Genomic DNA, 55667 nt, shown 5'->3' on the forward strand with positions numbered 1-55667 from the left:
GCCATGCGCGGCGGCCCGGACGGCGAGGCGGGTCCCCGCGGCGGACGCGAGGGCGGCGCCGGACGGGCGGGCGAGCCCGGCGGGCGCGACGCGGCCGGCGAGCGCGGCGGGGCCCGCGACAAGGATGGCGCCAAGGACAGCGCCAAGGATGGCTCGAAGGATGGCACGAAGGACGGAACACGGGACGGATCGAAGGAGCGCGGCGGTGAGCGGGGCGACCGCGAGGGTGGCCGGGATGGGTCGAAGGAGCGGGGTGACCGCGACGGCGGCCGGAACGGCACGAAGGAGCGCGGCGACCGGGATGGGTCGGGCGGACGCGAGGGCCGCGATGCAGCGGGCGAGCGCGGCGGCCGTGACGGCGCAGGCCGCGGCAACGTGACGGAGGCGCGTGGCGCCTCGCGCAGCCTGAACACCACCCAGCGCACCGAGTTCCGGCAGTCGATCACCCGCACCAACGTCCGCGCGGTGACGAACGTGAACTTCTCGGTGAACGTCGGCACGGCGATCCCGCGCTCGATCGGGCTGCATCCGCTGCCGCCGGCGATCCTCACCCTCGTCCCGGCCTATCGCGGTCTTCAGTTCATTCTGATCCAGGACGACATCGTCATCATCGATCCCGACACCTACGAGATCGTGGACGTCATCCCGGCCTGATCCGGGCCGGCTGAACCAACGAAAGGCGGCGGGGCCTCGGCCCCGCCGCCTTTCGTTTGCGATCGCCCGTGCCCCGTCCCGGGTCGCGGCTCTAATAGCGGCGCACGAGGCTGACGAGCTTGCCCTGGATGCGGACCCGGTCGGGTCCGAGCACGCGGGTCTCGTAGGCCGGGTTGGCGGCTTCGAGGGCGATCGAGGAGCCGCGGCGGCGCAGGCGCTTCAGCGTCGCCTCCTCGTCGTCGATCAGGGCCACGATGATGTCGCCGTTATTGGCGGTCTCCTGCTTGTGGATCACCACCAGATCCCCATCGAGGATGCCCGCCTCGATCATCGAGTCGCCGCGGACCTCGAGGGCGTAATGCTCGCCGCCGGCCAGGAAGTCCGGCGACATCGCGATCGTATGGCTCTGGCTCTCGATCGCCGAGATCGGCGTACCGGCGGCGATCCGGCCCATGACGGGCACGATCACCGGGCGGCCCTCGCCGTCCTGCGCCTGGAGCAGGGGCGCCTTCGGGGCGGGCGCACGGCCGGAGAGCCCACCCTGGACCACGGTCGGGGTGAAGCCGCGCGCCTCCGCGGGCGCCGCGGGGGCGCGGCCGGCCGGCGCCTCGGGCATGCGCAGGATCTCGAGGGCCCGGGCCCGGTTCGGCAGGCGCCGCAGGAAGCCGCGCTCCTCCAGCGCCGTGATCAAACGGTGGATGCCGGATTTCGACTTGAGATCGAGCGCGTCCTTCATCTCGTCGAAGGACGGCGGAACACCGCTCTCCTGCATCCGGGCCTGGATGAACTGGAGCAGTTCGAGTTGCTTGCGGGTCAGCATGCGGCACCTGGCATCGACCGCGGCCGAGGGTGCCGCAGAATCAGGGAAAACAAACCACGAACAGCGTAGACGTTCCACACCTGTTCTGCAAGCCGCTGTACCGGTCACCGAAGGCTGGGCCGGGACACCTCCCGCCACCGCGCCCGCCCCGGGGGGGGGGACCGTCAGCCCTGCGCGCGACGCGGGCAAAACCGCCATGCACCCGCGAAAAGCGCGTATTTAGCCTGTGCAGATGCAACAAATCCGTCCGCTGTTGCCGTGGCACGACAGACGTTCGCCAGCAGCGTTCTATCGTGGAAGGAGCCGGAAACCGTGCTGGGGACATCGATGCGGCGATGCATGCCGGGTTCCCGCACGGGTCTCAGATATGTGCCAGGGCCATGATTGACGCACGACCCACGGGCCGCAAGCCCGTTATTCTCGTCGTCGAGGATGAGCCCGACGAGCGCTTCCTCGCGGCTGAATTGCTGGAGGAGAAGGGCTTCGAGGTGATCGAGGCCGAGACGGCCGAACGGGCCCTCGACATCCTCCACGAACGCGGCGAGCGCATCGACGTGGTGTTCTCGGACGTGCGCACGCCGGGCACGATCGGCGGGTTCGAACTCGCCCGGATCATCGGCGTGACCTGGCCGCGCATCCGGTTGCTGCTGACCTCGGGCGATGCGGGCGACCAGCCCAGCGACCTGCGCGTCACGGCGACCTTCATGCCCAAGCCCTGGCGCGCGCCAGAGATCCTGACCTGGCTGGAGGAAGCCGCCGGGTTGCGCGAGACGCCGGAAGGGTAGGGGCGCCTCACACCGCCACCGGCAGGGCGGCCTGGGCACCGACGCCGAAGACGCGCTTGTAGCGCTCCACCGCGTCGGCGGGCCCCTGCGCCTTGCTCGGATTGTCGGAGATCTTCACCGTCGGGCGGCCCTCCGCCTCGGTGACCTTGCAGACGACCGAGATCGGATCGAGCCGCCCATCCGGCACGAGCCCGCGAAAGTCGTTGGTGAGCCGTGTGCCCCAGCCGTAGCCGATGCGCATGCGGCCGTGGAAATGGGCGTGGATGGCCTCGATGTCCGCGATGTCGAGCCCGTCCGAGAAGATCGCCAGCTTCTCGCGGGGGTCGCAGCCCCGGGAGCGCCAAAACGCCAAAGCTTCCTCGCCGCCCTCGATCGGCTCCTTCGAATCGATGCGGATGCCGGTCCAGGCGGTGAGCCATTCGGGTGCGCGGGCGAGGAACCCGGTGGAGCCGTAGGTGTCGGGTAGCGCCACCAGGAGGTTGCCCGCGTAATCCTGCTGCCAGTCGGCCAGCACCGCGTAGGGCGCGGCGGCGAGCGCCGCGTCGTCCTCGCCACTGAGGGCGGCGTAGACCATCGGCAGTTCGTGGGCATTGGTGCCCACCGCCTCGACCTCCCGACGCATCGCGATCAGGCAGTTCGAGGTGCCGAGAAAGGCCTTCTCGCCGAGCCCCTCGGACATCGCTTGCACGCACCAATCCTGCCACAGGAAGCCGTGCCGCCGCCGCGTGCCGAAATCGGCGATCGACAGGTCGGGGAGCCGCTTCAGGCGCTCGATCTTCTCCCAGACGCGGGTCATCGCCCGGGCGTAGAGCACCTGAAGCTCGAACTTGCCCAGGCTCCGCAGCACGGCGCGGGAGCGCATCTCGTTGAGGATCGCGAGGGCCGGCACCTCCCAGAGCGTGGTCTCGACCCAGGGACCGTGGAAGGTCAGCGCCACCTGTCCGTCGCGCACTTCCAGTTCGTAGGCGGGCAGGCGGAACTCCTCGAGCCACGCCATGAACTCGGAGGAGAGGATCTGGCGGCGGCCGTAGAAGGTGTTGCCGCGCAGCCAGGTGGATTCGCCCCGGCTGAGGCGGACCGTCCGGGCGTGGTCGAGCTGTGCGCGCAATTCCCCGAGGTCGATCTCGTCGGCCACCCGCACGCCCCGCGTGCGGTTCTGGATCGCGAAGGTGACGGCGACATCGCGGTGACGGCGGAAGATCATCTGCGCCATCAGCAGCTTGTAGAAATCCGTATCGAGCAGCGAGCGCACGATCGGGTCGATGCGAAAGTTGTGGTCGTGGACCCGCTTCGCGAGGTCGATCATGGGCCGTCCGGGTTCGGGGAAGATCGGTCGAGCTTGGGGTGTATCGTCCAGGCGATCAACGTCGTCGGGCGCGGCGCCCCGTGACAAAAAAGGCGCCCCCGCCAGAAACGGGAGCGCCGAACGTCACGGAAGGGCACGCGGCCCAGTCAGAAAAAATCAGGCGAGGTTGACCTTCTTGGTCTCGGTCTTGGGGCTCTCGCCGGTCAGCGAGGCCTTCACGTAACCGTAGAGGTGGACCATCGTGGAGGACGGGCTGTCCCAGTACTCACCCTGTTCCGGATGGATGCGGATCAGGCCGACTTCCGGATCGTCCTTGCCGTTGGGGAACCACGTCTTGAGGCTCTCCTTCCACTTCTGGTCGATCAGCGCCTGATCGCGGATCACCTCGGCCTTGCCGGCGATCGAGACGTAGGTCTGGCTGGAGGGATCCGAATAGGCCAGGTTGACCTGGTTGTCGCGACCGATCTCGGCGGTCTTCGGGCTGTGCAGCTTGGTGAAGAACCAGATATCGCCGTTCTCGTCGATGTCGTTGTTCCACATCGGGCGGCTGTTGAGCGTGCCGTCCTGGTCCGCGGTGGTCAGCATCGCGACCTTGACGTCCTTGGTGAGCTCGAAGAGCTTCTTCGCGCCCTCGTGGTCGCGATGGTTGCCCTGGTGCATGGAATCCGTTCTCCAACTCAGACAAGGGGTTGTCCCGGGGGGCACGCGGGGGGCGCGCCGCTCCGGCGATTTCCTCGACAACGGGCGAGGCCCAGGTTGGTTCAGGTCGGGTTCGGGAGGTGCGGGTGAGGCATGCGGCACGGGCGATCGCCGTTGGGCTGGCGCTGTGGGCGGGGGCCGGCGGCGCCTCAGCGGAGGTCCGCTTCGGTCCCGGCATGCGCATCGGCGGACACGATGTCTCGAATCGCCGCGTCCGCAGCGTCCATATCGAGCGGGTGAAGCGGCTGCGCGGTCCGGTCGGCTGCCGGCGCCTGCGCCACGGGGTCTATCGCCGGGGCGACGGCTCGGTCGTGCGCGGGCCGATGGAAGCGTGCAACCTGATCGCTCTCCCGCCGGGCCAGCGGCGCTGAGGTTCGGGCCGCCGGCGGATTGGTGTTTCCCGATGGCGCCGTTAGATGGACGGACGATCCGGTAGAACCGCCGCCCGATGGAGGTTTGAGTCTTGGCCATCACCCGCGACGACGTGCTGAATGCCCTCGCGACCGTCACCGTCGAGAGCGGGGGTGCCACGCTGCCCGAATCCGGCCGCCTCTCGCAGGTGGTGATCGATCCGGGTAACCGGGTGATGTTCTCGATCTCCATCGATCCGAGCGAGGCCGAACGCTTCGAGCCCATCCGCTGCGAGGCGGAGGAGCGGGTGCGCGCGGTGCCCGGCGTGGCAAGCGTGCTGGCGAGCCTCACCTCCGAGCGCGGGCCGAACACCCCGCCGCCCGCCGCGCGGCGTCCGCCGGGCGGGCCGAGTGCGCCGGCTTCCGCCGGGGCCGTGCCGCCGCGCCAGGGCAATGCCCTGCCGGGCGTGCGCCACATCGTGGCGGTGGCCTCGGGCAAGGGCGGCGTGGGCAAATCCACCACCGCCTGCAACCTCGCCCTGGCGCTCCGGGCCCAGGGGCTCCGGGTCGGTTTGCTCGACGCCGACATCTATGGCCCCTCGGTGCCCAAGCTCCTCGGCCTGTCCGGCAAGCCGCGCGTGATCGAGGGGCGGGTGCTGGAGCCGATGCAGGCCTTCGGGCTCAAGGCGATGTCGATCGGCTTCCTGATCGAGCCGGAATCCGCGATGATCTGGCGCGGGCCGATGGTGCAGTCGGCCATCACCCAGATGCTCCGCGAGGTGGCTTGGGGCGAACTCGACGTGCTCATCGTCGACATGCCCCCCGGCACGGGCGACGCCCAGCTCACCATGGCCCAGGCGACGCCGCTGTCGGGCGCCGTCATCGTCTCGACGCCGCAGGATCTCGCCCTGATCGATGCACGGCGCGGCGTGACGATGTTCCGGAAGGTCTCGGTGCCGATCCTCGGCGTGATCGAGAACATGGCGACCTTCGTCTGCCCGCATTGCGGCACGGCGTCGGCGATCTTCGGCCATGGCGGCGCCCGCCAGGAGGCGGAGCGGCTGGAGGTGCCCTTCCTCGGCGAGATCCCGCTCACCATGGCGATCCGCGAGACCTCCGATGCCGGCCGACCCGTGGTCGCGACGGATCCGGACGGGCCGCAGGCCACGGTCTACCGGACCATCGCGGACAAGCTCTGGGCCAACCTCAGCGGCGCGCCCGCGGGCCGGGCGGCCCCGCGGATCGTCATCGAGTGAGTCCGGCGCCGGTCGCCGGGACGGGCGTCCTGGGGCTCATTCTGGCCGGCGGCCTGGCCCGGCGGATGGGCGGGGGCGACAAACCCCTGACGGTGCTCGCCGGCCGGACCCTGCTGGCGCGCGTCGCCGAGCGCTTGGCGCCGCAATGCCCGGCGGGCCTCGCCCTCAGCGCCAACGGCGACCCGGAGCGCTTCCGGGCGGCCTTCGCCGGCCCGATCCTGCCCGACACGGTGCCGGACCATCCCGGCCCGCTGGCCGGCATCCTCGCCGGGCTCGAGGCCGCCGCGGGGATCGCGGGCGTGACCCACCTCGCCAGCGTGCCGGGCGACGCGCCTTTCCTGCCCCCGGACTTCGTCGCGCGCCTGACCGCGGCGGGCGACCGGCCGATCGCGCTGGCGGCCTCGGGCGAGCGGCGCCATTTCACCTCGGCCCTGTGGCCGGTCGCCCTGCGCGACGATCTGCGGGCCTGGCTGACGGCGGGCGAGCGCCGCGTCGGCGGCTTCATCTCGCGGCACGGGGCCGATGTCGTGGCGTGGCCGGTGGCGCCGGTCGATCCCTTCCTGAACCTCAACGCGCCGGACGATCTGGCGGCGGCGGAAGCCGCGCTGGCACGGGCGCCGTGAGGGCATCCGCAAAGCGGGGATCAACGGCCGGACGAGGTTGTGCGGGAAGCGCTTAATTCATATTTAAGTAACTGAAACGACGGCCTTTGGTCGCGTGTGACCGACCCCGCCCATCCCCCTCATCCTGAGGTGCCGCGACGCGGCCTCGACGGAGGGTCCCAGGGATCGCGGAGACCGCCGGAGCCCTCCCTCGAGGCCTTCGCCGCGCTCCGGCTTCTCAGGATGAGGGTGTGACCCGGACGGGGCCGGTTGCGGGATGGCCCACCCGGTCCTCCCTCCCGCCTGCCGGCGTCGCGCCGCGGGCGCATCGACGAGAACTGAGAGAGCGACGTTGGCAGACGACAAGGTTCCGACCGGGGCGGGCGCGCCGCCCCCCGCCACCGACATCAAGCCCGTCTCGATCACCGACGAGATGCGCCGGTCCTATCTCGATTACGCCATGAGCGTGATCGTGAGCCGCGCGCTGCCCGACGCGCGCGACGGCCTGAAGCCGGTGCACCGGCGCATCCTGTTCGCGGCCCACGAGAGCGGACACCTGCCCGAGCGCCGCTACGTCAAGTCGGCCCGCATCGTCGGCGACGTGATCGGTAAGTACCATCCGCACGGCGACCAATCGATCTACGACGCCTTGGTCCGGATGGCCCAGGACTTCTCGATGCGCCTCATGCTCATCGACGGGCAGGGCAATTTCGGTTCGGTCGACGGCGATCCGGCCGCGGCCATGCGCTACACCGAATCGCGCCTGGCCAAGCCCGCCAGCGCGCTCCTCTCGGACATCGACAAGAACACCGTCGATTTCCAGGCGAATTACGACGGGGAGCACGAGGAGCCGACCGTCCTGCCGGCCCGCTTCCCGAACCTGCTGGTCAACGGCGCGGGCGGCATCGCGGTGGGCATGGCCACCAACATCCCGCCGCACAATCTCGGCGAGCTGATCGACGCCTGCATCGCCCTCATCGACGATGCCAGCCTCACCATCGAGGCGCTCAACGAGATCGTGCCCGGCCCCGACTTCCCGACCGGCGGCATGATCCTCGGCCGCGCCGGTACCCGGCAGGCCTACAGCACGGGCCGCGGCTCGATCATCATGCGGGCGAAGTCCCATGTCGAGGAGCTGCGCAAGGAGCGCGAGGCGCTGATCTTCACCGAGATCCCGTATCAGGTGAACAAAGCGACGCTCGTCGAGAAGATCGCCGAGCTCGTCAAGGAGAAGCGCGTCGAGGGCATCTCGGACCTGCGCGATGAATCCGACCGCGACGGCATGCGCATCGTGGTCGAGATCAAGCGCGACGCCATGGCCGACGTCGTCCTGAACCAGCTCTACCGCTACACGCCGCTGCAGTCCTCGTTCGGCTGCAACATGGTGGCGCTGAACGGCGGGCGCCCCGAGCTGATGAACCTGAAGGACCTGCTGCTGGCCTTCAACGATTTCCGCGAGGAGGTCGTCTCAAGGCGCACCAAGTTCCTGCTCAACAAGGCCCGCGAGCGGGCCCACGTGCTGTGCGGTCTGGCGATCGCGGTCGCCAATATCGACGAGGTGATCCGCCTGATCCGCACCTCGCCGGACCCGAACACCGCCCGCGAGGCGCTGATGGCCCGCCACTGGCCGGCCCACGACATCGCCCCGCTGATCGCGCTGGTGGACGATCCGCGCTACCGGGTCGCCGAGGACGGCACCTATCGCCTCTCGGAGATCCAGGCCCGGGCGATCCTCGATCTGCGCCTGCAGCGCCTCACGGCTCTGGGCCGCGACGAGGTCGGGGACGAGTTGAAAAAGCTCGCCGACGAGATCGCCGACTATCTCGACATCCTGCGCTCGCGCCTGCGCGTCCAGGCGATCGTCAAGCAGGAGCTGGCCGAGGTGCGCGAGCAATTCGCGACGCCGCGCCGGACCGAGATCATCGATTCCGATTTCAGCGTCGAGGACGAGGACCTGATCGCCCGCGAGGACATGGTCGTGACCGTGTCCCATGCCGGCTACGTCAAGCGCGTCCCGCTCTCGACCTACCGGGCGCAGAAGCGCGGCGGCAAGGGTCGCTCCGGCATGGCGACCCGCGACGAGGACTTCGTCACGCGGCTGTTCGTGGCCAGCACCCACACGCCGGTGCTGTTCTTCTCCGACCAGGGCCAGGCCTACAAGGAGAAGGTCTGGCGCCTGCCCATCGCCGCCCCGAACGCCCGGGGCAAGGCGCTCGTCAACATCCTGCACCTGCAGAACGAGGGCGAGCGCATCTCCACCATCATGCCGCTGCCCGAGGACGAGACGTCCTGGGACACGCTCGACGTGATGTTCGCCACCGCCTCCGGCACTGTCCGCCGCAACAAGCTGTCGGACTTCACGGTGGTGAACCGCAACGGCAAGATCGCCATGAAGCTCGATCCGGGCGACCACATCGTCCATGTCGAGATCTGCCGCCCCGAGCAGAACGTGCTGCTGACGACCGCCCTGGGGCAGTGCATCCGCTTCCCCGTCGAGGACGTGCGCGTCTTCAAGGGCCGCGATTCCACCGGCGTGCGCGGGATCAACCTGGCCAAGGACGACACCGTCATCTCCATGGCGATCCTCAACGCCTTCGACGCGACGCCGGAGGAGCGGGCCGGCTACCTGAAGATGCGCCGTGCCGTCATCGGCGGGGAGGGCGAGGCCGAGGAGGCCCCCGACGCCGAGGAGGCGACCGGGGAGGCCGCGATCTCGGCGGAGCGCTACACCGAGATGAGCGCGGCCGAGCAGTTCGTGCTGACCCTGTCCGAGCGCGGCTTCGGCAAGCGCTCGTCCTCCTACGAGTACCGGACCTCGGGCCGGGGCGGCAAAGGCATCACGGCAATGCGGGTCAACCCCCGCAACGGCCACCTCGTCGCCTCCTTCCCCGTGGAGGCCTCCGACCAGATCATGCTGGTGACGAATGCCGGCCAGCTCATCCGCGTGCCGGTGGACGACATCCGCATCGTCGGCCGCGCCTCGCAGGGCGTCACGGTGTTCAACACCGACAAGGCCGAGAAGGTCGTCTCGGTGGAGCATATCGAGGGCGAGGACGGAGCGGACGAGGGCGAGGAGGCCTGAGCAGCCTCACGCCGGCACCGGTCTCGCGCCCGTCATCCCGGGGCCGCGCAGCGAAACCCGGAATGATGGGCCACGGAAACCCGTCGGGTTCCGTTCGCCCCGAAAATGCTCTAGGCCCCTTCCCGTGACGACCCGTACCGCGCTCTACGCCGGATCGTTCGATCCGGTCACCAACGGCCACCTCGACGTGGTGCGCCAAGCCTGCCGGCTGGTGCCGCGGCTGGTGCTCGCCATCGGCGTGCATCCGGGCAAGGCGCCCCTGTTCACGGCCGAGGAGCGGGCAGCGCTGCTGCGCGAGACCTGCGCGCCGCTCGCGGCCGCCGAGGGCGCGGCGCTCGACGTCGTCACCTTCGACGATCTCGCCGTCTCGGCCGCCCGGCGTTGCGGCGCCCGCCTGTTCATCCGCGGCCTGCGCGACGGGACCGATCTCGACTACGAGATGCAGCTCGCCGGCATGAACGGCGCCATGGCCCCCGAGGTCCAGACCGTCTTCCTGCCCGCCTCCACCGGCGTGCGGCCGATCACCGCCACCCTGGTGCGCCAGATCGCCGCCATGGGGGGCGACGTCACCCCCTTCGTGCCGCACGCCGTCGCCGTGCGGCTGGCCGCCCGCTTCGCCCAAGGCCGCTCGCAAGCCTGATCCCGATCCCGATTCCGGAGTCATCATCCGCATGAACCGCCGTCACGCCGTCCTCGGTCTCGCGCTGAGCGCCACCCTCGCCTCCGGCCTGTTCGCCCCGTCCGCACGGGCCGGCGAGAACACCGTCATTCTCGAGACCAAGGACGGCCGCATCACCATCGAGCTGCGTCCGGAGATCGCGCCCAAGCACGTCAAGCAGATCAAGACGCTCGTCGGCCAGGGCTTCTACGACGGCCTGAAATTCCACCGCGTCATCGACGGCTTCATGGTCCAGACCGGCGACCCGAAGGGCAACGGCACCGGCGGCTCCAGCCTGCCCAACATTCCGGCCGAGTTCTCCTCGGCCCCGTTCAAGCGCGGCACGGTCGGCATGGCCCGCTCGGGCAGCCCGAACTCGGCCAACTCGCAGTTCTTCATCTGCCTGGGCGACGCCGATTTCCTGAACAACAACTACACCGTCGTCGGCGTCGTCACCTCCGGCATGGATGTGGTCGACAAGATCAAGAAGGGGTCCAAGGGCGACAACGGCTCGGTGCAGAACCCCGACAAGATCGTGAAGATGTCGCTCGGACAGTGACGGGCGCGGGAGAGGGCCGATCTCCGGGCACGCCCCCTTCCGCCGCGCGGCCCTCGGCGGCGCGGCCCTGGTCCTGCTCGGGCCGGGCAGCGCCGATGCGTTCGGGACCCTTGAACCCTGGCGCACGCTGCCGCAGACCCTGCGGGGCACGCTGCGGGTGCCGCTGCGCGCGAGCGAGACCGGGCCGGGACCGGTCGATACCCTGAAGGACCTATTCCCGGCGCTCGCCGCCTGCTGGGAGGCGCCCGAGGGCCTGGCCAAGTTCGAGCGCACCGAGATCACGGCGCGCCTCGCGCTGCGCCGGGACGGCTCGGTGATCGGCACGCCGCGGATCACCTTCTCGCAGATTCCGGGCGACACACGCGCCCGGGACATCCTGGTGCGGGCGACGCTCGACGCGATCGCGCGCTGCACGCCGGTCCGGCTCACGCCGAGCCTCGGCGGAGCCATCGCGGGGCGCCCCCTGGCGCTGCGCTTCATCTACGACGGACCCAGAGGACAGGGAATTTAATCATGGCCGACATCAACGAGACCATCGTCCTGGAAACCACCAAGGGCCGCGTCGTCATCGCGCTGCGCCCCGACCTCGCCCCGAACCACGTCGAGCGGATCAAGACCCTGACGGGCCAGGGCTTCTACGACGGCGTGCCGTTCCACCGCGTCATCGACGGCTTCATGGCCCAGACCGGCGACCCGACCGGCACCGGTTCGGGCGGTTCGGACCTGCCGGACCTCAACGCCGAGTTCAACGCCGAACCGCATGTGCGCGGCACCTGCTCGATGGCGCGCACCAACTTCCCGCACTCGGCGAATTCGCAGTTCTTCATCTGCTTCTCGGACGCCCGCTTCCTCGACCGCCAGTACACGGTGTGGGGCAAGGTGATCGAGGGCATGGACGTCGTCGACACGATCAAGCGCGGCGAGCCCGTGAACGATCCCGACCGCATCGTGAAGGCCACCGTCGCGGCGGCCTGATTCGTCCGGGACGGCGCGGCGCCGGGATCTCGCCCGGCGCCGCCTCTCGTTTCAGCCGGCGGCCTGCGCCGCCGCGCGCTTGGCGGCCGCCTTCCTGCGCCACGGCGCGTCGGCCTCCCAGTCGCCGGCCATGATGGAGCCGTAGGGCTCGACCCGGTCGACGACCTCCGCCAGATCGTACGTGGCGATCTGGGCGCGCAGGCGGGCCGCGTCCTTGTAGGCGCCCGGAAGCTCCGACAAATCGGGCCGTCCGCAGAAGAAGCGCACGTCGATGCCCTCGGGCAGGGACGGGGCGTTCTCCCGCAGATAGGCCCTGCGGCTCATGTTGCGGCCCGCCCCGTGCGGGGCGAAACCGAGTGCGGCCGGTTGGTCGCGGTGGCGGGCGATCAGGATCGGCTCGGCCATGTTGAGCGGGATCAGCGTGCGCCCGTCATCGTCGGCCGAGAACCCCCGCCACGACGGGGTCGCCCCCTTGCCGTGGTAGTAGAGCCCGTCGTCGCGGCGGAACACGAAGTTGTGCTCGTTCCAGAACCGGTCCGCGACCGCGTTGCCCAGCATGCGCGCCACCCGGTCGTGGAGCGCGTAATGACTGGCCTTGGTCCAGTCCCTGACCACCTGCAGGGCCTCCCAATAGGCCCGGCCGTCGTCGGATTCCGCCCGGATCCAGGCGTTGTGCGCCGGGATCCGCGGGGCGACGATGGCCGTGTGCCGACGCGCGACCGCCATGCCCTTCCTGTAGAGCTGCGCCCCGAGCCCGCGTGAGCCGTGATGGGTGACGAGCGCCACCTGCCCCGTCGAGGCGAGATGCCCGACGAAGGCGAAGTGGTTGCCGTCGCCCTGGCTGGCGAAATGGCCGACCGCGATGTTGGCAAACTCCGCGAGGAAGCGGTTGCCCATCACCCCGGCCATCACCGCGTCCGGCGGCCTGACCACGCCGTGGCGTCCGCCGGGCCCGAAATGCGTCACCGCCTGCATCGCGTCGAGGACCCGCTTCGGATCGTCGGCCCGACGAAACACCGTGATCGCCACCGAGCAGCAGATGTCGGCCGAGTGGAAGCCCGGATGGATCGCGTCCGCGCAGGCGACCGCGCCGCCGACCGGGATCGTGCCCTCCGCGGAGCCCGACGGGCAGGCATCCGGCATCACCGCGCCCTTGACGATGGTCGGCACCCGCATGAGCGCATCCATGTGGGCGATGACGGCGGCCGCGTTCGCCCGCTCGGCCTCCGTCTCGGCATCGAGGAAGACGCCGAACTCGAGGGCGTTGGTACGCAAGGCGAGCGGGTTGGCAGAGGGCTCGGTCGCGCGCAGATGCGCGCGGATCGCCGCATCGTCGGCGCCTTCCGCCCGCATGGCGTTGGCGATGGCCACCGCCGGCTTGAACCACGCACCGGGCTCGAAGCCCCAGGCGATGAGGTCGCGTCCGTTGATCGCGGTCATGATACCGCTCCATTTTCCCATGTTGTGAGGGTCCTCGAAAGGGGGGCGGGCGGCGCGAGGCCGTCCGCTCCCCTCCGTTCACGCGCGGAGAAAATCCGCGATCAGTGCGGGCGCCGCCGTGTCGAAGCCGACCACGTCGAGCATCCCGGCATCCTCCGGGTCGGCGATGCTGAAGCCGTTGGAGACGAGCCCCACGACCACGAGCTTGGCCGGAATCCCGGTCTTCGCCCGGTAGTCCCGCAGCGCCTCGACCGGATGGACCGGGCCGGCCCAGGTCTCCGAATCCGTGTAGACCACGAACCCGTCGGCCCGGACGCCCCGCTCCAGCGCCCACCGCATCGGCAGCGAACAATCCGTCCCGCCGAAGGGCAGGCCGGCGGTCGCCGCCACTGCCTGGTCGAGCCGCAGGGACGGCCCGATCGGCAGGGCGGTCAGCGCGGCCCCCTGATGCCAGGACCGGCCGGGCTCGGCGGTGAAGCCGAGCACCTGCCAGTGCTCCTCCGTCGCCGCGGTGACGAGCGCCATCGCGGCGGCCGCCTCCCGGGGCGTCAGGGCCGTGCCCGCGACCGCTCCGCTCGCCATCGAGCCCGACACGTCGAGCGCCAGGACGAGGCGCCGGCCGGTCGGCTCGACGCCCGCGAAGGCGGTGTAGAAGGCCGCGTTCAGCGCCTCGACGATCTGCGCCACCGGCTCCCAGGAGAGCCGGCCGCGCAGGCCGCGCCCCGACGCGTAGGTCTGGAGCGCGATCAGCAGCGCCATCGGATGCAGGCGCGCCTTGAGCAGGCGCTCCCGGTCCGACAGCACGCCGACCACATGGGCGGTCCCCGGCGAGAAGGGCGCGAGCGCCCCCGACGCGGTGAGCCGGCCGAGCTGGCGCACCAGGGCACCGACCGGCATGCGCTCGATCAGGGCTTCGTTCACCGCGCGGCTCGTCATCAGCCCCGTCGGCAGCGCCTCCCAGGGTAGGCCGTGCGAGCGCACCTGCGCCGCCGCGAAGGCCCCGTCGACGCCGTCCGTCTGCACGGCGGCGAAGGCGTGGACGAGGGCGGGCAGGTCCTCGGTCAGCGTGCCGCGGCAGATCCAGTCGAACAGCGCCTTCCGTGGCCGCTCCTCCGTCTCCGGATGCGCGAGCCGCAGGAGGTCGCGGTGCGTCCAGCCCTGGCGGGACCGGTACTTGACCGCCTGGTAGGCGAGCGCCTCCACGGACTTCGCCCGGTACCAGTCGCCGACCGCGCGCCGCAGGCCCCGGCCCCAGCCGCGCATCACCTCGACGGCGTCGGCGAACTGGAACAGATGCGTGCCGGTGCGGCAGACCCGGGGCAGGGCGGCGAGCGCGAGGCGACGAGTCGCCTCGGCCTCCGCGGAGGCCGCCAGCGCGAGGGCGAAGATCGCCGGGCCCTGCTTGGGAGCCCGCCCCGCCTCGCTGACCGCGACGATGGCCGCCACCGCCCGCGCCCCGTCCTCGGCGATGCAGCGCATCACCGCGACGGCGTTCTCCCGCGTCATCGCCTGCTCGCCGGCGTAGTACGCGCCACCCTCGGCGCCCAGCACCAGGAAGCGGTCGAGCCGCGCCCAGTCGCTGATCGCGAAGGAATGGCCGCCGGCCGCGTTCGGCACGGTGCGGGGGATCGGCTCCGACTGCGGATTGCGCCGGAGCGAGAACAGCTTTCCATGGTTCAACATCGCTCGCTCCTTTCGCCGCGGGGCGCATGCTCGCGCGTCCCGTGCCTCGTTGCAGCCGCGCAGTCGTGGGGTGGGCGAAGGATTCCAGGCGCCTTGCGGCACCCTCGGGAGTCGAACCCTGGGACCCCGTTAACCCTCGCCCTCCGGCCCGCGCGGCCGAATTTCTGTGTGGTTCGTCCGGCCATGCGGGCATGGGGACATGCGGGCACGGGGACATGCGGGCATGGGCGCCGGAAACGGAATGACCGAGCTACGGACCTCGCGGCCCGGCGGAACTCGAATCCGCGACCTCCGCGAGGAACCCTCGCGGCGCACTACCGATGACCGTCCCCGATCGGCCCGCAGGGCCGTCGGACGTGTGGGATGGGAAGGATGACGCCGGCGCGTCACCTCGGGCGAGGGACGCCGCAACGGTCACGCGGACATGGGGCAGCGGACGATCGTGTCCTGACGGACACCGGGCCTCGCGCCTGACGGCGGAGGGAGCCGATTTAAGAGATCACCGTCCGCTATCGGCCCGCGCGGCCGACGCTTCCCCTGGATCGTGGCCGCTCAAGACCCGGACGGGCGCAGGCGGCGACACGGAGGTCGTTGCTCTTCATGCCATGCTCCGTCGAGGCGGGGCCAGAAAGGGACGCGGGCGTGAAAACGGGCGATCGGGGTTTCGTTGTGCAGAACGGGGAACCGAGCGCCGACCGGCCCGCGCCGGTGGTATTGCTGTCGAACTGCCGGTCATGAACGATCGAGGGCGGACGGGTCATTTCACCCCCGCGGCTCGCCTGCCGCGAACGTCCTCAAGGGAAGCGATCACCTCGGATCACCGGCCCGGCAGGCCGATGGGCGGTTGAGTACGGCCACGCCGTGCCTTGCGTCAACCCGAAACTTGAAAATTCTTTCAGTTTCGACCATCTCCTCACCATGGCTCTCCCGACCGACCTGCCCAGCCCGATCACCCCCGCCCAGATCCGCGCCGGCCGCGGATTGCTCAAATGGACGCAAGGGGTCCTGGCCAGCCGCGCCGCAGTCTCGGTGGTGACGCTGAACATGATCGAGAGCGATCAGGTCGCCCCCCGGGCCAAGACGCTGACCTCGATCCGCACGGTGCTCGAAGGGGAGGGTATCCGCTTCATCGGCAGCGAGAGCGAAGGGTTCGGGGTCGTGATGCGGCCGAGAGCGCGGCCCGAGGAACCCGTCCCGAGCGAAACCCCCAAAAAAGCGACGTCGAGATCCATGCGGGCGGCCGGGTGAGCGCCCGCATCGATCTCAACGCCGATCTCGGCGAGGGTTTCGGGCCCTGGCGCATGGGCGACGACGCCGCGCTGCTCGACATCGTCACCTCGGCCAACGTGGCCTGCGGCTTCCATGCGGGCGATCCCCACATCATGGTCGAGACGGTGCTCGCGGCGCGGGCGCGGGGCGTTGCCGTCGGCGCCCATCCGGGGTTTTCGGACCTGCGCGGCTTCGGCCGGAACCGGATTCTGGAGAGTCCGAGCCGGATCGAGCGGGACGTCGCCTACCAGATCGGGGCGCTCCAGGCCTGCGCGGCGCTGGCCGGCGGCCGGGTCACCCACGTCAAGGCGCACGGGGCGCTGGCCAATCTCGCCAACGAGGACGACACCATCGCCGCAGCGATCGCCCGCGCGGTCGCGGCGGTCGATCCGAGCCTCGTCCTCGTCGTCATGCCGGGGCTCCCGGCCGAGCGGGCGGGCGAGCGCGCCGGCCTGCGGCTCGCCCGCGAGATCTACGCCGACCGGGGCTACGCCGCCGACGGCACCCTGCTGCCCCGCGCCGCGCCCGGTGCGGTGATCCACGACCCGCAGGCCGCCGCCGAGCGCGTCGCCCGCATGGTCGGCGCGGGCGCCGTGTTCACGGCGGACGGCCGGTCGATCCCGGTGGCGATCGACACCGTCTGCGTCCACGGCGACGGCGCGGCGGCGTTGACCCTCGCCCGCACGGTCCGCGCCGGGCTGGAGGCGGCGGGCCTCACCCTGCAGCCCTTCGCCGGGTCGTGATCCGGCGGATGCGGCAGCGCGGTGGGAATCGAGGGATCGAAACCGGAGCGCTCACGGTTTCTTGACCGGCGCGGGCCTGGAGGAAACCTCAGGTGCAGCGCGCGCGTGGCAGAGTTCAGGATACCCGGACCGACATGAAGACACTCCCGTCCGGCGATGGCTTCGTCGTGCCGCCGCGCCCCACCCGGGTCACCGCCGCCGAGACGCCCCGCGGCCCGCTCGCCTCCTCCATGATCGTCTTCGCGATCATCGTGGCCGGCCTCTATCTCGGCCGCGAGGTGCTGATCCCGATCGCGATCGCGGTGCTGCTCTCCTTCGTGCTGGGGCCGCTCGTGAACCTGCTGCGCCGGCTGCGGCTCGGCCGCTTCGTCGCGGTCCTGTTCACGGTGCTGCTCGCCACCGGGGTGATGGGCGCGCTCGCCACGGTGATCGGCGTGCAGGTCGCCGACCTCGTGCAAGACGTTCCGCGTTACCAGCACACGATCGAGCGCAAGATCGAGGGCCTGCGCGAGGGGCCCCTCGGCCGGACCATGGACTATGTCACCAACATCAATCGGGCGATCCACCAGGGCGGCGCCGAGGAGAACAAGGAGGAGGCCGAACGGTCCAAGCGCGAGCAGCAGGCGCGGCAGGACGAGGCCGCCCGGACCGGCACCAAGCCGGAGGCGGAGCCGGCCAAGCCGATGCTGGTCCAGGTGGAGGAGCGCCGCCCGAGCCCGTTGGAGATCGCCAGCGCGGTGCTCTCGCCGGTGGTGCAGCCCCTCGCCACCGCGGGCATCGTCGTGGTGGTGCTCCTGTTCATCCTGATGCAGCGGGAGGACCTGCGCGACCGCCTAATCCGGCTCGCCGGCTCCAGCGACCTGCACCGCACCACCGTGGCGATGGACGATGCGGCGCGGCGGCTGTCGCGCTACTTCCTCGGCCAGCTCGCCCTCAACACCGCCTTCGGCGTCGTGATCGGCGTCGGCCTCTGGATCATCGGCGTGCCGAACCCGGTGCTGTGGGCGATCTTCTCCGCGACGATGCGGTTCGTGCCCTATATCGGCGCCGTCCTCTCGGCGATCCTGCCCCTGGCGCTGGCGGCTGCGGTCGATCCCGGCTGGGGCATGGTGCTCGCCACCCTGATCCTGTTCGCGGTGATCGAGCCGCTGGTCGGCCACGTCATCGAACCCTTGGTCTACGGCCACTCGACCGGGCTCTCGCCCTTCTCGGTGCTGGTCTCGGCCCTGTTCTGGACCTGGCTGTGGGGACCGGTCGGGCTGCTGCTCTCGACGCCGCTGACCGTCTGCCTCGTGGTGCTCGGACGCCATGTCGAGCGGCTCGAGTTCCTCGACGTGCTGTTCAGCAACCGCCCGGCGCTGACGCCGGTCGAGAACTTCTACCAGCGCATGCTCGCCGACGACCCCGAGGAGGCCCAGGAGCATGCCGAGCTGATCCTGCGGGAATGCTCGCTCTCGGCCTATTACGACGACGTCGTGCTCCGGGGCCTCGAACTCGCCGCCCGCGACGCCGCCCGCGGCGTGCTGACACCGGATCAGAAGGAGGACATCCGCGCCTCGATCACCGCGCTCGTCGAGGATCTGGAGGAGCGCAAGGACGGGGTGCCCGAGCCCTCGTCCAAGGCGGCCAAGCTGATCCCGACCGCGACCGGGGACGGAGAGAGCGCCTGCTCGAGCGAGCCGATCCCCGACCCGTCGCCCGAGGATCTGCCCGAGGCGTGGCGCCGGGAGGGGGCGGTGCTGCTCGTCTCCGGGCGCGGCTTCCTCGACGGGGCGGCGGCGGCCATCGCCGACCAGCTCCTGCGCAAGCGCGGCTTCGGCACGAGGCCGGTCTCCTTCGCCGAGGTCGCCCGGGTCCGGCTCGCCACCTGGGAACCCGGGGAGCCGCAGGCGGTCTGCGTGATCTCGCTGGCACTGAGCGGCGAGCCGACGCATCTCAGCCGCCTCGTCGGCCGGCTGCGGCGCAAGCTCGACACCGTGCCGATCGTCGCCGGCCTGTGGCGCCTCGACGAACCGGCCCTCTCGGACGAGCGGCTGCGGGCCAAGCTCGGCGCCGACGACCACGTCACGTCGCTGCGCGACCTCGTCGAGACCCTGCTGACCCTCGCCCGGGACGGCGGGACCGCGACCGAACCCGAACGGCGCGACGCCGCCACGCCCCCGCGTCAGGCGCTGCCGGAGCCGGAGCCGGCCTGACCGTCCCTCAGCCGGCGGCCGAGCGACGGGCCAGCGCCACCACCTGCTCCGGGGTCGGCGGGTTGGCCGGGTGGTGGCTGAGGCAGAGCGGCGCGCGCAGCTTGAACGGGCGTCCCGAGCCCTCCGTGGCGAAGTAGAACTCGCCCGCCCCGAGCCGCCCGATGTCGCTGGCGCTGCCGCCGCTGGCCGCCAAAATCTCCTGGGCCGCCGCGATGGTGGCCGGGGAGGCTTGGCGGCCGAAGAACTGGGTCGTGCAGTTCGAGACGATCTGGTTGTGGATGCCCCGCGGCACCTGCGTCGCCACGATCATGCCGAGCCCGTATTTGCGCCCCTGCGCCACCAGCTTGATGCCGCTGCCCAGGCTCGCGGTGCTTCGGCCGGAGGGCAGGAAGGTCTGCGCCTCGTCCACCACGTAGAGCAGGCCGCGGGGCGAGGGGTTCTTCTTGATCCAGCCGAACAGAGCCATCTGGAGCCGGTTGACGAAATCCTCTCGGGCCGCGTCCGAGCCGAGGCCGGACAGATTGACGACCGAGATCCGCGTCCGGGCGGCGTCGGCTCCGTAGAACAGGCGCGCGGGATCGAGCACCGTCCCGTCGACCTTGAGGAGCGGGTTGGTGGCAACCGCCGCGTGGAGTTGGTCGGCCATGCCGGCGGCAAGTCTTTGGGAATTACCGATCCGGCTGGCGCCGTCCGGCAGGTCGCCGAGCAATGCCGTGAAATCGGCGAGATCGCCGCCGCCGCGGTCGGCGAACAGGCTCAGCGCATCGGACAGCACCCCACGCGGGAGCTGCCGCGACGCATTCGCGAGGGGCGCCAGTGTCTCGGCCGCCATCTCGATCGCCTGCTGGCGCTCGTCAGGGTCTTCGCCGACGCTCGCGAAATCGGGCATCGCCGCGAGAAACAGGGGATTGCCGGCGCGACGGCCGGGCGTCCAGACCATCACCTCCACGCTCTCCCGGTAGCGGGCGGCCTTGGCGTCGTCCTCGGGCGAGAAGGCGCCCGGCCGCTCCGGCCAGGGCTCGCCCAGCCGCGACAGATCGTTGTTGGGATCGACCACGATGGCCGGGATGCCGGCGAGCGCCGCCTCTTCGACGAGGCGGCGCAGCATGACGGTCTTGCCCGAACCGGATCCGGCGATGATCGCGGTGTGGCGCGGCAGCAGCCCCAGGGGCAGGCTCACGGGCGGGGCCTCGGGGGTGAGCCGGCGCCCTACCGGGATCGCCTCCGCGGGCGGGGCCACGGCGGCGCCCGGCGCGGGCACCGCCGGGGGCTTCGGCACGGGACGGATCCGCGGCTCAGGCTGCGGCGCGATGGGTGCATCCGGCTCGGAGGCGGGCAAAAGTCCGGCGGGCAAGGGTCCGGTGGGCAAGGGTCCGGTGGGCAGAAGTCCGGCGAGCGAGGGTGGGGCAGGCAGGGATGGGTTGGACGGGGGCGCGACCGGCGACGCCTCGTCAATGGCGGGCGCCGCCGCGACGGTCGAACCGGCAAGCCCCGCCTTCCGAAAGAACTCCGTTCCGGCGAGGGGCCGCTCGGACCGCAGCCAGCGCTCGAACCGATCGAACCGGCCCTCGGCGGTCGCCCGCTCGCGCAGGGCCCGCAGGGCGGCGAAGCTGCGCAGGTCGTCGTCGCTCGGCTCGATCCACGTGCCGCCCGCGGCCAGGAAGGCGTCGAAGAGCTGCCGCGTCTTGGCCCCGCTCGGCAGGGCCCCGCGGCGCACGATCAGCAGTTCGCGGCCCGGGATCCGGGTGGAGATGCCCGAGGCGGTGAGCGCCGCCCGCAGCCGCGCCTGGAAGGCGATGGCGTTCTGCTGCGGCAGCGCCCGGTAGCAGACGTGGCGCTCGCGGTCGTTCTCGTTCCGGTGGATGAAGGTGAGCCGCCCGTGCAGCGGTGGGATCTTCTGCTCGGGCTCGCCCTTGCTGGCGATGTCGATGGCGTCGTCCGGATCGTCCTCGACGGCGTAGAGGTCGAAGGCGGCCCGCAGGACCTCACCGAGCGTGTTCTCGTCGTCGGCGAGCAGGCCGTCGATGGCGACGGCGCGCTTCTCGGCGGCGAGATCGAAGTTCTCGACCTTCGGCCCCGATTTGGGCGGCGTCGTCTCGATCAGGCTGGGGCATTCCGTCGCCTCGCCCCGGGCGAGGCAGTCGCGGCGGAAGGCGTCGCAGCGCATGAGGATCGTGCGCGGCATCATGCCGGCTTCGGCAGCCGCCGCGATGGCCGCCCCGTCGAACGGCCAGGTCGGGTGCGGCGGCGCGAAGCCGGCCTCGGCATAGGCGGGCGCCAACCGGGCACGGATCAACGCGGCGGCGGCGGTGCAGTCGTTCATGCCCTTGAGGAGGATCGGGGTGTCGAAGCGATGCCGCGTGGCGCGAAGGCCCCGTTCCTCCATGCGCGTCCAGGAATCCGGCAAGCAGGTGACCAGCGTCATCCCACGCCCGCACACGTCATGGATTTCGAGCAGTCCCGCTGCCAACACCTCGGCGAGGCTCGCGCTGGCATCGAGATCGTCCGTCGCAGCGAGCCGGCTCGCGTCGATCACCCCGTCGATCTGGTCCAACGCGATGAGCGTCGGTCCGCTCAGCCCCATGATCCACGACAGGCCGCGCACGACTTCGACCGGTGCCGGAGGCGGCGTGCGGAAGCCCAGGGCCGCGCGTTCAGCCGGGTCGGCCTCGTAGCCCTGCAGCCACGCATGGGCCAGCCCGACTGCGCTCAAATCCTGCGTTCGCAACAGGCACAACGCGCGGAACACATCCTGATGCTTCAGCGCCCGCGCGGCATCGACGCTCATCAAGGCGCGGACGAGCAGGTCGACGATGCGGCGCGCATCGATGTTGGGCGTGTTGAACGCTTCCTCGACCTGCTTCTCGACGCGGAATCGACGCGCCACCCCTGCGAGCACAGCGTCAGATTGCCGGCGCCCATCCGGCATTGTTTGAAGCAGACCGGTGACGAAGCTGAGCGCAGCGCTCCGCCAGAAATCCGTCAGACCGAGCACGTCGAGGAGCACGAACCAGCCGCCCGAGCGCCAGACCTCACGGCGAACCTGCCCAACCAGATGCGTCTTGCCGACACCCGATTGGCCGACGAGTGCGCGCCCGAGCGCCCGCTGGCCAGGCTGGCGCTGCTCTTCGTGGAGGGCGTCGACAAGATCGGACACGCGCACGTCGTTCGGGCCGCCCGTCGGCTCCACGTCGAGCCAGACGCTGTCGAGGGTGCGCACCCAATCGAAATCGACCCGGCGCAGGGCGTCGAGGGCTTGGTTCATGACTGGATCCAGAGGAGGTGGAACGGCTCGCCAGCCGGGCTGTAAGCGGCCTCGCGCTCCGCTGCGTCGATGGCCTTCGGATCGTTGAGCTGGCTCAACCCCGCCGTCCGATCCCCCTTGAGGATCGCCGCGAGCCCGGCATCGACCGTGGCACGGTCGAGATCGGACAGGCGGGCCCGCAGCGCGCTCAGGCGCACCGCCGTGGCCCGCTCGCCGCCGGTGATCGCCAGATAGGCCTCCTCGATGCGGGCGCGGAGTTTTTTGGGGGAAAACGCCTTCGCGGACTTGGTCTCCGGCGCGCGCCTCGGCTTCGGCGCGGCCTTCGGCTTGGCGGCGGCTTTTTCAGAAAGCGCCTTCTTGGCAAGAGCCTCCTTGGCGGGAGCCTCCTTGGCAGAAGTCTTCTTGGCGGGAGCCTTCCCGGTAGGAACCTTGGCCTTCGCGGCGGGCGCGGCCTCCGGCTCGGGGGGAAGCCCGACGAGGTCGGCGAGCGCCGCGCCGGTGGCGTCGAGATGGCGGTGGATCAGGGCGAGCCAGTCCTGGAGGACGCGGGCGCCGGGGGGGAGCGGGTCGCGCAGATGGTCGCCGGCCCAGGCCCAGCCCCGGTCGGTCACCTCAAGCCGGAGCGAGCGGCCCTGTCGGGTCGCCTCGAGGAAGCGGCCGGCGACCAGGGCCTCGCGGTCGGCCCGCTCGACCCGCGGAACAATCTCGCTCTGGAGGGCGGCGCCGTGGCGGCCCAGCAGGCACCAGAGGATCAGCGCCTGTGTCGGGGTCGGCGTATCGGTCATGGAGGGGTCGTCTCCGTCACGGGGCGCCGCAGGCGGACCACAGCGCGGATTTTTTCCAGGGTGCGGGCGAGGTCGGTCTCGACCTGCCGGTTGGTGATGCGCAGGACGAGATAGCCCGCCGCCAGCAGCACGGCATCGCGGTGGCGGTCGGCCTCGAACAGGGCGGGCGCCCGGTGCTCGGGCCCGTCGAGCTCCACCACGATCGCGTGGGCGCGGCAGAGCAGGTCGACGCGCGGATGCGGCCCGAACCCGGGCAGGCGCACCGTCTCGTTGCCCGAAAACAGCCCGGCGAGTTCCGCGTCGCCCGCGAGCGCCGCCTCGACCCGCCGCTCGACGGCGCTGTTCGGATGGGCGCGGGAGCACGGCGGGACGAAGCGCTCGGTGAGCGGCGCGGCCTCCCGCGCGAGTTCGCAGGCGCCGTAGAGGATGCGGTCGTAGGGCGGGCTCTCCGGTGGATGGGCAGGGAGAACGGCGACGGTCGCCGCCCCCGCGCCGGCGCACCACCCGAGCGCCTCGATCACCGGCGCGGCGCGGGCGGGCGAGCCCGGATCGACCTCGGCGACGAGGATCAGCCCGGACGGGTCGAGAGCCAGGAGGAGTTGGGCGAGTTCCACCTCCCGCGCCGCCCGCCGGAACCGGGGCGGTTGGCCCCTGGCGGCGCGCTTGGCCGCCGCCCGCAGCCAGGGCCCGGAGCGGCGCGGATCACCGGCCGCGGCCTGCGCCTCCATGCCAGTCCCGTCGGGCCAGCGGGCCAGGGCCAGTTCGGCGAGGTCGTCGAGCAGCCGGTCGAGGATCGCCGCAGCCCCGGGCAGCCCGTCGGTCGCCAGGAGGAGGCTGCCGCGCCCGGGATCGAGCGCCGCAGCGAGCGGCCCGGGGCCGAGCCCGATCACCGTGAGCCGGCCACCGGAGGCGAGGCCGGCGACCCGCCCGGACAGTTCCGCGAGGTCGAGCCGCGGCCGCGCCGAGAGGCCGAACGGGGCGGATGGATGCACGTGGGCGTCGCCTTCCCGGCACCGGGGGTTCTTTGAAAGGCGACCCGGTTGCGTCCCGGAATTTGGAGCACAGGTTGTCGGCGCTGACTAGCCGGTTGTCCCCGGCCCGGGGGGAACCGCTACAAAATGCGGGCGCGGCGGGTTGACGCCGCCGCCGCCGGCGGCTTCGCTCCCCCGGTCAACGGGAGGCTGTCCCCTCGCATGAGCGTCGTCGATCTCGCCCGGTTCATGGAAGACCTCGCCACCCAGTCCGGAGCGGCGATCCTGCCGTTCTTCCGGGCGCATTTCGGCCTGGACGACAAGTCTCACGGCACCAGCCGGGCCTTCGACCCCGTCACCGAGGCCGACCGGGCGGCGGAGGCCGTGATGCGGCGGATGATCACGGATCAGCTCCCGCATCACGGCATCCTCGGCGAGGAGTTCGGCGCCGAGCGGGCGGACGCGGAATGCGTCTGGGTGCTCGACCCGATCGACGGCACCCGCGCCTTCATCAGCGGCCTGCCGACCTGGGGGACGCTGATCGGCCTCACCCATCACGGCGCGGCGGTGCGCGGGCTGATGCACCAGCCCTATCTCAACGAGCGCTTCCTCGGCGACGGCAAGACCGCGAGCGTGCGCACGGCCAAGGGCGAACGGCGCCTGCACACCCGCCGCGCCGACGCGCTCGCCGACGCGATCCTCGCCACCACGGATCCGCGCCTGTTCGCCGAGGGCGAGGAGGCCGAGGGCTTCCGCGCGGTCGAGGGCACGGTGCGGATGTCGCGCTACGGGACCGATTGCTACGCCTACTGCATGCTGGCGGCGGGGCAGATCGACCTCGTGGTCGAGGCTGGGCTGAAGCCCTACGACATCGTCGCGCTCATCCCCATCGTCGAGGGCGCGGGCGGTGTCGTGACCGCCTGGGACGGCGGCCCGGCGACCGGCGGCGGGCGCATCGTGGCGGCGGGCGATCCGCGTCTGCACGAGGCGGCCCTGCGGCGGCTCGCACCCTAGGAGCCGCCAGGGCCACGCCCCCCGTCGAGAGCGGCGCGCCGGATCAGTAGCTCTGGGTCGGCCGGTCGAGGACGCGCCGGCCCATCAGGCTGGCGGCCAGATCCACCATGAGGAGGGCGGTGCGCCCGCGCTCGTCGAGGAACGGGTTGAGCTCGACGAGATCGAGGCTGCCGACGAGGCCGGAATCGTGGAGCATCTCCATGATGAGATGGGCTTCCCGGAAGGTCGCGCCCCCCGGCACCGTGGTGCCGACGCCGGGCGCGATGTCGGGATCGAGGAAATCCACGTCGAGGCTCACGTGCAGGCGCCCGCCCGCCGCCGCGACCCGGCCGAGGAACGCCCGGAGCGGGGCGACCACGCCGGCCTCGTCGATGGTCCGCATGTCGTGGACCATCACCCCGGCGTCGCGCACCGCCGCGCGCTCCGCCGGATCGAGGCTGCGCGTGCCCATCAGGCAGACATGGCGCGGATCGATGGGGGCGGGCGGGGGCGGCAGGAACCCCTCGAAGCCGGGGAGGCCGGTGGCGTAGGCCAGGGGCACGCCGTGCAGGTTGCCGCTGGTGGTGGTGTGCAGGGTGTGGAAATCCGCATGCGCGTCGAGCCAGAGCACGAAGAGCGGGCGGCCCTCGGCGGCCGCCCGGCGCGCGAGGCCGCACAAAGTCCCGGCCGACAGGCTGTGGTCGCCCCCGAGGAAGATCGGGATGCCCTCGGCGCTGGCCGCGTAGGCCGCCTCGGACAGGATCGCGGTCCAGGCCGCGAAGGCGCCGAGATGGCGCAGGGTGGCGTTGGGATGGGCCGGATCGACGACGCCGGCCGGCGGCGCGAGGTCCCCGGCATCGACGATGGCGTGCCCGAGGCCGGACAGGGTCTCGGCGAGGCCCGCCGCGCGGTAGGCGCTCGGCCCCATGTCGCAGCCCAGGCGCCCGGCTCCCTCCTGGACGCGGGCGCCGATGAGGGTGCAGCGCGGTTGGGTGGTCGGCAATTCGGTCATGGTCCGTTTTGTCTCGCGTCCGGTCCGAAGCCGCCGTTCCGGCGCCTCTCGGCCGGGCGGCCCCCTGCGAGGGTCATGCCGTGACCGGGCGGAAACGGACAAGGCGGCTCAACCCCGGGATGCGTCCTCTGCAACCCCGCGGACCGGCGCAAGGCGGATCAGGCGATCGCCCGGGCCTCGGCGGAGGCAGCCTGCGCCGGGAGCGCGTGGCCGGGCACGAACGCGTCGAAGGCCGCCCAGAAATCGGCCCGCACCGCGTCGCACTCGGTCAGGATCTCGTGGCGGGCCCCGGGCAGGACGATGAGATGGCCCGTCTTCAGCCGCGCGGCGAAGCGTTCGGTCGCGGGCGTGCTGCAGACGGGGTCGGCGCCGGCCGCGACGATGAGGCAGGGGGTGCGGATGCGCCGGATCGTGGCCGGCCGGGCGAGGATCCGCATCGCCCGGAAGGCGGCGGCGAGCCAGGCGATGGTCGGGTCGCCGATCGCGCCCGCGCCGACCGCGCGGGCCGCCGCGGCGTTGCGGGCGTAGCGCGCCGGATCGGTGGAGAGGCGGTTGCCGGCAAACGGCTTCGTGGCGAGCGAGGTGGGTTTGCCGAAGGGGATGAAGCAGCGCCCCAGTCCGAGCCGCTGCAGGGCGCGGGCGAGCACCGAGGCGCCGGCCGGCCAGCGTACCATGCGGATGCCGAGCATCGGCGCGACCGTGACGAGGCGCCGGAACGGCAACTGACCCTGGGCGGCCACCGAGAGCGCCACCGCGCCGCCCATGGAATGGGCAAGCCCGAAATGCGGCTCGGGCATCGAGGGCACCAGAACCTGCTCGGCCACGGCCAGGAGATCGAGGCGGTAATCGTCGAAGCGGCGGACATGCCCTTTCCGGGCGTCGCGCACCTGCCGGCCGGAATCGCCCTGACCGCGCCAGTCGAAGGCCACGACGCAGAAGCCGCGGGCCCGCAGGTCGCCGATCGTCTCGTAGTACTTCTCGATGAACTCGGCCCGGCCCTGAAGCAGGCAGACCGTGCCCTTCACGCTGCGCGTGGTCGGGCGCCAGGTGGCGGCGCGCAGGGGCACGCCGTCGGCGGTCTCGACGGGCACGAGCCGGGCCCCCGGCGGGACCGGATTGTCGGGGCTGGGTCGCAGCGTCAGCACGGCCGGCTCATTCCCCGTTTTCTACCCCGCTTCCCCGAAAAAATCCGCACCGGAACCGTCTTGCACGGGTTCGAGGGCCCCCCAATATCACGGATGCGCCGGCCGTTACGGCGGCGCGACGGTCCGGCCCCCGGGCGGACCTGAACCATACACAGCATGTTGCTTCTTTCGGAGGATATGTGATGCGTCAGTTCGATCTGGCTCCCCTGTACCGTTCCACGGTCGGCTTCGACCGCCTGTTCGCGGCCCTCGACGGTTACGTGAGCGCCGAGTCCGCGCCGACCTATCCACCCTACAACATCGAGCGCACCGCCGAGAACGTCTACCGCGTGACCGTGGCGGTGGCCGGCTTCACCGAGGCCGATCTGTCGATCGAGGTGAAGGAGAACGCGCTCACCATCCGGGGCGAGCGCCAGCCGGCCGAGAACAAGGCCGAGATCCTCCACCAGGGCATCGCCGCCCGCGCCTTCGAGCGCCGCTTCCAGCTCGCCGACCACGTCCAGGTGACCGGCGCGGCCCTGGAGAACGGCCTCCTCCATGTCGATCTCGTCCGCGAGGTTCCGGAGGCGAAGAAGCCGCGCCGCATCGAGATCGCCGCCGGCGCGCCGCGCCGTCCGGTGATCGAGGGTTCGGTGCAGCAGGCCGCGTAACCCGCTCTCCCGCATCGGCCCGAGGGGCGCACGCCGCCGCTCGGACCCAGCCGATGCGGCCGTGACCGGAAAGACCTGCCTTTTCAGGGGAGCGCCCCGGCCGCGAGGCCGGGGCGTTTTCGTGCCGTCTCGCCCCATGCGCCCAAGGGGCGGGACCGATGGAGAGGGCTCAAAAATCGCCGAAGCGGTCGTTCCGGCTGGGCTCGTAGCAGGTATAGCCGATGAAGCAGGCGCCCGTGTCGCGGGCCGGCACGAAGGCGCGACGGCCGATCTCGGTGGGTTCGCAGAAATTGCGGTCGCGCACGAAGCGGTCATAGGTCTGGCCGCCGGTGCCGAGCACCGCGGCGCCCTGGCGCAGGACCACGGCCCGGGCTTGGTCGCAGGTGAGGTCGAGGGTCGAGGGGCGCTGGGCCGCGGCGGGGTTCAAACCGGCGGCGAGCAGCGTGGCGGCGAGGGCGAGGCGCATGGGACGGGTCCGGCGGAGGCGGCGTGCCTCCTCAACCGGCCGCCCTCACGGATGTATCCCGTCGAGTTCGGGCAGCAGGACGACGCTTTCCTGCTCGTTCGGATCGGTGCGGGCGATGATCGCCGTGCAAGGCGCGCTCGGGCTCGGATTGTAGGGCAGGTGCGGCATGCCCGCCGGGATGTAGAGGTAGTCGCCGGGCCGCAGCTCGGCGTGGTGCTCCAGCTGCTCGCCCCACCACATGCGGGAGGTGCCCGACAGGGCGTAGATCGCGGTCTCGTGGCCCTCATGCTTGTGGGCCTTCGCCCGCGCACCCGGCGGGATCGTCACCATCTGGAGGTGGATCCCGGTGGCGCCGGCCGATTCCGCCGAGATACCCGGGGCGTAGAACAGGGCCTGCTTGCCGGTGAAGGTCGCGCCGGCCTGCACCACCCGGCAGACGGCGCCGTCCCGCGGGGCCACGGCTACAGATCCCCGAAGGCGAGCTGGCCCTGGCGGGCGGGCGGGCGCGGGGTCGATCTGGCCGCGGTCCGGCCCGCCGATTTCGCGGTGGACCGCTTCGGACGCGGATTGGGATCGGCCCGCAGGCGCGCCTTGGCCCGGTCGCGGGCGACCGCCTCGGGCGCGTGGGGATCGTCGTCGAGCCACTTGCCGCGCTTGAGCACCTCGTTGACCCGGCCCTGGTTGACGCCGACCTTGAAGGCGATCTCCTGCTGGGTCATGCCGGTGGCGGCGTGGAGCTCCTGGATCGTGCGGGCGAGTTCGGGGGTCATCTTCTGGCCCGTCAGGCGACGGGCCGGACGCACCGTGCGGGTCTGGCGATCGCGCTCGCGCAGGCGCTCCAGCAGGGCGAGCGCCATGTGCATCCCGTGCTCGCGCAGGGCCTCCTCGAACTCCTTCAGGGTGGCCATGTCCGGCTCCTCGCCCGATCCCGTCGGGGTCTGCGGCACAACGCCGGGCCCGCCCCCAGGCTGTCGACCAGAAGATGCGCCCGCGCTCCGGGATGGCAAGCCTGGGCCCGCCCCTGTCCACCGGGAAAGGGCAGGGGAACGGGCCGGGGCAGGGTCGGAACGCGCCGCTTGGCCCCCCCGACCGGCTCGGCTACACCGCTGACCCGACAGGATCGCGCGAGAGCCTCTTCGACATGATCAGCCCCATCCTTCCGGTCTCCCGCGCCGAGGCGGCGCCCGGCGCGCCCGCCCTCGTCGAGGCGCTGGAGAGCGGCTCGGTGCTGGTCTTCCGCGATCTCGACTTCCCCCTCGACGCCTTCGAGCGGCGTTTCGTCGAGCGGCCCTTCGCCGACGGCAAGGCCAAGAACGTCAACATCCGGGGCGAGAGCGCCGCTCTGAAGGGCGCGGCCGGCAGCGAGGAGGAGCAGGCCCGCCTGCGGGACATGCTGGTGCGCTACCGCCGCTTCGCGCAGGACCTCATCGACACCTACCTTCCGGCCTATACCAGCAAGGTCACGCTGGCCGGCACCTCCTACCGGCCCTTCGACGTCGACAAGCGCAAGCTGAGCTGGCGGCGCGACGACACCCGGATGCATGTCGACGCCTTCCCCTCGAACCCGCTCGGGGAGCGGCGCATCCTGCGCATCTTCCGCAACATCAACGCCGAGGGGCAACCGCGGCACTGGCGCGTCGGCGAGGACTTCGGCGCGATGGCGGAAAAATTCCTGCCGACGCTGCCTGGCTATTCCGGCCTCTCGGCGAGCCTGCTCGCCGCGCTCAAGATCACCAAGGCCAAGCGCTCGGAATACGACCACCTGATGCTGCACCTCCACGACGCGCTCAAGCGCGATCTGGACTACCAAGCGAGCGCCCCGCAGGCGGACGTGCATTTCCAGCCCGGCGAGACCTGGGTGACCTTCTCGGACCTCGTGATGCATGGCGCCATGGGCGGCCGCTACATGCTGGAGCAGACCGGCTATCTCGCGGTGACGGATCAGGCCGACCCGGAGAAGAGCCCGCAGCGGATTCTCGCCAGGAAGCTCGGGCGCCCCCTGCGGCACTGAGCGCGGCCGGATCGAACGCTCCCTCGCGCCGCCGGGACGAGGCGCTCAACCCGGCGGCACCGGGTCTCCCTCGGCGCCGGTGAATTCCCGCCACAGCAGGACGAGCGCGGCCATCACCGCCGGGCCGACGAACAGGCCGACGAGGCCGAAGCTCTCGACGCCGCCGAGGATGCCGAGCAGCACCCAGAGGAAGGGCAGGCGGGTGGTCCCGCCGATCAGGACCGGCCGCACGAAATGGTCGGCCACGAAGGTCACGACGAAGCCCGCGGCGACGACGATCGCCGCCGGGACCACGGCGCCCTTGGCGAGCAGCAGGGCGGCGGCGAGCCCGAAGGCGAGGGGGGCGCCGAACGGGATCATCGCGGCGACCGCCGTGAGCGCGCCGAGCAGCACCGGATGGGGCACGCCGGCGAAGAAATAGACGATCCCGAGCAGGACGCCCTCGCCGAGGCCGACCAGCACGAGGCCATCGACGGTGCCGTGCACCGAGGCGACCATCTGGCGGGCGACGCGCTCGCCGCGGGGGCCGAACAGGCGCTGGCTCGCGGTCAGCGCCTGCCCGGTCAGGGCCAGCCCGTCGCGGAACAGGAAGAACAGCGCGAGCAGGCAGAAGCCGACGAGCACGACCCGGTGCACCAGCCCCGCCCCGAGGGTGCGGGTGAGGTCGCGGTTCGAGGCGGTGTCGAGGCGCGTCGTCAGTTCATGCGCCCAGCCCGAATGGGCGAGATGGGTGTTCCACCACGCGGTGACGGCCTCCGCGCCGAAGGGCAGGTGGGCGACGAGGTCGGGCACGGCGATGCCGGAGCGCTCCGCCTCGCGGGCATAGGCGAGGAGGTCATGGGCCTCCCGCACGGCCTCGACCGCGAGGATCACCACCGGCAGGAGCAAGGCGAGGGCGACGAGGCCGGTGAAGAGTGCGGGCCAGAGCAGGTTGTGCCGGCCCGGCGGGAAGCGGCGTCGCGCCCGCTCGAACAGCGGCCAGAGCGCGATGGCGAGCACCACGGCCCAGACCAGCGCCCGCAGGAAGTCCGAGAGGATGTAGAGGCCGAGCCCGAGGAGCCCGATGGCGAGGCCGGCGCGGGCAAGCGCCTGCAGCCGGTCGGTCTCCCGGGCGGATGGGGATCGGGTGTCGTCCTGGGGATGCATCGTCCGCCTCGCTTACGCCTTGCGCCCGGGCGTCGGAGCGCGAGGACTTCGCGGCGCGGGCAATTATGGCGGGCGCCGGCCCGGTCCAGTCCCGCCCGCGGATCTCAGGCGGCGCGGTCGCGCCCCTCCGCCTTGGCCCGGTAGAGCGAGCGGTCGGCCCGCTCGATCGCCTGCGCGACCTCCCGGTCGCCGGGCTCGATCGCCCCGATGCCGAGGCTGATCGTCCAGGGCGGCAGGTCGGGGCTGCGGGCGGCCAAGGCGCGGATCTCCCGACGGATCGCGTCGGCGTACCACGAGGCCTCGGCCCGGCTGCGACCCGGCAGGAGCATCACGAACTCGTCGCCGCCGAGCCGGGCGAGGGGAGCCTCGGCCTCCGGCAGGACGGCGCGGGCCCCCGTCACCAGAGCGGCCAGCACGCGGTCGCCAGTCGCGTGGCCATGCCCGTCGTTGATCGCTTTAAAGTGATCGATGTCGAAGGCGATCACCGCCGTGCCCGGGCGGAGCAGCCCGGGCGCCAGGGCGGCGAGGCCGGCCCGGTTCCAGGCGCCGGTCAGGGGATCGCGCAGGGCCGCCTCGCGCAGGGCGGCCTGGGCGCGCTCGCCCGGCATGGCGATGAGGCCGAGATTGAGCACCGCGAGCAGGAGCTGGTCCGCCAGCATCGGGATGAGCGCGGCCATGTTCACCGCCGCCGTGCCGAAGGCTTCCGCCGCGATCGCCGCGAGGAAAGCCGGGATGTAGCCGAGGAGCGCCGCGCCCGCGATGCGCCGGCCCCGCGGGGCCGAACGGGTCCGCTCGAGGACGAGGCGGCCGCCGACGAGCGCCATCGTCAGCAGGCTGCCGCAGGTGCCGCCGATCCGGGCCCACGCGCTGTCCCCGCCGAAGAGATGGGCCGGCACCCCGTAGCCGAGGCCGGAGACCAGCATCGGCAGCAGCAGCCAAACCGGGAAGGGGGCCCGGCCGTCGAAGCGGCGCACGCCGGTCAGCACCAGGAGGGTGCTCGCGCTGAGCAGGGCGTAGAGAAGGCCGTCCTGGAGAGGGGTATGCGCGGAGTAGTCGTAGCTGCAGATGACCCCTGCGTAGAGCAGCGAGCCGCCGCCCCAGTGCAGGAAGTAGCCCTCGTCGCGGCGCCCGACCCAGAGACAGGCGAACACGCCGAAGAAGGCGAGGCTCGCGAGCATGCTGCACAGGCGCAGGGTGGGAATATCCGGTAGGTCGGACATGGCAATGGGACGATGGAGCCCTGAAATGACCGGTCCCGCCGGGCGACCGGCGCGCGAGGCGACCGCGAATCAGTCGACCCGCCGGCATGACAGCGAGCAAAGCTTGAAACTGCGCCCAGACCGGGGCGGCCCTGCCCCGGCGCTGGCGGCATTGACAGGGCCGGCTCGCCTCGACTATTGCCCGGTCGCAACGCGCGGCTTCCTCGACGAAGTCCGCGCGTTTCGCGTTCGCATGGCAGGCTGTGTCCGGGCCGCGCGGATGACCTGAACAAGAAGACGGCCCAGGCGCGATCCGCGCCGGAGGCCGGCACAGAACACGAGAGACAACGATGTTCGCAGTCATCAAGACAGGCGGCAAGCAGTACCGCGTCGCCGCCAACGACGTCATCACGGTCGCCACCCTCGAGGGCGAGGCCGGCGCCGCCGTCACCTTCGGCGACGTGCTCCTCTTCACGGACGGCGAGGCCACCCAGGTCGGCACCCCGCTCCTGTCGGGCATCGGCGTGACCGGCGAGATCGTCGAGCACGGCCGCACCCGCAAGGTCATCGCCTTCAAGAAGCGCCGCCGCCAGAACTCGCGCCGCCGCCGGGGCCACCGCCAGGACTTCACGGTCGTGCGCATCACCGAGATCAGCGCCGGCGGCAAGTCCTCGAAGGCCGCGCCGCGCAAGACCCGCAAGGCCGAAGCCGAGCCGGCGCCTGCCGCCGCCGAGTGATCGACGGGTCGTCCGAACGCTGACACGTAAAAAGAATTCCGGAGCAATCCCATGGCACACAAAAAAGCAGGCGGCTCGTCCCGCAACGGCCGCGACTCCGCCGGCCAGCGCCTCGGCGTGAAGAAGTTCGGCTCGGAAGCCGTGATCCCGGGCAACATCATCGTGCGCCAGCGCGGCACGAAGTGGCATCCCGGCACCAATGTCGGCATGGGCAAGGACCACACCCTGTTCGCCCTGGTCGAGGGCAAGGTGCAGTTCGAGACCCGTCGCGGGCGCGCGTTCGTGACGGTGGTACCGGTGGCCCAGGCCGCGGAGTAACGGCGGACGGTTCGTCAGCGACGAAGCGAACAGCGTCCCGCCGGTGTCCCACACCGAACCGGCGGACGATCGACGGGCCTCGCCACGAGGCCGGACGGATCGGAACACGGGGGAGGATGGGGCACCATCCTCCCCCTTCGTCGTCTTCCCCGAGGTCCTCGTTCCCGCATCCTTTCGGACATCCCCGTCCGGCCGGATGCTCGAGCGCCGATGGATGAGCGAGCGATGTTCCCCGATCTCACCCGCGACGACGTCTTCCGCATCGAGACCCGGCGGCTGTGGCTGCGCTGGCCGACCGCCCGCGACGCCGAGTCCGTGGCGCGCCTCGCCGGCGATCCGGCGGTCGCCCGGATGACCGCCCGGATCCCCTCGCCGATGCCGATGCATGCGGCGGAGGACTTCGTCCTGCGGGCACGCGCCGGCAACGCCTCGGGCGACGGGCTGATCATGGCGCTGTGCCGGCGGGCAAGTCCCGGCCAGGCGATCGGCATCGTCGGCATCGAGCCGCGCCCGGAGGCGAGTACACCGCATCTCGGCTACTGGCTCGGGCAGCCGTACTGGGGCGAGGGGCTGATGAGCGAGGCGGCCGGGGCGATGGTCGAGGCGTTTTTCGCCTATGCGGGCGGACGGGAACTCGCCTCCTCGGCGATGCTGGACAATCCGGCCTCGCGGCGGGTCCTGGAGAAGAGCGGCCTCGTGCCCGAGGGGGAGGAGCGGTTCTTCTCGCTCGCCCGGAACGCGGTGGCGGCGGCGCAGGCCTTCCGCCTCGACCGGGCCGGATGGCTCGCCGGGCGGCGTCATGCGGAGGGCCTGCCGCGATGAGGACCCGCGTCGCCGCCGGGATCGGCGCCGCGCTCACGGCGGCGGTCCTCATCGGCGTCCTCGCCCGGTACGGGGGGCAACAGCCGCCGCCGCCGCGGGAGGCCGCCCCGGCGCCGGTGCCGCGGAGTGCCGTGGAGCCGCGCCTCTACTGCGAGTTCTACAATTTCGCGAGCCGAACCCCGCGGGTCGGCTTCTACTTCACCGCCCCCGCCGGGGGCACGGACTATGCCCAGATCTTCCAGCGAGAGACGGACGGCGAACAGACCATCTTCGATCCGCGTCCGACCTGGTCCTACGACCGGGCCGGCGAGCCGCCGACCCTCCATTCGCCCGACGGGGCGATCACGATCAATCTCTACGGGGACGCCAAGAACGCGACCCGCCCGGCGAGCGCCGCCAGTGGCGGCTGGTTCGAGGCGGGCCTGCGCAGCGTCCAGTATCTCAACCTCGAAGGCCAGTGCCGCCGGACGGCGACCTGACCCAACCGAAAGACTCTGAGCCGTGAAGTTTCTGGACGAAGCCAAGGTCTACGTGCGCTCCGGCGACGGCGGTCCCGGCTGCGTGTCCTTTCGCCGTGAGAAGTTCATCGAGTTCGGCGGGCCGAACGGGGGCGACGGCGGGCGCGGGGGCGATGTGTGGATCGAGTGCGTGCAGGGCCTCAACACCCTGATCGACTACCGCTACCGCCAGCACTTCAAGGCCAAGAAGGGCGAGCACGGCATGGGCTCGAATTGCCACGGCGCCAAGGGGGACGACGCCGTGCTCCAGGTGCCCGCGGGCACGCAGATCTTCGCCGAGGACGGCGAGACCCTGATCGCCGACATGACCGAGGTCGGCCAGCGGGTGCGGCTCGCCAAGGGCGGCAATGGCGGCTTCGGCAACGCCTACTTCACCACCTCGACCAACCGCGCCCCGCGCCACGCCAATCCCGGCCTGGAGGGCCAGGAGATGTGGCTGTGGCTGCGCCTCAAGCTCATCGCCGATGCCGGCCTCGTCGGCCTGCCCAATGCCGGCAAGTCGACCTTCCTGGCGACCGTGACGGCGGCCAAGCCCAAGATCGCCGACTACCCCTTCACGACGCTGCATCCGGGCCTGGGGGTCGTGCGCTCCGACGCCCGCGAATTCGTGCTCGCCGACATTCCGGGCCTGATCGAGGGAGCCCACGAGGGCGTCGGGCTGGGCGACAGGTTCCTCGCCCATGTCGAGCGCTGCCGGGTGCTGCTCCACCTCGTGGAGGGCACGACCGAGCATGCGGGCCAAGCCTACACGCTCGTCCGGCGGGAACTCGAGGCCTATGGCGGCGGCCTCGGGGAGAAGCCCGAGATCGTGGCGCTTTCCAAGGCCGACGCCCTAGATGCCGACACCCGCAAGAAGCAGGTCGCTCGGCTGAAGCGGGCGGCCGGCCGGGCCCCGCTGGTGCTCTCGGCGACCTCGGGGCAGGGGGTGCAGGAGGCGCTCCGCGCCATCCAGGCCCAGCTCGACGCCCGGGACGAGGCGGAGGAGACGGGCCCCGCCGAGCCCTGGCAACCCTGAGCCGGAGCCGACGGGCGGCGCGCCGGGCCTGAACCGCGTCGCCGCCCGGGCTGGCGCGGTCCCCGGCGCGGGCAGCCGCGGCTTGCGGTCATGGGCTCGCGCCGAGCGGGCAGGGCGCCGCCAGCGACGTTGCGCCTCAGCGCCCGCGAAGCCCCCGGCCGCGCCACGGCGCTAGCTTACCGGGATGCGCCTCACCGCTCTCACGATCCTCGCCTGCATCTGCGCCGCTTCGTCGGCCCGGGCCGAACCGGAATGCGGCGACCTGATCGACCGGGTGACGGCCGCCGCCGGGGCGGAGCTCGCCGAGCGCAGCGCGGATTTCGCCCGCTTCACCGCGGGCCCAGAGACCAGCCTCACCCTGTCCTGCGGCGGCGTCCATCCCTCCTCGGTCGGGGCGCAGCACCGGAGCGACGCGCCGCCGGACACCTATTTCGACGTGTTCGGGCGGGCCGGCGAGGCCGTCACCGGAATCGCGGCGGATCTGCTGCGCGATGCCGCCCACCGGGCCCAGGACGGCGCCCGTCGGCTGCGCCACAGCACCGTCGAGGCGGGCGGGGCCCGGATCACCTGCTCGATCATGAAGAACGAGAAGGGGCCGCTCACGCTGTGCGCGGTGATCGAGCAGGCCGACCGCACCTGAAGCGATGGATGAGTGGGCCGGAAAAACGGTTTCCCCTCAGACCGCTGCGGGATTCTGTTGGGATGCGGTGCGAACCGCCCCGGCGGCGTCGGCGGCTGCGCGTGTTTCTTCAGAGATCGCATCAGGACCAGGCGCCTAAACCACCGGCCTGATTTGCTTTGTTCTGACGAACGGCATCCACCGCGCAGGCCGGGGCGCTATCCCCCGCCCCCTCCCCCACCGGACGGCCGCGCGGACACCGGTTCGTCGCCGTCGAGGGTGCGGGCCACCGTGCGGGCGATGGCGAGAAGCGCCGTCACCATCGGCGTGGCCGGATCGCGGCGGGCCGCGACGAGGCCGATGGCGTGGCGCAGATCCGGCTCGACGATGGGGATCGCCCGCAGCCCCTCGGTCGGCCCGAGCGCGTCGGCGAGGATCGCCGGCATCACGCTGGCCCATTGCAGGGTGCGCACATGGGTCATCAACACGACCATCGAGTTCGATTCGAGGGTCGGCGCAGGCTCGCCGCCGGCCTGGCGCAGCTGCTCGTCGATGATCCGTCGGTTCTGCATGTTGGGCGTCAGCAGGCAGAGGGGGATCTTCGCGAGTTCCGCCCAGGTGACGCTGGCCCGCTCGGCATAGGGTCCGCCCGCCGCCGTCAGCAGCTGGTAATGCTCGGTGTAGAGCGGGACGGCGGTGACGCGCCCGAGGGGCTCGTTGTCGAGATAGGTCAGCCCCGCATCGGCCTCGAGGTTGTCGATCAGCGCGAACATCTGTTCCGAGGTGGTCGAGAGCACGCTGAAGCGCACATTCGGATAGCGCACGCGGTAGGGGGTGGTGAGGGCGGCGACCATCGGCAGCGCGGTCGGGACCGCGGCGATGCGCAGATGGCCCGACAGGCCCCGGCGGAGCGCGGCCACGTCGTCCTGCATCGCCCGGGCGTCGCCGACGATGCGCCGGCCCCAGGCGAGGACCCGGTCGCCCTCGGGCGTGAACCCCTGGAAGCGTGAGCCGCGCTGGACGAGGCGCACGCCGAAGCGGTCCTCCAGGCTCTTCACCCCCGCCGAGAGGGTCTGCTGGGTCACGCCGCAGGCCTCCGCCGCGCGCCCGAAATGCTGCTCGCGGGCGAGCGCCAGCAGGAATTCCAGCTTGTCGATCACGGTTGCCGGTTCCGGGGCCCGCGGGGAGGGCGGGGCCCGGCCCTGGTAGGCCGGGGCCCGACCGGGCTCAAGCCGCGGGGGACCTCATCCCGCGTCGCTGGCGCCCTCGCCCGCGAGCTGCGGGTTGCGGGTCGCCGGGCGCACGGGGCTGTCGGTGGTGGGCTGGCTGGAAAGCGCCGTCCGGACCAGCGGGTCGAGCCGGTCGCCCGCCGCCTCGGCGTAGCCGTCGAGGTCGCGGCGCATCTTCGGCGTCCAGAACGCCACGATGTGATTGTGGATGCCCGCCACCGCCTCGTCCTCCGGGTAGGACCGGAAGAACAGGGCGATCTGGTTGGCCATGCGCACCAGCTTGTCGTTGGGGTTCGTCGCGCTCATCGCCTGCTCGGGCTCTTTATGGGATGGGGCCGCACGCCGGCCAGCGCCCTCATCCCGAGATGCCGCGTGAGCGGCCTCGAAGGAGGGCTCCCGAGATCGCGTGGGCACTGGAGCCCTCCTTCGAGGCCTCCGCTTCGCTCCGGCATCTCAGGATAGGGGGATGGATGGGAGGGGCGGTGCTGAGATCAGCCCGCCCCGGTCTTAAAAGATCACTCCGCCGCTTCGGCGATGCGGGTCAGCGAGAAATCCTCCTCGTAGAACTTCGCCTGCCAGTCGGAGGGTCGGTTGGTGCGCCGGACCTGTACCGCCGTCACCTTGTATTCGGGGCAGTTGGTGGCCCAGTCCGAATAGTCGGTGGTGATGACGTTGGCGCCGGTCTTGGCGTGGTGGAAGGTCGTGTAGACGATCCCCGGCTGCATCCGCTCGGTGACCTTGGCCTTGAGCGCGATGTCGCCCGAACGGCTCTCCAATGCGACCAAGTCGCCGTCGACGATGCCGCGGAGTTCCGCGTCGAAGGGGTGGATCTCCAGCACGTCCTCCTCGTGCCAGCGGGAGTTCTCGGTGCGCCGGGTCTGCGCGCCGACATTGTACTGCGACAGGATGCGGCCCGTGGTCAGGATCAGCGGGAACTTGGCCCCCGTCCGCTCGTCGGTCGGCACGTATTCCGTGATCATGAAGCGGCCGAGCCCGCGCACGAACCGGTCGACATGCATCATCGGCGTGCCGAGCGGCGCCTTCTCGTTGCAGGGCCACTGGATCGAGCCCAGTTCCTCCAGCTTGGCGTAGGACACGCCCGCGAAGCTCGGGGTGAGCGCCGCGATCTCGTCCATGATCTCGGAGGGATGGGTGTAATCCATCTTGTAGCCGAGGGCGTTGGCGAGCAGCACCGTGCCCTCCCAGTCGCCGTAGCCGCCCATCGGGGCCATCACCTTGCGCACGCGGGAGATGCGGCGCTCGGCGTTGGTGAAGGTGCCGTCCTTCTCCAAGAACGAGGCGCCCGGCAGGAAGACGTGGGCGTATTTGGCGGTCTCGTTCAGGAACAGGTCCTGGATCACGATGCACTCCATGGCCTTGAGGCCGGAGGTGACGTGATGGGTGTCGGGGTCGGACTGGGCGATGTCCTCGCCCTGGATGTAGAGGGCCTTGAAGGTGCCGCCGACGGCCTCGTCCAGCATGTTGGTGATGCGCAGGCCCGGCGCGTTGTCGAGCTTGGCCCCCCAGGTCGCCTCGAAGCTCTCGCGGGTGGCGTCGTCCGAGACGTGGCGGTAGCCCGGCAGCTCGTGCGGGAACGAGCCCATGTCGCAGGAGCCCTGCACGTTGTTCTGGCCGCGCAGCGGGTTCACGCCCGCCCCCACCATGCCGATATTGCCGGTGGCCATGGCGAGGTTGGCCATGCCCATGACCATGGTCGAGCCCTGGCTGTGCTCGGTCACGCCGAGACCGTAGTAGATCGCCGCCTTGCCGCCGGTGGCGTAGAGGCGGGCCGCCTCGCGGATCGCCTGCGGATCGACCCCGGTGATGGCCTGCGCCGACTCGGGCGAGTTGCGCTCCTCGGCGATGAAGCGGGCCCAGGACTCGAACTCGGCGAGGTCGCAGCGCTCGCGGACGTAGTCCTCGGCGATCAGCCCCTCCGTGACGATGACGTGGGCGAAGGCGTTGACGAAGGCGACGTTGGAGCCGGGCTTCAGCGGCAGGTGATAGTCCGCCTGGATGTGGGGCGACTTCACGAGGTCGATCTTGCGCGGGTCGGCGACGATGAGCCGGGCGCCTTCCCGGAGGCGCTTCTTCATGCGCGAGCCGAAGACCGGGTGACCGTCGGTTGGGTTGGCGCCGATCACGAGGATCACGTCCGATTCCTCGACCGACTTGAAGTCCTGCGTGCCGGCGGAGGTGCCGAGGGTGGACATCAGGCCGTAGCCGGTCGGCGAGTGGCAGACCCGGGCGCAGGTGTCGACGTTGTTGTTGCCGAAGGCGGCGCGCACCAACTTCTGGACGAGGTAGGCCTCCTCGTTGGTGCAGCGCGACGAGGTGATGCCACCGACGGAGTCCTTTCCGTACGTCGCCTGGATGCGCTTGAACTCGGAGGCGGCGTGGTTGATCGCCTCCTCCCAGGAGACCTCGCGCCACGGATCCGTGATCTTGGCGCGGATCATCGGCTTGGTGATGCGGTCCTTGTGGGTGGCGTAGCCGTAGGCGAAGCGGCCCTTCACGCAGGAATGGCCCTCATTCGCCTTGCCGCCCTTGTAGGGCACCATGCGGATGACCCGGTCGCCTTGCATCTCGGCCTTGAAGGCGCAGCCGACGCCACAATAGGCGCAGGTCGTCACCGCCGAATGGTCGGGCTGGCCGAATTCGTGGACGGTCTTCTCCTGGAGCGTCGCGGTCGGGCAGGCCTGGACGCAGGCGCCGCAGGACACGCATTCGGACTGCATGAAGTTGGTCGGGCCCGCCGCCACGCGGCTGTCGAAGCCGCGGCCCGAGATGGTCAGCGCGAAGGTGCCTTGCGTCTCCTCGCAGGCGCGGACGCAGCGATTGCAGACGATGCATTTCGACGGGTCGTAGGTGAAATAGGGGTTCGACTCGTCCTTGGGCAGGTAGCGCTCGGAACTCGGCCGGACGTGGTTGTCACCCTCGTAGCCGTAGCGCACGTCGCGCAGGCCGACCTGACCGGCGGTGTCCTGCAACTCGCAATCGCCGTTGGCCGCGCAGGTCAGGCAATCGAGCGGGTGATCGGAGATGTAGAGCTCCATCACGCCCTTGCGCAGGCGATGCAGCTTGTCGCTCTGCGTGTGCACGACCATGCCGTTCTCGGCCGGCGTGGTGCAGGAGGCCGGCGTCCCGCGACGCCCGTCGATCTCGACGAGGCACATGCGGCAGGAGCCGAACGGCTCCAGCGAATCGGTCGCGCAGAGCTTCGGGATCTTGGTCCCCATCTGCATCGCGGCGGCCATGACCGAGGTGCCCGCGGGCACCGTCACGCTCTCGCCGTCGATGGTCAGCGTCACCGTCTGCTCGGAGAGCCGGATCGGCGTGCCGTAATCGATTTCCTTGATGAGGGTCATGCGAGCGCCTCCTCACTCGGCCGCGACGGGCAGATCGCCCGCGCGCCGAAAATCCTCGGGGAAATGGTGAATCGCGCTCATCACGGGCATCGGCGTCAGGCCGCCCATGGCGCAGAGCGAGCCGTCGGTCATGACCTCGCAGAGATCGGCGACGAGCTTGAGATTGGCCTCCGGGCGGATGCCGGAGATGACCTTGTCCATGGTCTCGACGCCGCGGGTGGCGCCGATGCGGCAGGGGGTGCACTTGCCGCAGGATTCGGTGGCGCAGAACTCGAAGGCGAAGCGGGCCTGACGCGCCATATCGACGGTGTCGTCGAACACCACGATGCCGCCATGGCCGACGAGGCCCTTCTTGGCCGCCATCGCCTCGTAATCGAGGGGCGTGTCGAGGAGATCGTCGGGGAAGTAGGCGCCGAGCGGGCCGCCGACCTGCACCGCGCGCACCGGCCGGCCCGACCGCGTGCCGCCGCCGAAATCCTCGATGACCTGTCGGATCGTGATGCCGAAGGCGTACTCGATCAGGCCGCCATGCTTGATGTTGCCGGCGAGCTGGATCGGCAGGGTGCCGAGGGACCGGCCCATGCCGTATTCGGCATAGGCCTTGGCACCGTGCTCCAGGATGTACGGCACGGCCGTGAAGGTCATGACGTTGTTGACGAGCGTCGGCTTGCCGAGAAAGCCCTTCAGCGCCGGGATCGGAGGCTTGGCCCGGACGATGCCGCGCTTGCCTTCCAGGCTCTCCAAGAGCGAGGTCTCCTCGCCGCAGATATAGGCGCCGGCGCCCAGCCGTACTTCGAGATGGAAGGCCTTGCCCGAGCCCAGGATGTCGTCGCCGAGGACGCCGGCCCTCACGCCGTTGGCGATGGCCGTGCGAAGCGTCCGGAACGCCTGCGGGTACTCGGAGCGGCAGTAGATGTAGCCCCGCGTCGCGCCCGTGGCGACGGCCGCGATGGTCATGCCCTCGATCAGGTTGAAGGGGTCGCCCTCCATCATGATCCGATCGGCGAACGTGCCGGAATCGCCCTCGTCGGCGTTGCAGACCACGTATTTCTGGTCCGCCTTGGCCAGCATCACCGTGTTCCACTTGATGCCGGCCGGGAAGCCGGCGCCGCCGCGCCCGCGCAGACCCGACTCGCGCACCTCGCCGACGATCCCCTCGGCGTCGCGCTGGAGCGCGGCTTCCAGGCCGCGATAGCCGCCATGGGCCCGGTAATCCTCGACCGAGACCGGATCGACCACGCCGCAGCGGTGGAAGGTCAGGCGATGCTGACGCGCCAGGAACGGAATCTCTTCCGGCTTTCCGAGGCGGAGCGGGTGCGCGCCGCCCTCAGTGAAATTCGCGTCGAGCAGGCTCTCGACATCGGCCGGGGTCACCGGGCCGTAGGCGATGCGGCCGTCGGGCGTGGCGACCTCGACCATCGGCTCCAGCCACAGCAGGCCACGGGTGCCGGTGCGGACGATGCGCACGTCGAGACCCCGGGCTTCCGCGCCGGAGACGATCGCGCGGGCGACTCGGTTGGCGCCCAGCCCGAGGGCGACCGCGTCCTGCGGGACGGTGATGGTGATGCTCACGCGCGGGCCTCCTTGAGGGCGGCGTCGAGGGACTCGGCGGAGAGGCGGGCCAGGGGCTCGTCATCCACCAGGGCGGCGGGGGCGTTGGCGCAGAGGCCGAGGCAGTAGACCGGCTCGACGGTGACGCCGTCGGGGCTGGTGCCGTGCCAGTCGCAGCCCATGCGGGCGAGGATCTCGCCATGGAGCCGGTCGGAGCCCATCGCCTGGCAGGCCTCGGCCCGGCACAGCTTGACGTGGTGGCGCCCGGCCGGCGGCTCGCGCCGGAAGTCGTGGTAGAAGGTCAGGCAGCCATGGACCTCGGCGCGGGAGAGATTCAGCGCCTCGGCGATCATCGGCACGGCCCGCGCGTCGACGTAGCCAAACGTCTCCTGCAGGGCGTGGAGGATCGGGAGCGTCGCGCCTTCGAGCGACTGCAGCTCGGCGACGATTCCGGCTGCCCGCGCGTCGTTCCACGGCTCAGAACTGGCCATCGGTTTCCTGCCTAGATTGGTCTCGTTCTTGGAACCAATCCAACCAAGGGAGGCACTAAAGTTCAATCAAGCTGTCTCGTCGTTCGACAAAGATCTTCGATCAAACCCGTGAGATTGCACTGCGAAAGCCGCTCAATACGGTTCAAACTTTTTTTGAAATCGGCTTCAAAATGTTTTGCCGCAGGCCGACACGCCCCGCCGATGAGCGCGAGTGCGAGGAGATCGGGCCCCGCCCCTGCGGGCCTCGGCCGCGAGGCCGGACCCGGATATCGCCTCTAGAACCCTGCGCGGCCTGGGCTTTTCTCCGCAAACCGGTCTCCATCGCCCGGGCCGAGGCGAGCGAGCCTCCGCGGGGATGTCGGATCCGGGGGGATGCCCCTGGTTTCCCTGTCGCGGCGGCACGCTCTCAGAGCCGGCGCCCCCGATACGGGCCGACGCGCCAGCCTCGCCGCGGACGCAACCGCCCCATGCCGTCAGTGCGTGCCCGCTCGGACGGGCCTACGAACCGGGGCCTCTGCGCGGTCCGACGAGCGGCGCGGCGACCGTTTTCGGCAAGATCGTGCAGCCCTCAAGCCGTCAGTGCGGCATAGGTCAGAACCCGCAATTCCCGCCGCAGGGGCAGGGCGGAGGAGGGCATGAGCTGGGCGAGCAACAGCACCGCCATGTCCTCGTCCGGATCGATCCAGAACGAGGTGCTCGCCACCCCGCCCCAGGACACCTCGCCCGGCGTGCCGAGGATCTGGGCCCGGGCCGGATCGAGCATCACCGAGAAGCCGAGACCGAAGCCGATGCCGGCATAGGAGGATTCGGCGAAGCGCGGCTGTCCCATCGCGGCGAGATCGCCGGGCAGGTGGTTCGCCAGCATCAGCGCCACGGTCTTGCGGCCGAGGAGCCGAACGCCGTCGAGCGCGCCCCGATTGAGGATGAGCCGGCAGAAACGCAGGTAGTCGGCGGCGGTCGAGACGAGGCCGCCACCGCCCGAGGCGAGGGGCGGGGGCGTGAGGAACTTGCTGCCGACGCTGTCGTCGAACAGGCGCAGCCGCCCCTCGCGGTCGAAGGCGTAGTTGGCGGCAAAGCGCGGATGCTTGTCCTCGGGCACGAAGAAATCGGTGTCGTGCATGCCGAGCGGACGCAGGATGCGGCTGCGCATGAAGTCGGCGAAGTCCATGCCGGAGACCACGGCGACGAGATGGCCGAGGACGTCGGTGGCCACGGAGTAGTTCCACTCGGCGCCAGGCTGGGCGAGCAGCGGCTGCCGGGCGAGCTGGGCGACGGTCTCGGCCAGGGTGAGCTTCGAGGTCTGGAAGTCGATCCCCTCCTGGCGATAGAGCGCGTCGACGAGGGTCGCCTCCATGAAGCCGTAGGTCAGGCCGCTCGTATGGGTGAGAAGGTCGTGGATCGTGATCGGGCGGAGCGCCGGCACGGTCTCGAGCTTGGCCCGGTTGCCGCCGACCATGACCCGCATGTCGGCAAATTCCGGCAGGAAGCGCGCGACGGGTTCGTCGAGCTGAAACCGGCCCTCCTCGTAGAGCATCAGCACCGCCAGCGAGGTCAGCGGCTTCGTCATCGAGTAGATGCGGGTGATGGTGTCGGCAGAAAACGGCTTGTCCCGCGCGAGGTCGGCATGGCCGTGGGCGCGGAAGAAGGCGGTCCGTCCGCCGCGCATCACGGAGACCGAGAGCCCCGCGAGGCGACCGCTCTCGACATAGCCGCGCATCCAGGCATCGACCCGCTCTAGCCGCTCGGGGCAGAGTCCGACCGCGCCCGGATCCGTCTCGACCTGCATGTCCTGAAGCTCCCTGCCGCGCGATTCCGCCCGAGGGTGTAGCGGTCAGACGCGGGAAGTCACCACCGAACTCACCACCGAACTCACCATCCCATCGTGCCGGGGCCGCCCTTGAACGGGCCGACGAGGTCGGGGGTGATCCAGCCTCCGTAGAAGCCGCCGGGCTGGGGCTCGGCGCGGGTCTCGCCGACGAGGCAGGCTTCCATAGGTGCGGGATAGAAGGCGACGTATCCGGCGATGGCCCGGAACGCCGGCGTGGGATCGGGATAGGCCCAGGCCGCGCCGGGCGCCTCCACGCCGCCCCCCGCCACGTCGAACAGGACGGCCCGGCCCTTCCATTCGCAGATCCCGGCCCGGCGCGGGGCCCCGAGCACCCCGTCCGCGACGTCTCCGGGCGGGAAATAGTAGGTCGGCGGGTGGCTGGTCTCGAGCACCCGGAAGCCCGCCGCCGTCGCCGCGATGGTGCGGCCGCCGAGGATCACGGTCAGACGCTCGGGCACCGGCTCCAGCCGGGGCGGGCGGGGATAGTCCCAGACGCTCTCCTGCCCCGGGCAGGGGCGGACGGGGATGGGCCGCATGCGATGGTCTCCCGGATCGTGGCCGCGCGCGTCGCCGGTTTGTCGTGCGCGGCCCTCATGGTAGCGCAGGGACCAGCCGGAAGAAGGACGCTGCCGTGAGCGAAGCCGCAGACCATGCCCTGTTCCTCGATTTCGACGGCACCCTCGTCGAGATCGCTCCGCGCCCGGACGCGGTGCGGGTCGATCCCGGCCTCGTGCCCGCCCTGGAGCGCCTGCGGGAACGGCTCGGCGGGGCGCTGGCGATCGTGACGGGCCGCCCGGTCGCGGTGATCGACGATTTCCTGGCGCCCGCCCGGTTCGACGTGGCCGGCCTGCACGGGGTCGAGCGCCGGGTGGACGGCATCGTGAGCGGCGGGCGCCCGGAGGACCATCCGGACCTGCGGGCGGGCGTCGAGCGGCTCCATGCCGAGACCGCCCGCTACGAGGCGGTGCTCATCGAGGACAAGGGCGCCTCGGTCGCGGTCCATTGGCGGTTGGCTGCCCCCACGGATGCCGAGGCCGCGGAGGCCATCGTCAAGGCGGTGGCGGCCGATCTCGGGGGCACCTACCGGCTCCAGCTCGGCAAGGCGGTGGGCGAGATCGTGCCCGCCGACGCCACCAAGGGCCACGCCATCCGGGCCTTCCTGGAGGCCGCCCCCTATGCCGGCCGCCGGGCGATCTTTTTAGGCGACGACCGTACCGATGAGATCGCCTTCGCTTCGGTCAACCAGGATGGCGGCGTCAGCGTGCGGATCGGAGACGGCGAGACCGTGGCGACCCGGCGTCTCGCCACCCCCGCCGACGTGCGCGCCCTGCTGACGGCCTGGGCCGAGGGCGGGGCAATCGACCCCGACGCCCTGCCGCCGGCCTGAGCCCGGCCCGCTTTCGCGACGCTTGTCGACCGGCGCTCCGACCCTCTGTTAGGGTCCGGATGGGACAGGCGCGAGACGACGGCGAGACATGTTCGAATTCCCGGTGCTGATCGGCGATATCGGCGGGACGAATGCCCGGTTCGGATGGATCGAGGCGAGGGGCGCGGCGCCCCGCCTCCTCTCCCACGAGCCGACCGCCGGTCATCCCGATCCGAGCGCGGCGATCCGGGCGGCCCTGGCCAAGGGCGGCGGCCCCGCCCCGCGCTCGGCGATCCTCGCCATCGCCGGCCGGGTCGATGCGCCCGCCGTCCAGCTCACCAATGCCGATTGGGTGGTCGAGGGGGCGGCGATCGGCCGGGATTTCGGCCTGAGCCGGGTCGCGATCGTCAACGACTACGTGCCTGTGGCGGCGGGCGCGGCCGGCATCGCCCCCGACGACCTGACGCCGGTCGGCCCGGATCGGGGCGACCCGCCGGGGCCGCGCCTCGTGCTCGGGCCCGGCACCGGCTTCGGCGCGGCGGCTCTGGTGCCCTACGGGGACCGGCTCGCCATCGTCTCGACGGAGGCCGGCCACACCGATCTCGGCCCCGCCGATGCCGAGGAGGCCGCGCTCTGGCCGGCCCTGGAGCGCACGGACGACCGCATCACGGTGGAGACGCTCCTGTCGGGCTCCGGCCTGTCGCGGCTGCACGCGGCGATCCGGGCGGTGCGGGCGGGCGACGACGGCCACCGCGTCGATCCGGCGGAGATCACCCGCACCGGCCTCTCGGGCGAAGACCCCCACGCGCAGGCGGCGCTCCACTGGTTCGCCCGGCTGCTCGGCCGCGTCTGCGGCGACCTCGCGCTGATCTTTCTGGCCACCGGGGGCGTGTATATCGGCGGCGGCATCGCCCCGCGGATCGTGCCGATCCTGCGGACGGGCGGCTTCCGCGAGGCCTTCGAGCGCAAGGCGCCCTTCGCGGCCGAGATGCGCGCCATCCCCACCAGCGTCATCACCGTGCGGGACCCGGCCTTCAGCGGGCTCGCCGCGCTGGCGGGCGAGGGCGGGCGCTTCGTCTATCACGGACAGGTCTGGCCGCCGCAGGGGTGAGCCGTCGGGGACCGGGGACGACACCGGCCGGGAGGAGGGGCCCGGCCTTCGCGCGCCCCGCTCAGGCGATCTGGCGCGCGGCGGCGAGGCCGAGATATTCGGCGAAGGCGTCCGGCGACATCGGCCGGCCGAACAGGTAGCCCTGGAGGTAGCGGCAGCCGAGATGGGTCAGCCACAAGGCCTGGGAGGAATCCTCGACCCCCTCCGAGATCATGTGCAGGTCGAGCGCCCGGGCGATCTGGACCATGGCGCTCAGGATCGAGCGGGCCTTGTGCTCCGTGGCCACGTCCTGGGTCAGCAACCGGTCGAGCTTGAGCGTGTGGATCGGCAGCTGGCGCAGGTAGCCGATATTCGAGTAGCCGACCCCGAAATCGTCCAGCGCGATCCGCACGCCGTGGGCCGCGAGCCGCTCGAGCTGCACCCGCGCCCGGGGCAGGTCGTTGAGCAGCACCTCCTCGGTGATCTCGACGGTCAGGGCCTCGGGGGGGAAATCGAGTTCGGCGAGCAGCGCGATCACGTCCTCGGCCGCCGAGCCGAGCTTGAACTGGCTCGGCGACAGGTTGATCGAGAGGGTCCCGAGCCGCCCGGCGCGGATCCAGTCCCGCGCCAGGGGGCAGGCGCGGCGCATCATGCCGGCGAACAGGTCGTGCATCAGGCCCCGCTCCTCGGCGAGGCCGAGGAAGGCCGCGGGGGTGAGCAGGCCGAGGGTGGGGTGGACCCAGCGGGCCAGGGCCTCGGCGCCGATTGTGCGGCAGGTCGAGCCGTCGACGATCGGCTGGAACCACGGCTCAATGGCGCCGTCCCGGATGGCCCGGGCGAGGTCGCCGCCGAGCGCGTGGCGCGCCTCGATCTCGCGGCTCATCGCGGCGTCGAACCGGGTCGCGGCGGAGCGGGTCGCCTTCGAGCGGTAGAGGGCGATGTCGGCGTAGCGCTGCAGGTCGCTGCCGGTCTTCGCGTCGTCGGGAAACACCGCGACGCCGATCGAGCCGGAAGCCTCCAGGACCCGATCCCGAAACGGCATCGGCTGGCTGATCGCCGCGATGACGCCCGCCCCGAGTGCGACGAGATCGGCGCAGGCGTCCATGGGGAGGAGGACGGCGAACTCGTCGCCGCCGAGGCGGGCCACCACCGCCTGCTCCCCCAGCACCACGAGGAGGCGGTGGGCGGTGTGCTGGAGGAAGATGTCGCCCGCTTCGTGGCCGAGGCTGTCGTTGATCTCCTTGAAGCGGTCGAGGTCGAGCAGGATCAGGGCGAAGCGGTGTCCGGTCCGGCGCGAGCGGGCGACCCCCTCTTCGAGGGCGCGGGTGAAGCGGGTGCGGTTGGCGAGTCCGGTGAGCTGGTCGCGCTCGGCGAGTTCGAGGGCACGCTCCCGGGCGGAGGCGAGTTCGCGGGTCCTCTCCTCGACCCGGCCCTCCAGATCGGCGGCGAATCGGGCGAGTTGCTGGTTGAGGGCGTAGAGTTCGCGCGACTTGTCTTCGAGCAGCGCCTCCGCCTCGGCGCGGGCGGCACGCTCCCGGGCGATGCGGCGCTCCAGGCGGCGAAGCCGCTCCTCGGCCTCGAGCGCCGGGTCGGGCCGCTCCCGGAGATCGTCGGGCTCGAAGAGCGACACGGCGTCAGGCGGCGTGCCGGATCGAGAAGCGCACGAAGCTCCCCGCCGCCTCCGCGACCCGCGAGGTGGCGATGGCGACCGGCTCGCCGTAATGGTCAGCGGCCGCGTGGATCATGCCCTCGGCCAGCGCCTCGAGGGGGCGGCAGCTCGCATAGTCGAGGTCGATGGCGTCCGTGCCTCGGCGCGCCAGACGGAACACCGGCAGCTCGGCATCGGGGTAGAGCTTGTGCACCTCGCCGTGGATGTGTCCGTCGACGCTGTCGAGGAAGTCGAACAACGTCGTCTGCGCGCGGAAGAACTCGGGATACTTGACCGAGAAACGGCGGCACAGATGTCGGCCGAACAGGCTCAGCAATTCGGGCGCGGGCCGACCGGTGCGGCGCGACAGGGCCGCCACCAGCGCCTGCATCTCGGTATGCGGGTAGGTGCCCACCGCGGTGTAGGCGCCGCCATTCGGCACGGCGGCCTCGTCGATCACGTCATCCGCCACATCGGCACCGAGTGTCCCGGAGACGAAATCTAGAAACTCCGTGAACACCACGCCCTTCATGACCGTCACTCGTACTGATATTTGTTAGGACGCTCGCTCAGGAGACTTACGATCGCGTTAAGGGCCGATCACGCGATTCGTGATCACCGACGATTTTCACCGCGACTACGCCGGCGCGGCAGGGCTTCGACGGAAAACTTGGGCTCCCGCGGCCGTGGCGGTCTCCCGGCCCAATGTTCGAGGACCGTGACCGGCCGCGATGCTTGGCCATCCGGGCCTTCGGGCCACGCGACGGCATGCCCGGATGCGGACGGACATCAGGCCCCTCCGGCCGACTGGCGCCGGCCCAACGGTCTGTTAACCATGGGTGGCGATACCTTCCGGTATCCCGCCGGTCCCGTCCCGGGGCGAGCGGGAGCGTGGAGCCGACAGAGTCCCGACCATGCGCGCCAAGCCCCTCCTTCGCGCCCACCTCGTCCTCGCCGCCGCGCTCGCCCTCCCGGCGACCGGCGCGGAGGCCGCCCCGCGGGCGAAGGCCCCGAAGGCGTCCGCCGGGGTCACCGTCGATTACAGCGTGAATCTCGCCGGCATCCCGATCGGCAACGCGCAGCTCTCGGGCACCTTCGACGGGCCGCGCTACCGCATGGACGTGTCGGCGGTGCTGACCGGCCTCGTCGGTGCGGTGACCGGAGGGCAGGGCTCGGCCCGCTCCAGCGGCACGCTCGTGACCGCCCCGATGCCGAACACCTTCGCGATCGCCACCCGCACCAGTAATTCGGGCATCGCCGTCCGCATGGCGCTGTCGGGCGGCAACGTCACCCAATCCGAGGTGACCCCGCCGCTCCTCGACACCGGCGACCGCGTGCCCGTCACGGCGGCCTCCAAGCGCGGCGTGATCGATCCGGCCAGCGCCCTGGCGATGCCCGTGCGCGCGAAGGCCGAACCGACCGACCCGGAGAACTGCAACCGGACGCTCCCCGTGTTCGACGGCGCGACCCGCTTCAACGTGGTGCTGAGCTACGGCGAGACCCGCGCGGTGCAGAAGCCCGGCTATAGCGGGCCGGTGCTGGTCTGCAACGCCCGCTACGTCGCCATCGCCGGCCACCGGGCCGACCGGCCGGGGGTGAAGTTCATGGAGGAGAACCGCGACATGTCGGTCTGGCTCGCCCCCGTGGAGGGCACGCGCGTCCTGGTGCCGATGCGGATCGCGGTGCGCACCACCCTCGGCACCAACATCATCGAGGCGACCCGCTGGACCCGCACCGGCGCGCCGACCGGGACCGCGGCGGGCGGCGAGGCCCAGCCCGCCCCGGCGACCGTCGCGGAGGCGAGCCTCCCGGAGCGCTGATGCGGGAAGCGGCGCCGCGACCGACCGTCCGGCCCCGCCCCGTCCGGGACGCTTCCCGCCCTCGCGCTCGGTAGAACCGCGCCATGACCGCCCCGCTCCCCCCCCGCCGGTCCCGGCCGGGGCCTGCGCCCCTCGCCGCCCTCCTGTGGCTCCTCGTCGCGCTGCCCGCCGAGGCCCGCCCCTTGAGCGCGGGCCAGGATTGCGGCCCCGACGCCTTCTCCTCGGCGCAGGTGACAGAGGGCCGGCCGCCCCGCCGCGGCCCCCTCACGGCGGTGCCCGACACGCTCTGCGCCGACCTCGCCCCGCAGGGCGCGCCGACCTCGGTCGACATCCATCTCTATCCGGGCCTCGGCGCCTCGGTTGGCAGCCGCCCCCCTGGCGACCCATATGAGGGCAGGCCGCCGCGGCCGTCTCCGCGCCCGTAGCGGTCCTCCCCGCCTCTCCATCGGCCCTCGACGCCGAAGGGATCGCCCCCGCCGCATGACGCTCCGCACCCTTTCCCGCGAGGCCCGCGCGCGCGGCGTGACGGCGGTGCTCGGGCCCACCAACACGGGCAAGACGCATCTCTCCATCGAGCGGATGCTCCAGCATCCCACCGGCATGATCGGCCTGCCGCTGCGGCTCCTCGCCCGCGAGGTCTATCTGCGCGTCGTCGCCAAGGTCGGGGTCGAGCACGTCGCCCTCGTCACCGGCGAGGAGAAGATCAAGCCGGACCGGCCGCGCTACTGGATCTGCACCATCGAGGCGATGCCGCGCGATCTCGAGGTCGCCTTCGTGGCGATCGACGAGATCCAGCTCGCCGCCGACATGGATCGCGGCCACGTCTTCACCGACCGCCTGCTCTACCGGCGGGGCCGGGAGGAGACGCTGCTGATCGGCTCCTCGACCATGCTGCCGCTGGTGCAGTCGCTGATTCCCGGGGTGCAGACGACCTCCCGGCCGCGCCTGTCGAGCCTGACCTTCGCGGGCGAGAAGAAAATCTCGCGGCTGCCGCACCGCACCGCGATCGTCGCCTTCTCGGCGGAGGAGGTCTACGCCATCGCCGAGCTGATCCGGCGCCAGCGCGGCGGCGCGGCAGTGGTGCTCGGCGCGCTCTCGCCCCGCACCCGGAACAGTCAGGTCGAGCTCTACCAGTCGGGCGACGTGGATTATCTCGTCGCCACCGACGCGGTCGGGATGGGGCTCAACCTCGATGTCGACCACGTGGCGTTCGCCGCCAACTGGAAATACGACGGCACCCGCTTCCGCAAATTGACGCCCGCCGAGATGGGCCAGATCGCGGGCCGGGCCGGGCGCCACACCTCCGACGGCACCTTCGGCTCGACGGGCCGCTGCCCACCCTTCGAGCCCGAGATGGTCGAGGCGCTGGAGAGCCACGACTTCGAACCCTTGCGCGTCCTGCAATGGCGCAATCCCGATCTCGATTTCGGCTCGCTGGAGGCGCTGCAGGCGAGCCTCGACCGGCATCCCCAGGAGCAGGGCCTGACCCGCGCGCCCATGGGCGAGGACCAGCAGGCCTTCGAGATCCTGATGCGCGAGGAGGACATCCGCGATATGGCCAAGGGCCCGGCGGCGGTGCGCCGCCTGTGGGATGCCTGCGGCCTGCCGGATTACCGCAAGGTCCATCCCCAGACCCATGCCGACCTCGTCGCCCAGCTCTACCGCTTCCTGATGCGGGGGATGGCCGGGCGCATTCCCCACGACTGGTTCGCCCAGCACGTGGCGATGATCGACCGCACCGACGGCGACATCGACGCGCTGTCGCAACGGATCGCGCAGGGGCGGACCTGGACCTTCGTGGCGAATCGCCCCGACTGGTTGCTCGATCCTCTGCATTGGCAGGGCGAGACGCGTCGGGTAGAGGACAGGCTGTCCGACGCCCTGCACGAGCGCCTCGCGAGCCGCTTCGTCGACAGGCGCACCAGCGTCCTGATGCGGCGCCTGAGAGAGAAGACGATGCTGGAAGCCGAGATCACCTCCGGCGGTGACGTCACCGTCGAGGGTCAACATGTGGGGCGCCTTCACGGCTTCCAATTCGTGCCGGACCCGCTGGCCGAAGGGCAGGAGGCCAAAACCCTGCGCGCGGCCGCCGAGAAGGCCTTGGCCGGCGAGATCGAGGCGCGGGCCGACCGCTTCGCCTCGGCGGCCGACGCGGCCCTGGTGGTCTCGCATGACGGCGTGATCCGCTGGACCGGCGATCCGGTCGCCAAGCTGACGCCGGGCGACAAGCTGTTCGAGCCGGGCCTGCGCCTGATCGCCGACGACAGCCTCACGGGTCCGTCCCGCGAGAAGGTCGAGACGCGGCTCACGGCGTGGCTGCGCGCCCACGTGACCCGCCTGCTCGGGCCGCTCATGGAGATCGAGAGCGCCGCCGACCTCACGGGGCTCGCCCGCGGCATCGGCTACCAGGTGGTCGAGGCGCTCGGCGTCCTGGAGCGGGCCAAGGTGGCGCACGAGATGCGCAGCCTCGATCAGGACGGGCGGGCGAATCTCCGCCGCCACGGCGTGCGCTTCGGCGCCTACCACATCTTCCTGCCGGCGCTCCTGAAGCCGGCCCCGCGCACCCTCGCGGCCCAGCTCTGGGCCCTGCGCAACGGCGGGCTCGACCAGCCCGGTCTCGACGAGATCGCGCATCTGGCCAGCTCCGGCCGCACCTCGATCAAGGTCGATCCCGACATCGCCAAGGGCCTCTACCGGGCCGCGGGCTTCCGCGTCTGCGGCGAGCGGGCCGTGCGTGTCGACATCCTGGAGCGGCTCGCCGACCTGATCCGCCCGGCCATCGCCTACCGCCCCGGCACCACCGTCGGCGAGCCGCCGGCCGGCACCGCCGATGGCGACGGCTTCGTGGCCACCGTCAACATGACCTCCCTGGTCGGCTGCTCGGGCGAGGATTTCGCGTCGATCCTCAAGTCACTGGGCTACGTGGCGCAGGTACGCCCCGGCCCGGCCATCACCGCCCCGATCATCGCCGCCGCCCCGACGACCCCGGCCCCGCGCCCGGCCGCGCCGCAGGACGCGGCCGAGACCGATGCGGCGACCGCCACCGAGACGCAGGCGCCCGAGGCCGAATCGGCCGAGGCGGACCCGACCGCCACCGAGGCCGAAACCGAGACCGCGGCAGATGCGCCCGCCGACGCCTCCGCTCCGGCGGAGAGCCCGGCCGAGACGTCGCACGCAGAGACTTCGCACGCAGAGACGCCGGATGCCGAGGCGCCCGTGACGGCCGAACCTTCGGCCGACGCCGCCCCGCCGGACGAGGGCACCGTACCGATGCCGGCCGAGACCGCGCAGGCGGCGGACGCCGCCGCGGCGACCGGCGAGGTCGAAGCGGTCGATGCCGCCGATTCGTCGGTCCCGTCCGTCGAGGAGGCGGAAGTCTCCGGCGCGGCGACGGACCCGGACGCCCCCTCCGCAGACACCGAGGAGCCGGCCTTCGAGGCCGCCGCCCAGGAAACGGGATCCGAGGAAACAGGCGCCGAGGAACCCGGCACCGAGGAACCCGGCACCGAGGAAACAGGCACCGAGGAACCCGGCACCGAGACCGCGCCCGCCGAACCCGAGACCGTCGAGGTCTGGCACCTCCACCGTCCCCAGCGCCATTCCGGGCCCCGGCACGGCCGTGGCCAGGGTCGGCCCGAGGGACGGCAGGACGGACGGCCTGAAGGACGGCAGGAGGGCCGCCCCCAGGGCGAGCGCCGCGGCGGCGAGGGCCAGGGGCCGCGCCGTCCCCGGGAGGATCGTCCCGCGGGCGGCCGTCCGCCGCGGGAGGCCGCACGGGGCGACCAGCGTGGCGAGGGGCGCAGCGAGGGCGGTCCGCGCCGCGATCATGCCGGCCCGCACGGGCGTCCCGACCGCCGCGACGAGAACCGCCGCCCCAACGCCGAGCCGCGCCCGCCCCGCCGCGAGCGCCAGCCCGATCCGGATTCGCCCTTCGCGGCGCTCGCCGCCCTGAAGGCGAAGCTCGAATCCGACGGCGGCAAGCGCTGAGGCCCAGGGGGCCCGCGACGGCATGAACGCGGGGCGTCAGCGCCTCGACAAATGGCTGTGGTTCGCGCGCTTCGCGCGGACCCGATCGATGGCGGCCCGGCTCGTGACCGAGGGCCATGTCCGAGTGAACGGGACGCGGGCGGACGTCGCGGCCAAGGCGGTCCATATCGGCGACGTGCTGACGGTGGCCGCCCCGCACGGCACGATGGTGATCCGCGTGCGCGATCTCGGCGAGCGCCGGGGCGCCGCCCCGGAGGCGCAACGCCTCTACGAAGCGCTCGGCGAAGCGACCGACCCGTGAGGGCTTAAACCTCGCGCGAGACGCCCGGAGGCCGCTGAGCCGAACCTCCCGCCCGGCCTGAAAACAAACGGCCGCTTGATCATCGCCGCGCGAGCCTCTAAGCGAACCGCGCCTTTACGGCCGGCTTGCGCCGGCGTGTCCGCGATAGGAATGCACGATGGGCAAGGAAAAGTTCTCCCGTAACAAGCCGCATTGCAACATCGGCACGATCGGCCACGTCGACCACGGCAAGACGTCGCT

At 71.5% G+C, this 55667-nt stretch carries 51 protein-coding genes and 2 pseudogenes; 29 read left to right on the forward strand and 24 right to left on the reverse strand.

Annotation, left to right across the window (positions count from 1 at the left end; translation table 11 throughout):
- Positions 1–3: 3 nt before the first annotated feature.
- Complete coding sequence (locus LW587_RS13925) at positions 4–654, forward strand: DUF1236 domain-containing protein (RefSeq protein WP_232630236.1); 651 nt, start codon at positions 4–6, stop codon at positions 652–654.
- 91 nt (positions 655–745) lie between these two features.
- Here the strand turns inward: LW587_RS13925 and lexA are convergent, their stop codons facing one another.
- On the reverse strand, positions 746–1474 hold the full coding sequence (gene lexA / locus LW587_RS13930; protein ID WP_232630190.1) for a transcriptional repressor LexA: 729 nt from the start codon (positions 1472–1474) through the stop codon (positions 746–748).
- A gap of 380 nt (positions 1475–1854) precedes the next feature.
- On the opposite strand from lexA, the gene LW587_RS13935 reads away from it, so the two are divergent.
- On the forward strand, positions 1855–2259 hold the full coding sequence (locus LW587_RS13935) for a response regulator (protein ID WP_232630191.1): 405 nt from the start codon (positions 1855–1857) through the stop codon (positions 2257–2259).
- A gap of 7 nt (positions 2260–2266) precedes the next feature.
- On the opposite strand, the gene LW587_RS13940 is transcribed toward LW587_RS13935, so the two are convergent.
- Together LW587_RS13940 and LW587_RS13945 are read right to left on the reverse strand one after the other, a co-directional pair.
- The gene (locus LW587_RS13940) at positions 2267–3565 is read right to left on the reverse strand and encodes a nicotinate phosphoribosyltransferase (RefSeq protein ID WP_232630192.1); all 1299 of its coding nucleotides are present in this window, start codon (positions 3563–3565) and stop codon (positions 2267–2269) included.
- Positions 3566–3721: 156 nt separating this feature from the next.
- Entirely contained in the window at positions 3722–4225 is a 504-nt protein-coding gene (locus tag LW587_RS13945) for a pyridoxamine 5'-phosphate oxidase family protein (RefSeq protein WP_232630193.1), read from the reverse strand.
- A 215-nt stretch (positions 4226–4440) separates the two neighbouring features.
- Here LW587_RS13945 and LW587_RS13950 point away from each other — a divergent pair, with 215 nt between their 5' ends.
- From LW587_RS13950 to LW587_RS13985, 8 genes are all read left to right on the forward strand, one after another.
- Entirely contained in the window at positions 4441–4635 is a 195-nt protein-coding gene (locus LW587_RS13950) for a hypothetical protein (protein ID WP_232630237.1), read from the forward strand.
- Positions 4636–4727: 92 nt separating this feature from the next.
- Positions 4728–5870 carry an Mrp/NBP35 family ATP-binding protein gene (locus LW587_RS13955; protein WP_232630194.1) on the forward strand — a complete coding sequence of 381 codons (1143 nt, stop codon included), beginning with the start codon at positions 4728–4730 and terminating at the stop codon, positions 5868–5870.
- On the forward strand, positions 5867–6493 hold the full coding sequence (gene mobA, locus LW587_RS13960) for a molybdenum cofactor guanylyltransferase MobA (protein ID WP_269780332.1): 627 nt from the start codon (positions 5867–5869) through the stop codon (positions 6491–6493). Before LW587_RS13955 ends, mobA begins: the two co-directional genes overlap by 4 nt.
- 331 nt (positions 6494–6824) lie before the next feature.
- On the forward strand, positions 6825–9554 hold the full coding sequence (gene gyrA, locus LW587_RS13965; RefSeq protein WP_232630195.1) for a DNA gyrase subunit A: 2730 nt from the start codon (positions 6825–6827) through the stop codon (positions 9552–9554).
- A gap of 124 nt (positions 9555–9678) precedes the next feature.
- Positions 9679–10194, forward strand: a complete 516-nt coding sequence (coaD, locus tag LW587_RS13970; protein ID WP_232630196.1) for a pantetheine-phosphate adenylyltransferase — start codon at positions 9679–9681, stop codon at positions 10192–10194.
- Positions 10195–10225: 31 nt separating this feature from the next.
- Positions 10226–10771, forward strand: a complete 546-nt coding sequence (locus tag LW587_RS13975) for a peptidylprolyl isomerase (RefSeq protein ID WP_232630197.1) — start codon at positions 10226–10228, stop codon at positions 10769–10771.
- 67 nt (positions 10772–10838) lie between these two features.
- Positions 10839–11282 (forward strand): hypothetical protein, encoded by a 444-nt coding sequence (locus LW587_RS13980; protein ID WP_232630239.1) that lies wholly within the window; start codon positions 10839–10841, stop codon positions 11280–11282.
- A gap of 2 nt (positions 11283–11284) precedes the next feature.
- A complete protein-coding gene (locus tag LW587_RS13985; protein WP_232630198.1) occupies positions 11285–11746 on the forward strand; it encodes a peptidylprolyl isomerase in 462 nt (153 codons plus the stop codon).
- A gap of 51 nt (positions 11747–11797) precedes the next feature.
- Here LW587_RS13985 and LW587_RS13990 read toward each other — a convergent pair whose 3' ends face one another.
- Both LW587_RS13990 and LW587_RS13995 read right to left on the reverse strand, forming a co-directional pair.
- Positions 11798–13186 (reverse strand): RtcB family protein, encoded by a 1389-nt coding sequence (locus LW587_RS13990; RefSeq protein ID WP_232630199.1) that lies wholly within the window; start codon positions 13184–13186, stop codon positions 11798–11800.
- 78 nt (positions 13187–13264) lie between these two features.
- Complete coding sequence (locus tag LW587_RS13995; RefSeq protein ID WP_232630200.1) at positions 13265–14869, reverse strand: TROVE domain-containing protein; 1605 nt, start codon at positions 14867–14869, stop codon at positions 13265–13267.
- Positions 14870–15787: 918 nt separating this feature from the next.
- Between LW587_RS13995 and LW587_RS14000 the strand changes: the two genes are divergently transcribed.
- The 3 genes from LW587_RS14000 (at position 15788) to LW587_RS14010 (ending at position 19076) form a co-directional block, all read left to right on the forward strand.
- Positions 15788–16117 (forward strand): helix-turn-helix domain-containing protein, encoded by a 330-nt coding sequence (locus tag LW587_RS14000; RefSeq protein WP_232630201.1) that lies wholly within the window; start codon positions 15788–15790, stop codon positions 16115–16117.
- Entirely contained in the window at positions 16114–16881 is a 768-nt protein-coding gene (locus LW587_RS14005) for a LamB/YcsF family protein (RefSeq protein ID WP_269780333.1), read from the forward strand. The genes LW587_RS14000 and LW587_RS14005 overlap by 4 nt, the downstream gene beginning before the upstream one ends.
- A 134-nt stretch (positions 16882–17015) precedes the next feature.
- Positions 17016–19076: an AI-2E family transporter gene (locus LW587_RS14010; protein WP_232630202.1), complete on the forward strand. Its 2061-nt coding sequence runs from the start codon at positions 17016–17018 to the stop codon at positions 19074–19076.
- A gap of 7 nt (positions 19077–19083) precedes the next feature.
- Here LW587_RS14010 and LW587_RS14015 read toward each other — a convergent pair whose 3' ends face one another.
- The 3 genes from LW587_RS14015 to LW587_RS14025 are packed head-to-tail and all read right to left on the reverse strand — an operon-like array spanning position 19084 to position 24118.
- Positions 19084–22341, reverse strand: coding sequence for an ATP-binding protein (locus tag LW587_RS14015; protein ID WP_232630203.1), 3258 nt, complete (start codon positions 22339–22341; stop codon positions 19084–19086).
- Positions 22338–23126 (reverse strand): hypothetical protein, encoded by a 789-nt coding sequence (locus LW587_RS14020; RefSeq protein WP_232630204.1) that lies wholly within the window; start codon positions 23124–23126, stop codon positions 22338–22340. The genes LW587_RS14015 and LW587_RS14020 overlap by 4 nt, the downstream gene beginning before the upstream one ends.
- Positions 23123–24118, reverse strand: a complete 996-nt coding sequence (locus LW587_RS14025; protein ID WP_232630205.1) for an endonuclease domain-containing protein — start codon at positions 24116–24118, stop codon at positions 23123–23125. The genes LW587_RS14020 and LW587_RS14025 overlap by 4 nt, the downstream gene beginning before the upstream one ends.
- A 201-nt stretch (positions 24119–24319) precedes the next feature.
- On the opposite strand from LW587_RS14025, the gene hisN reads away from it, so the two are divergent.
- On the forward strand, positions 24320–25111 hold the full coding sequence (gene hisN / locus LW587_RS14030) for a histidinol-phosphatase (protein WP_232630206.1): 792 nt from the start codon (positions 24320–24322) through the stop codon (positions 25109–25111).
- A 43-nt stretch (positions 25112–25154) separates the two neighbouring features.
- On the opposite strand, the gene rocF is transcribed toward hisN, so the two are convergent.
- Together rocF and LW587_RS14040 are read right to left on the reverse strand one after the other, a co-directional pair.
- The gene (gene rocF, locus LW587_RS14035) at positions 25155–26102 is read right to left on the reverse strand and encodes an arginase (RefSeq protein ID WP_232630207.1); all 948 of its coding nucleotides are present in this window, start codon (positions 26100–26102) and stop codon (positions 25155–25157) included.
- Between the two features lie 158 nt (positions 26103–26260).
- Positions 26261–27247 carry an alpha/beta fold hydrolase gene (locus LW587_RS14040; protein WP_232630208.1) on the reverse strand — a complete coding sequence of 329 codons (987 nt, stop codon included), beginning with the start codon at positions 27245–27247 and terminating at the stop codon, positions 26261–26263.
- Positions 27248–27429: 182 nt separating this feature from the next.
- Here LW587_RS14040 and LW587_RS14045 point away from each other — a divergent pair, with 182 nt between their 5' ends.
- Positions 27430–27897: an Hsp20 family protein gene (locus LW587_RS14045; RefSeq protein ID WP_232630209.1), complete on the forward strand. Its 468-nt coding sequence runs from the start codon at positions 27430–27432 to the stop codon at positions 27895–27897.
- 169 nt (positions 27898–28066) lie between these two features.
- On the opposite strand, the gene LW587_RS14050 is transcribed toward LW587_RS14045, so the two are convergent.
- From LW587_RS14050 to LW587_RS14060, 3 genes are read right to left on the reverse strand one after another with little or no spacing between them, the layout of a single operon-like run.
- Positions 28067–28363: a hypothetical protein gene (locus tag LW587_RS14050; protein ID WP_232630210.1), complete on the reverse strand. Its 297-nt coding sequence runs from the start codon at positions 28361–28363 to the stop codon at positions 28067–28069.
- A 45-nt stretch (positions 28364–28408) separates the two neighbouring features.
- Positions 28409–28822, reverse strand: a complete 414-nt coding sequence (locus LW587_RS14055) for a cupin domain-containing protein (protein WP_232630211.1) — start codon at positions 28820–28822, stop codon at positions 28409–28411.
- A gap of 2 nt (positions 28823–28824) precedes the next feature.
- Complete coding sequence (locus tag LW587_RS14060; RefSeq protein ID WP_232630212.1) at positions 28825–29271, reverse strand: RNA polymerase subunit sigma-70; 447 nt, start codon at positions 29269–29271, stop codon at positions 28825–28827.
- A gap of 233 nt (positions 29272–29504) precedes the next feature.
- On the opposite strand from LW587_RS14060, the gene LW587_RS14065 reads away from it, so the two are divergent.
- The gene (locus LW587_RS14065) at positions 29505–30374 is read left to right on the forward strand and encodes a Kdo hydroxylase family protein (RefSeq protein ID WP_232630213.1); all 870 of its coding nucleotides are present in this window, start codon (positions 29505–29507) and stop codon (positions 30372–30374) included.
- A 45-nt stretch (positions 30375–30419) separates the two neighbouring features.
- On the opposite strand, the gene LW587_RS14070 is transcribed toward LW587_RS14065, so the two are convergent.
- Together LW587_RS14070 and LW587_RS14075 are read right to left on the reverse strand one after the other, a co-directional pair.
- Positions 30420–31520 carry an AI-2E family transporter gene (locus LW587_RS14070; protein ID WP_232630214.1) on the reverse strand — a complete coding sequence of 367 codons (1101 nt, stop codon included), beginning with the start codon at positions 31518–31520 and terminating at the stop codon, positions 30420–30422.
- 104 nt (positions 31521–31624) lie between these two features.
- Entirely contained in the window at positions 31625–32740 is a 1116-nt protein-coding gene (locus tag LW587_RS14075) for a GGDEF domain-containing protein (protein WP_232630215.1), read from the reverse strand.
- A 329-nt stretch (positions 32741–33069) separates the two neighbouring features.
- Here LW587_RS14075 and rplU point away from each other — a divergent pair.
- From rplU to LW587_RS14105, 6 genes and pseudogenes are all read left to right on the forward strand, one after another.
- Positions 33070–33378 (forward strand): annotated as a pseudogene (gene rplU, locus LW587_RS14080) (50S ribosomal protein L21); the annotation flags it as partial.
- Positions 33379–33507: 129 nt separating this feature from the next.
- A complete protein-coding gene (gene rpmA, locus LW587_RS14085) occupies positions 33508–33774 on the forward strand; it encodes a 50S ribosomal protein L27 (RefSeq protein WP_232630216.1) in 267 nt (88 codons plus the stop codon).
- A 225-nt stretch (positions 33775–33999) separates the two neighbouring features.
- Positions 34000–34596, forward strand: coding sequence for a GNAT family N-acetyltransferase (locus LW587_RS14090; RefSeq protein ID WP_232630217.1), 597 nt, complete (start codon positions 34000–34002; stop codon positions 34594–34596).
- The gene (locus LW587_RS14095; RefSeq protein WP_232630218.1) at positions 34593–35075 is read left to right on the forward strand and encodes a hypothetical protein; all 483 of its coding nucleotides are present in this window, start codon (positions 34593–34595) and stop codon (positions 35073–35075) included. Before LW587_RS14090 ends, LW587_RS14095 begins: the two co-directional genes overlap by 4 nt.
- Positions 35076–35097: 22 nt before the next feature.
- Positions 35098–36129: a GTPase ObgE gene (gene obgE / locus LW587_RS14100; protein ID WP_232630219.1), complete on the forward strand. Its 1032-nt coding sequence runs from the start codon at positions 35098–35100 to the stop codon at positions 36127–36129.
- 184 nt (positions 36130–36313) lie between these two features.
- Complete coding sequence (locus LW587_RS14105) at positions 36314–36769, forward strand: hypothetical protein (RefSeq protein ID WP_232630220.1); 456 nt, start codon at positions 36314–36316, stop codon at positions 36767–36769.
- 197 nt (positions 36770–36966) lie between these two features.
- Here LW587_RS14105 and LW587_RS14110 read toward each other — a convergent pair whose 3' ends face one another.
- The 7 genes from LW587_RS14110 to LW587_RS14140 all read right to left on the reverse strand — a co-directional run bounded on the left by LW587_RS14110 (position 36967) and on the right by LW587_RS14140 (position 45751).
- Positions 36967–37908 carry a LysR family transcriptional regulator gene (locus LW587_RS14110; RefSeq protein ID WP_232630221.1) on the reverse strand — a complete coding sequence of 314 codons (942 nt, stop codon included), beginning with the start codon at positions 37906–37908 and terminating at the stop codon, positions 36967–36969.
- Between the two features lie 84 nt (positions 37909–37992).
- Positions 37993–38283, reverse strand: coding sequence for a formate dehydrogenase subunit delta (locus LW587_RS14115; RefSeq protein ID WP_232630222.1), 291 nt, complete (start codon positions 38281–38283; stop codon positions 37993–37995).
- A gap of 209 nt (positions 38284–38492) precedes the next feature.
- Positions 38493–41345 (reverse strand): formate dehydrogenase subunit alpha, encoded by a 2853-nt coding sequence (gene fdhF, locus LW587_RS14120; RefSeq protein WP_232630223.1) that lies wholly within the window; start codon positions 41343–41345, stop codon positions 38493–38495.
- Positions 41346–41357: 12 nt separating this feature from the next.
- Positions 41358–42917: a formate dehydrogenase beta subunit gene (locus tag LW587_RS14125; RefSeq protein ID WP_232630224.1), complete on the reverse strand. Its 1560-nt coding sequence runs from the start codon at positions 42915–42917 to the stop codon at positions 41358–41360.
- Positions 42914–43387 carry a formate dehydrogenase subunit gamma gene (locus tag LW587_RS14130; RefSeq protein ID WP_232630225.1) on the reverse strand — a complete coding sequence of 158 codons (474 nt, stop codon included), beginning with the start codon at positions 43385–43387 and terminating at the stop codon, positions 42914–42916. Before LW587_RS14130 ends, LW587_RS14125 begins: the two co-directional genes overlap by 4 nt.
- 568 nt (positions 43388–43955) lie before the next feature.
- Entirely contained in the window at positions 43956–45173 is a 1218-nt protein-coding gene (locus tag LW587_RS14135) for a serine hydrolase domain-containing protein (protein WP_232630226.1), read from the reverse strand.
- A gap of 83 nt (positions 45174–45256) precedes the next feature.
- Entirely contained in the window at positions 45257–45751 is a 495-nt protein-coding gene (locus tag LW587_RS14140; RefSeq protein ID WP_232630227.1) for a DUF427 domain-containing protein, read from the reverse strand.
- A 95-nt stretch (positions 45752–45846) separates the two neighbouring features.
- Between LW587_RS14140 and otsB the strand changes: the two genes are divergently transcribed.
- Complete coding sequence (gene otsB, locus LW587_RS14145) at positions 45847–46602, forward strand: trehalose-phosphatase (RefSeq protein WP_232630228.1); 756 nt, start codon at positions 45847–45849, stop codon at positions 46600–46602.
- 88 nt (positions 46603–46690) lie between these two features.
- Positions 46691–47692 carry a glucokinase gene (locus tag LW587_RS14150; protein ID WP_232630229.1) on the forward strand — a complete coding sequence of 334 codons (1002 nt, stop codon included), beginning with the start codon at positions 46691–46693 and terminating at the stop codon, positions 47690–47692.
- Positions 47693–47753: 61 nt separating this feature from the next.
- On the opposite strand, the gene LW587_RS14155 is transcribed toward LW587_RS14150, so the two are convergent.
- Complete coding sequence (locus tag LW587_RS14155; protein WP_232630230.1) at positions 47754–49301, reverse strand: putative bifunctional diguanylate cyclase/phosphodiesterase; 1548 nt, start codon at positions 49299–49301, stop codon at positions 47754–47756.
- A 4-nt stretch (positions 49302–49305) separates the two neighbouring features.
- Entirely contained in the window at positions 49306–49851 is a 546-nt protein-coding gene (locus tag LW587_RS14160) for a heme NO-binding domain-containing protein (RefSeq protein WP_232630231.1), read from the reverse strand.
- A gap of 382 nt (positions 49852–50233) precedes the next feature.
- On the opposite strand from LW587_RS14160, the gene LW587_RS14165 reads away from it, so the two are divergent.
- The 5 genes and pseudogenes from LW587_RS14165 to LW587_RS14185 all read left to right on the forward strand — a co-directional run.
- Positions 50234–51139 (forward strand): DUF3108 domain-containing protein, encoded by a 906-nt coding sequence (locus LW587_RS14165; RefSeq protein ID WP_232630232.1) that lies wholly within the window; start codon positions 50234–50236, stop codon positions 51137–51139.
- An 83-nt stretch (positions 51140–51222) separates the two neighbouring features.
- The gene (locus LW587_RS14170) at positions 51223–51564 is read left to right on the forward strand and encodes a hypothetical protein (protein ID WP_232630233.1); all 342 of its coding nucleotides are present in this window, start codon (positions 51223–51225) and stop codon (positions 51562–51564) included.
- 55 nt (positions 51565–51619) lie between these two features.
- Positions 51620–55126: a helicase-related protein gene (locus tag LW587_RS14175; protein ID WP_232630234.1), complete on the forward strand. Its 3507-nt coding sequence runs from the start codon at positions 51620–51622 to the stop codon at positions 55124–55126.
- Between the two features lie 22 nt (positions 55127–55148).
- Positions 55149–55427, forward strand: a complete 279-nt coding sequence (locus tag LW587_RS14180; protein ID WP_232630235.1) for an RNA-binding S4 domain-containing protein — start codon at positions 55149–55151, stop codon at positions 55425–55427.
- 157 nt (positions 55428–55584) lie between these two features.
- Positions 55585–55667, forward strand: a pseudogene (locus tag LW587_RS14185) (elongation factor Tu); the annotation flags it as partial.

The sequence above is a fragment of the Methylobacterium sp. Leaf118 genome (assembly GCF_920984675.1).
Taxonomy (GTDB): Bacteria; Pseudomonadota; Alphaproteobacteria; order Rhizobiales; family Beijerinckiaceae; genus Methylobacterium.

Coding starts and splice junctions, on each gene's coding strand:
- LW587_RS13925 (WP_232630236.1), top strand. CDS start 4: ATGCGCGGCGGCCCGGACGGCGAGGCGGGTCCCCGCGGCGGACGCGAG.
- lexA (WP_232630190.1), bottom strand. CDS start 1,474: ATGCTGACCCGCAAGCAACTCGAACTGCTCCAGTTCATCCAGGCCCGG.
- LW587_RS13935 (WP_232630191.1), top strand. CDS start 1,855: ATGATTGACGCACGACCCACGGGCCGCAAGCCCGTTATTCTCGTCGTC.
- LW587_RS13940 (WP_232630192.1), bottom strand. CDS start 3,565: ATGATCGACCTCGCGAAGCGGGTCCACGACCACAACTTTCGCATCGAC.
- LW587_RS13945 (WP_232630193.1), bottom strand. CDS start 4,225: ATGCACCAGGGCAACCATCGCGACCACGAGGGCGCGAAGAAGCTCTTC.
- LW587_RS13950 (WP_232630237.1), top strand. CDS start 4,441: ATGCGCATCGGCGGACACGATGTCTCGAATCGCCGCGTCCGCAGCGTC.
- LW587_RS13975 (WP_232630197.1), top strand. CDS start 10,226: ATGAACCGCCGTCACGCCGTCCTCGGTCTCGCGCTGAGCGCCACCCTC.
- LW587_RS13985 (WP_232630198.1), top strand. CDS start 11,285: ATGGCCGACATCAACGAGACCATCGTCCTGGAAACCACCAAGGGCCGC.
- LW587_RS13990 (WP_232630199.1), bottom strand. CDS start 13,186: ATGACCGCGATCAACGGACGCGACCTCATCGCCTGGGGCTTCGAGCCC.
- LW587_RS13995 (WP_232630200.1), bottom strand. CDS start 14,869: ATGTTGAACCATGGAAAGCTGTTCTCGCTCCGGCGCAATCCGCAGTCG.
- LW587_RS14000 (WP_232630201.1), top strand. CDS start 15,788: ATGGCTCTCCCGACCGACCTGCCCAGCCCGATCACCCCCGCCCAGATC.
- LW587_RS14010 (WP_232630202.1), top strand. CDS start 17,016: ATGAAGACACTCCCGTCCGGCGATGGCTTCGTCGTGCCGCCGCGCCCC.
- LW587_RS14015 (WP_232630203.1), bottom strand. CDS start 22,341: ATGAACCAAGCCCTCGACGCCCTGCGCCGGGTCGATTTCGATTGGGTG.
- LW587_RS14020 (WP_232630204.1), bottom strand. CDS start 23,126: ATGACCGATACGCCGACCCCGACACAGGCGCTGATCCTCTGGTGCCTG.
- hisN (WP_232630206.1), top strand. CDS start 24,320: ATGAGCGTCGTCGATCTCGCCCGGTTCATGGAAGACCTCGCCACCCAG.
- rocF (WP_232630207.1), bottom strand. CDS start 26,102: ATGACCGAATTGCCGACCACCCAACCGCGCTGCACCCTCATCGGCGCC.
- LW587_RS14045 (WP_232630209.1), top strand. CDS start 27,430: ATGCGTCAGTTCGATCTGGCTCCCCTGTACCGTTCCACGGTCGGCTTC.
- LW587_RS14050 (WP_232630210.1), bottom strand. CDS start 28,363: ATGCGCCTCGCCCTCGCCGCCACGCTGCTCGCCGCCGGTTTGAACCCC.
- LW587_RS14060 (WP_232630212.1), bottom strand. CDS start 29,271: ATGGCCACCCTGAAGGAGTTCGAGGAGGCCCTGCGCGAGCACGGGATG.
- LW587_RS14065 (WP_232630213.1), top strand. CDS start 29,505: ATGATCAGCCCCATCCTTCCGGTCTCCCGCGCCGAGGCGGCGCCCGGC.
- LW587_RS14070 (WP_232630214.1), bottom strand. CDS start 31,520: ATGCATCCCCAGGACGACACCCGATCCCCATCCGCCCGGGAGACCGAC.
- LW587_RS14075 (WP_232630215.1), bottom strand. CDS start 32,740: ATGTCCGACCTACCGGATATTCCCACCCTGCGCCTGTGCAGCATGCTC.
- rpmA (WP_232630216.1), top strand. CDS start 33,508: ATGGCACACAAAAAAGCAGGCGGCTCGTCCCGCAACGGCCGCGACTCC.
- LW587_RS14090 (WP_232630217.1), top strand. CDS start 34,000: ATGTTCCCCGATCTCACCCGCGACGACGTCTTCCGCATCGAGACCCGG.
- LW587_RS14095 (WP_232630218.1), top strand. CDS start 34,593: ATGAGGACCCGCGTCGCCGCCGGGATCGGCGCCGCGCTCACGGCGGCG.
- LW587_RS14105 (WP_232630220.1), top strand. CDS start 36,314: ATGCGCCTCACCGCTCTCACGATCCTCGCCTGCATCTGCGCCGCTTCG.
- LW587_RS14115 (WP_232630222.1), bottom strand. CDS start 38,283: ATGAGCGCGACGAACCCCAACGACAAGCTGGTGCGCATGGCCAACCAG.
- fdhF (WP_232630223.1), bottom strand. CDS start 41,345: ATGACCCTCATCAAGGAAATCGATTACGGCACGCCGATCCGGCTCTCC.
- LW587_RS14130 (WP_232630225.1), bottom strand. CDS start 43,387: ATGGCCAGTTCTGAGCCGTGGAACGACGCGCGGGCAGCCGGAATCGTC.
- LW587_RS14135 (WP_232630226.1), bottom strand. CDS start 45,173: ATGCAGGTCGAGACGGATCCGGGCGCGGTCGGACTCTGCCCCGAGCGG.
- LW587_RS14140 (WP_232630227.1), bottom strand. CDS start 45,751: ATGCGGCCCATCCCCGTCCGCCCCTGCCCGGGGCAGGAGAGCGTCTGG.
- LW587_RS14150 (WP_232630229.1), top strand. CDS start 46,691: ATGTTCGAATTCCCGGTGCTGATCGGCGATATCGGCGGGACGAATGCC.
- LW587_RS14160 (WP_232630231.1), bottom strand. CDS start 49,851: ATGAAGGGCGTGGTGTTCACGGAGTTTCTAGATTTCGTCTCCGGGACA.
- LW587_RS14165 (WP_232630232.1), top strand. CDS start 50,234: ATGCGCGCCAAGCCCCTCCTTCGCGCCCACCTCGTCCTCGCCGCCGCG.
- LW587_RS14170 (WP_232630233.1), top strand. CDS start 51,223: ATGACCGCCCCGCTCCCCCCCCGCCGGTCCCGGCCGGGGCCTGCGCCC.
- LW587_RS14175 (WP_232630234.1), top strand. CDS start 51,620: ATGACGCTCCGCACCCTTTCCCGCGAGGCCCGCGCGCGCGGCGTGACG.
- LW587_RS14180 (WP_232630235.1), top strand. CDS start 55,149: ATGAACGCGGGGCGTCAGCGCCTCGACAAATGGCTGTGGTTCGCGCGC.